Source organism: Streptomyces sp. NPDC102258 (assembly GCF_055584685.1).
In genome coordinates this window covers 1-53945 of record NZ_JBVJLO010000016.1, presented here as the reverse complement: position 1 = coordinate 53945, position 53945 = coordinate 1, and the positions used below count along the sequence as shown (strand labels likewise).

Here is a 53945-nt window from a genome sequence, read left to right as displayed (position 1 = left end):
CGCCGCCCGAGGCCACGGCGTAGGTGACGCCGCCGGCGCCGAGTACGGCGACGACGGCGACGGCCACCGCGGCCCGGCCGCGCCGCCGCGCCCGGTCCGCGGCCGCGGAGCCGGAACCGTCGAACGTGAGCGGTTGGGCGGACGCGGGGCCGTACGGCGGGAATCCGGGCTGCGGGGTGGGGGCGTAGGGCTGCTGCGGAGACGATACGGCGCCGACGTCGAAGCCTGCCGGGGGCGGGGGGCCGAAGCCGGGAGGGGGCGCGGAGACGGGGTGCGGGGCGGGGGCCGGCGGGGCCGGGGCGGGCGCCACCGCGAGGCCCGCCCCGCCGCCGGCCGCCACCCGCTCCAGCATCGCGCGGGCCTGGTCGGCGGTGGGCCGCTGCTCCGGCTCCTTCGCCATCAGCGCCCGCAGCACCGGGGTGAGCGGTCCCGCGCGCCGGGGCTCGGGCAGCGGATCGCCGACGATCGCCGCCAGCGTGGACCACACCGAGGTACGGCGGAACGGCGATACGCCCTCGACCGCCGCGTACAGGGTCATTCCGAGCGACCATATGTCGGAGGCCGGGCCGGGCTCCCGGCCCTGCGCGCGTTCCGGCGGCAGGTAGTCGAGCGAGCCGACCAGCTCACCGCTGCGGGTCAGCTTCGCCATGGCGTCGTCGTCCGAGGCCTCGAAGGTGGCGATGCCGAAGTCCGTGAGCACGACCCGGCCGTCCCGCTCCAGCAGCACGTTGCCCGGCTTAACGTCGCGGTGCAGGACGCCCGCGCGGTGCGCGGCGTCGAGCGCGTCCATCAGCTTCGCGCCGATCGCGGCGGCCTCGTGCGGGTCGAGCGCGCCGCGCCGCGTCACGACCTCATCGAGCGAGGGCCCGTCGACGAGTTCCATGACGATGACGGGCAGGCCCCGCTCGTGCGTCACGTCGTGCACGGTGACGACGCCGGTGTGCCGGATGCGGGCGGCGGCCTGCGCCTCGCGTTCCATCCGGGCCCGCACGGCGGCCAGTTCGGCGTCACTGGAGTCGGTGTAGGCGCGCAGGACCTTGACGGCGACCTCGCGGGCGAGCAGTTCGTCGACGGCCCGTGCCACCACGCCCATGCCGCCCCGGCCCACCACGGAGGTCACTCGGTAGCGTCCCCCGAGCACCTTGCCGATCAGGTCCCCGTCGTGCGCTTCCGCTCGCCCCCCTGGCACCACGTACTCCGTTCCACGACCGGTCGTCCGTCTCGACGCTCTGACGGGGCACAAGCCTAGACGCATGATCCGCGGGCCGACCGCGCGGCATCCGCCCACGCTGCGGGGCGCTGCGGAGCGCCACCGGCTCCGCTCGCGCCGACCGGGTGCCTATGGGGCGGAAGCCGCGGATTCCCGCGCCGTGGGCCCGGCGGGTTCGAGCGTGTCGTTTTCCTCCGTGCGCGGCCAGTACCGTCCTTCGAGGGCCTCGGCGCTGCGGTTGAGCCGGACCAGGACGTCCGCCAGCTCCCGGACCTCCTCGGGGGACCAGTCGGCGACCACCCTGGCCAGGCAGGACTGGTTGACCTCACGGTCTCCGGCGAGCCGGCGCGCGCCTTCCTCGGTGATGCGCAGCTTGCGGGCCATGCCGCCGTCCGGGTCCGCGACGCGCTCGGCCAGTCCGCAGCGCAGCAGCGCGGCCGTCTGGCGGTTCACGGTCGAGGTGTCGAGCCCGAAGGCTTCCGCCAACTGCCCGATGGACATGGGACCTTGCGTGTCGATCCGGCTGAGCAGCAGGTACGCCGACCGCTCCAGGCGTTCGGGGTCGCGCTCGCGCCGGGCGAGCACCTGGTGCCGCGACAGCAGCATCAGCTCCCGCTCCAGTTTTTCCAGCACTGCGCCTCCCGCTCCTTCCGGCGCTCCATTATCGCCGACGCGTGGACCGTCGGGCCTCGGCCGACGGGGACCGAGGACCGAGGACCGCACGGAGCCGCCACAATATGCATGATACATAACCTGTGTACTATGCACCTCTCGCCGCTATCCGACGAGCCACAGCCCCACCCCGGAGGACCCGCATGACCGTCACCACGTCCACCGCCTCCCGCGCGGCCGAGATCCTGTCCCGGCCCGTCACGCTGAACGGCCTGACCGTCCCCAACCGCATCGCGATGGCTCCGATGACGCGGATGTTCTCCCCGGACGGCGTACCCGGCGAGGACGTGCGGGCGTACTACGCCAGCCGGGCCGCCGCGGGCGTCGGCTTGATCGTCACCGAGGGCACCTACGTCGGCCACGAGTCCGCCGGGCAGAGCGACCGGGTGCCGCGCTTCCACGGCGAGGACCAGCTGGCGGGGTGGGCGAAGGTCGCCGCCGCGGTCCACGAGGCGGGCGGCACGATCGTGCCCCAGCTGTGGCACATCGGCATGGTGCGCAACCAGGGCGAGGCGCCGTACGCCGACGCGCCCGCCGTCGGCCCCTCCGGCATCCGCGTCGACGGCACCGAGGGAACCGGCAAGGCGATGACCCGCGCCGACCTCGACGACGTCATCGGCGCCTTCGCGGACGCCGCCGCGGAGGCGGAGCGGATCGGCTTCGACGGCATCGAACTGCACGGCGCCCACGGCTACCTGCTCGACCAGTTCCTGTGGGAGCGGACCAACCGCCGCACCGACGCCTACGGCGGCGACGCGGCGGCCCGTACGAAGTTCGCCGTGGAGATCGTGGCCGCGGTCCGCGAGCGCGTCCGGGCCGACTTCCCGGTGATCTTCCGCTACTCGCAGTGGAAGCAGGAGGCGTACGACGCCCGGCTCGCGCAGTCCCCGCAGGAGCTGGAGACGATCCTGGCCCCGCTGGCGGCGGCGGGCGTCGACGCGTTCCACGCCTCCACCCGGCGCTACTGGCTCCCGGAGTTCGAGGGCTCTGACCTGAACCTCGCGGGCTGGACCAAGAAGCTCACCGGCCTGCCGACGATCACCGTCGGCTCGGTCGGCCTCGACGGCGACTTCATCCGCTCCTTCGCCGGCGAGGGGGCGGCGCTCGGCGACATCGACAACCTCCTGGACCGCATGGAGCGCGAGGAGTTCGACATGGTCGCGGTCGGCCGTGCGCTGCTCCAGGACCCGCACTGGGCGGCGAAGGTCCTGGGCAACCGTTTCGACGAGCTGAAGCCGTACGACGCGGTGGCACTGAAGTCGCTCAGCCGGTAGCCCGGTAGCCGGGGCCCCGCCCCGCACCCCGAGCGGCTCCCGCCCCGGCCGACCGGACGTGCGCCCCGGGCGCCCCCTCCCGGGTCAGTCGGTGAGGGCGGCGCCGACCAGCTGCCGGATGCGCGGGAGGGGGGCACCGTTCGCCTTGACGTTCAGCGAGTAGACGACGCGGTGCCGCAGGTCCCGGGTGGCGAAGAAGCCGTTGTCCCAGCCGGGGCGGGAGCCGGTCTTCCCCCAGGCGTACGCGTGCGCGCCGAGCCCGTAGCGCATGAGCCCGCCGACGCTGAAGCAGGCGGGGCCGCCGAAGCAGTTCTTGTTGCCGGCCGCGCTCTTCACGTCCGGTACGTCGAAGACCAGCTTCTGCTGGGCCGGCGGGAGCAGCCGTCCCCGGAACAGGGCGGTGAAGAACCGGTCCAGGTCGGCGGCCGTGGAGATCATGCCGCCCTCCGCCCAGGGGGAGGGGCTCTGCTCCGTGACGTCGTATCCGTCGACGTACACCGTCGCGTGGGGCGCGGGGATCGCCAGGTCGTCGGCGGCGGGCAGGCTGGTGTGGCGCAGGCGCAGCGGCCGGAGGATCCTCCGCTCCAGCTCCTCGGCGAACGAGTGCCCGGTGACCTGCTCGACGAGCAGACCGAGGGCGAAGGAGTTGAGCCCGTTGTACTGCTGCTCGGATCCGGGCGCGGGCGGCCGACCCGTGGCCGCGGCGAACGACGCGCGCAGCGAGGCCTCGGGACCGGCGGACTTGAACTGCCAGCCGGGTCCGTCGGCCGGGCCCGGGGTCCGGACCGGCCGGGGCAGCCCGCTCGTGTGGTCGAGGATGTCCTGGAGGCCGGGGTTCAGACTCGCGGAGCGGCAGCCCATCGGTGAACACCCTGAACGGACCCTGGGGCGCCCCTGACCTACCCACCCCGGGGACCGAACGGGCGCGAGGCCGATGGCCCCGATCTACCGTCAGTTCTTCTTAAGCTCCTCGGCGAGCATCACCAGGATGCCGCTGGGGCCGCGGAGGTACGTGAGCTTGTACACGTCCTCGTAGGTCGCCACGCCGCGCAGCGGATGACATCCGTGCTTGGCGGCCGTCTCAAGGGCCTTGTCGATGTCGTCGACCGAGAAGGCGACGCGATGCATGCCGACCTCGTTGGGAAGCGTGGGTTCCGTCTCGATCGCTTCGGGGTGGATGTACTCGAAGAGCTCAAGGCGACCCTGACCGTCCGGCGTCTGGAGCATCGCGATCTTGGCGTGATTGCCGTCGAGACCCACGGCGGTGTCGGTCCATTCCCCGCTGACGGTGTCACGGCCGAGGACCGTGAGGCCGAGGTCGGTGAAAAAGGAGATCGTCGCTTCGAGGTCGCGAACGGCGATGCCCACGTTCTCAAGTTTGATGGCCATGCGCGGCATGCTATCGAGCCGGATCGATCGGGTGCTTCCGGCAAGAGCGGGTGGCAGCCTTCCTTTCCGGGACCCTTGCCGCCGGTCCGCGTACGACGGCACGACGGAGGGGCCACGGCCGCCCGGTGGGGTCAGCGGGTGAGGGAGACGGCGAAGGGCTGGAAGCCGTCGCGGCGCAGGATGTGGGGCACCACCAGGATCATGGCCTCGGTGGCGCGGGCGGTGGTGATGTCGCCGAGGTCTTCGATCCACGCGGGCTGCCAGCCCAGGTCACCGAGCAGGCCGGTCACGGTCCTCTTCGCCTGCTCGTCGTCGCCCGACACGTACACGGTCGGTGGGGTGTTCAGCGTCTCGGGGGCGGTCATGACCATGAACAGCATGGTGTTGAGGGTCTTCACCACACGGACGTCCGGAAGGGCGGCCTGGAGTCGCTCGGCGAGACTGCTGCCGGGGTAGCACAGCTCGCCGGGCAAGCCGTCGTCGGCGTCGCGGGTCGCGTTGGAGACGTCGATGAGGATCTTGCCGGCGAGTTCGGTGCGCAGGCCGGTGAGGCGGTCGAGGGCGCTGTCGCCTGGCGTGGCGTTGATGACGATGTCGGCGGTGTGCGCGGTGGTGCGCTGGTCGGCGAAGGAGATGCGGGTGTCTGCGCCGCCGACGGGCGCTGCGGGCTCTTCGTCCCTACTCCGTCGGCCGAGGATGACGTGGTGTCCGCTCGTGGCGAGCTTACGGGCGAGGCTCTGGCCGACGCGGCCGGTGCCCAGGATGCCGATGGTGGTCACTGGGTCATGCTCCTTGCTGTCTCGGGTGGGGCGGGTGTGGCGGAGGCGGAGCGGGGCCGGCTGCCTGGTCAGGCGAGCGGTGCGAGGACCTTGAGGGCGGCGCCGTGGATGCCGGGGGCGGCGGCCAGGAAGTCGCGGCTGCCCGTGGTCCAGGGCTCGCCCGCCAGGTCGGTCACGGTGCCTCCGGCCTCGGAGACCAGCAGGGCACCGGCGACCAGGCCGGAGCGGACGTCGGAGAACTGCCAGAACGCGTCCATGGAACCGGCGGCGACATGGATGAGCTGCAGCGTGGCGGGCACGGACACGCGCACGACCAGGCCGTTGATGAGCATGGCGGTGACCGAGTCGCCGATCCGCCGGAAGGTGCGCTCGTCCTCGCCCGGCCTGGCCTGACCGGTGCCGGCGAGCGCGGCGCCCAGGTCGGTCTTGGCGGACACCGCCAGGGGGCGCTCGTTGAGCCGGGCGCCGCCTCCGGCGACGGCGGTGTAGGTGTCGCCGGTCAGCGGCAGGTGGACGACGGTGAGGACCGGCTGGTTGTCGCGGACCAGAGTGGCGGTGACGGCCCAGTCCGACATGGCGTGGACGTGGTTGATGTTGCCCTCGGCCGGGTCCACGACCCACCACTCCCCCGCCGGGAGCGGACCGCCGGCCAACTCGTCCTCGGCCCACCGCGATCCGGGCCGGGCCCGCAGCAGCGGTGCGCGCAGTACGTCGAGCACCGCGTCGTCGTTGGCGTGGATCTCGTCGAGGATCTCGCTCATGCTGACGCCCCGGGCGTGCGGGGTGTGGCGGTCGAGCAGGGTCTGACCGGCGGTCTTCACCGCGGCGCTCACGTCGGCCATCAGTGTCGTGCCGGCGTCGAAGGGCATGGGTGTGCTCATGGGTTGGCTCCCGGGTGTCGGTCTGATGCGGTGCGGTGTCATGCGGTGCGCTGTGCTGTGGCTCGTTCTGCGCCCGTACGTCGACGGTAGGCGGCCCGCTACTTAACAACAAGTGCATGCTTCTCACTCGTAGAGTTACTCGCATGCAACTGGATCTGAACCTGCTCACGGCACTTGACGCACTGTTGGAAGAGGGAAGCGTCGCCGGCGCCGCGGCCCGTCTTCACGTCACGCCGCCGGCCATGAGCCGCTCCCTGGGCCGCATCCGCAAGGTCACCGGCGACCAGATCCTGGTCCGCGCCGGACGCACCATGGTCCCCACCGCCCGCGCCCTCGCCATGCGCGCCCAGGTGCACGCCCTCGTGCGGGAGGCACATCAGCTGCTCTCCGCGCAGCAGGAGCCCGACCTGGCGACGTTGCGGCGGGTGTTCACCTTGCGCTGGCACGACGCCCTGACCGCCGCGTGCGGTACGACGCTGATCACCGGTCTGCGCCGACAGGCCCCCGGCGTGCGGCTGCGTCTGGCCGCCGAACCGGGCACGGACACCCCCGACTTGAGCCGGGGCGAGGTAGACCTCGCGTCCAGCTCCACGCTGCCCACCGTTCCCGGCGTCCGCCACCGCCTCGTCGGCGAGGACCGGCTCGTCGTCGCCGTGCGTCCCGGGCATCCGCTCGCCGGAGGCCCGATGAGCGCCGAGCGTTACGCGCTCTCCGACCACGTCACCGTCTCGCGCCGCGGCCGCCTGCACGACCCGGTGGACGAAGCGCTGACCGCGTGCGGCCACGAACGCCGCGTCGCCGCAGCCGCGCCCACCGCCGCGATCGCGCTCCAACTGGCTCTCGACGCCGACCTGGTGGTCACCCTGCCCGATGCCGTCACCCGCACGGCCCGGGAGCGGGCCGGTCTGATCACACTGCCGCTTCCCCTGCCGATGCCCGCCATCCCGCTGTACCTGCTATGGCACCAACGCCATGAGGGCGACCGCGCGCACACCTGGATGCTCGACCTGGCCACCGAAACCGTCCAGGCGCTCTTCACACCGGCGGTTCACGGTGATTGACGAAGCCGGCTGAGCCAGGGGCTTCGGATGGCCGTGCCGACGCGCGCCCGGCGCGCGCGCTCAACGGTCGAACACCGACCAGCAGATGTCGTTGCGCAAGCGCTGGTCGTCACGTACGAGCTCGCGAATCGCCTCGGGGAGCTGGTCGCGCTGCCATTGACATTCGGTCCGCCCCGCCGCGCGCGCCTCCATCATCTTGACCTCGCCCCGCACCCAGGCGCGGGCGTGCTCGATCGCCTGTCGCGGCCGAGGATCCTCGGGCCGGGCCGACTCGAAAAGGTGGAGGATGTGGCCAGGCGCCGCCCCCGCCGACGACCGTCAGGGCCCAGCGCGCCCCCGGAGCCATGGTTCATGGTCGGCCCGACAAGGCGCCGCATTCGGCGCAGACGGAGACCCCGGCCGTCTGCGCCAGGGCCGGCGGCCCTTCCCCGCCGCCCTCCCCCCTCGCCGCGTTGGCGGTCAGGACGTGCTTGAAACGTTGCTGGCGACGCAGTTCACGGATGTCCATGGAGTGCATACGGCCGACTCCGGACGAGGTCCAAGCGGCACATCCCGTGCCCAGGACAGCGCAGATCAGCGCGATTCTCAGGAGCATGTCTGGCACAGCGGTTCCTCTCCGGTGACTGGAAGCGGGGGCCGGCCCTCGGACCCTCACGCTCCCGACATAACGCACCGGCATATGCGTAGTTGCGCCTTGTCAGCCGGTTGCCGCAACGCAGAAATGATAAAAAGCCACTGGTCAAGCTTGGTTTACGGGCTCGCCCTCACCTGAACGGCCCGCACCTTCCCCCGTTGCGGAACCGTTTATGGACTATGACAAATGCAAACCACGCAGAGATTTTTCTCCAGAGTGCCGACAGCGCCCCACGCGGCAGGGCCGCCGGGACCACCAGGGCGGGGGAATGGACGTACACCAGTTGGACCCCTGACAAGGGCGCGACGCTCCGCACCCTGGAGCGGGAAGTGGACCTCCACTACTCGTCCTCGATCTTCGAGGACTTCCTGGAGGTGATGAGCCGGATCGAGGAAGACTTCGGCCGACGCTCGCCCGCCACCGGACCGTCCGAGACCGCTCTCGGCGAGTGCGCCGGTGAGGTCCATCGTGTTTGAGCAGTACCAGCGGCACGACGGGGGCGGATGGCACGTCGCCCACCAGCCGCCGCCCATGGCGGCGGGCGAGGCGGACATCCCGTGGGATCCGGCCGAAGAACTGGCCCACCTGCTCCGGGAGGCCCAGCAGCCGCGGCCGGCCGAGGCATTCGGCCACTACGGCCTTGATGAAACCGGCGACATGGGCGCCTTCGTCGGCGCGGTCACCGAGCCGGCGCAGGGAGCCTACGAAAGGCCGGTCCCGCCGGCCCCGCCGACCGCCCGCGGGCACCGCCGGGCCCCGTCGAAGACGTCCGTGGTGACCCTGCTCGGAACGGGCAGTCTCTTCGCCGCCGTGCTGGTCGCCGTCATCGCCGCCGTGGTGAGCGTCTTCAGCGGCCTGGCCATTTGTGAGGCCCTGCGCCACAGCGCGGGTCCGCGCACGGCGGACGACGTCGCCAGCTGGTGGCCCCTGCTCATCTACGGACCGTGGATGACCGCATCCCTCTCCATCCTGCGGGCCGCCCTACATCAGCGGCGCGCGGTTCATTCGTGGTCCATCGTCCTGCTGTTCTCCCTCCTCGCCACGCTCCTATGCGTCGCCCAGGCACCCAGCACGTTCGCCGCCCAGGCCGCGGCCACGCTCCCGCCCATCGCCGCGCTGGCCTGCCTCCAGCAACTCGTCCGTCAGATCACCCTCACCCGACCGCCCCGCCAAGCCGTTCCACGCCACCGCGGCCGCGCCTCCGAGATCCGGCTGCGGGGCATGAACGCCGGTCTCCCGAACCATCCGTACCTTCCGCGCAATCAAGGAACGTGATCACTTGCACTCCGAGAACGAAGATCAAAACGAGTTAGTCACGGGCTGCGCCCGGTCTCAGCCCTACGGGTCTGCGCCATGACCGGCAGCCCTCCACGGAACCCGGGCCACGCCAGGTTCACACCTGGCGGCCCGGGCGGCGCATCCCCCTATCCCCCGCACGTTCGACGACGTCTCAAGAAAGGCCGACCCCATGCCCTACGAACTCACCCACGCCGAGCGACTCCGGTACAAGCGCAGCCAGGACGCCGCGTACCAGGAGGGCGACGAAGCCGTAGCGAACCTCCAGGCCGCGCTTTCCATGGCCGGCCTGACCCTCCCCTCGCTCTGCAACGACGGACCGGTCGGCTGCCGCGGTCTCGTCCGGCTCGGTGGGTGCAGCACAGCGGTCGCCAACCAGCTCGCCGAGGTGATCGCCGCGGGTGCCCACGCCCTGCGGGGTGAACATGCGCGAGCTGAGCAGTTGTGAGATGAGCCGCCATCGCGGGACGCGTTAGGCCGAACTGATGATGTTGGCCCTGCGGATGTCGCACGGGGCGGGGGCCTCTGCACAATGCGTTCTGCCGAAGCAGGCCGTGGGGTGAGGTGATCTCTGCGTGATGTGTTGAGCTGGAGGTACACCGCCCATGTCGGGCAACGGAAATCCCACGGTCAGAGGGCGCCGCCTGGGTGCGGAGCTCCGGCAGCTCCGCAAATCCGCAGGGATGACCTCCTCGCAGGCGGCGCAACGCCTCATGGTGTCCCAGCCCAAGATCAGTCTCATCGAGACCGGCCGCCGCCCAATCAACCCGCGCGACGTACGCGACTTGTGCGGGATCTACGGGATCACCGACGCGGCCGTCGTCGACTCGTTGATGCGGATGGCCAAGGAATCGGGCCGCCAAGGGTGGTGGGTCTCCTGCGGCGACGTCCCCTACGGGGTCTACATCGGGCTGGAGACGGCGGCGGCCTCGATCCACTCCTACGACGCGCTGCTGGTTCCCGCACTGCTGCAGACCCCCGCCTACGCCGCCGCGGCCATCGCGCAGTCGTTTCCGCACCCCACGCCCGAACGGGCCTCGGTCAGCCTGGACGTACGGCTGCGGCGCCAGCACCGTGCCCACCACCCCGCCCGGCCCCTGCGCTTGTGGAACATCCTGGACGAGGCGGCACTGCACCGCACGATCGGCAGCCCCGAGATCATGCGCGAGCAGCTTGAGCACCTGAACTCCCTGGGCGCCCAGCCGCACGTCACCGTGCAGGTCCTCCCCTACAGCGCGGGGGCCCATCCCGGGGTCCTGGGGCAGTTCTCCATCCTCACGTATCCCGACTCCGACGCGGGAGTCGTCTACCTGGAGCGCTTCACCAGTGATCTGTACCTGGAGAAGCACGTCGACCGGTACCCGTACCAGATCATGTTCGACCACCTCCAGGCCCAGGCCCTCAACCCCGACGACTCCCGGCATCTGATCAACGACATGGTCAAGGTGTACCGGGAGGCCCGTTGACGGCGCCGGCCGGCCAGGGCGGAGGGGCCCTCAGGGGCGGCCCAGTAGCGCTACGCCTGCGGCGGTGTCGGCCCGGGCGGTGAAGAAGTCCACGAAGGCGGCGATGAACTCCTCCTCGCCAACCCGGCCGTCACCGTCCCCGTCCAATTGCCGGAAGGCTTCGTTCAGCTCGGCGGGGTGGACGCGCGGGCCGCCGAACACGACGCGGTACTCGTCCGCGCACAGGTAGCCGCTGCCGTCGGTGTCGGCGGTCCGGAACAGGGCGCGCACCGCCGGCTTGAGGCCCCGGTCGAGGTAGTCCGGATCCCGGTCGATGCCCTCGGTCATCGCGGACACGAACTCGGCGCAGTCCACCGCGCCGTCGCCGTCCGCGTCCATGCCCTCGCGCAGTTGCTCCCACCAGGACTCGAAGGCGGCGTAGAGCCGGTCCTCACGCTCGACGGGGAGTTCCAGCTGCCAGCACACGTTGTGGACCATCGCCTGGAGGTCGGCGGAGTCCACCCGGCCGTCACCGGTCTGGTCGAGCACCTGCCGGAAGAACGCCTCCAGGCGCGCCGGGCGGGAACCGAGGGCGCGCGGCCTGGGCAGGCGCGGCGCCGCCTCGGGCTGCCGGGAAGCGGGCCGCTGCCCGGCACGGCCGTCGGAGGAGTTGCGGTAGCGCAGGCGGTCCGGCAGCCGGGTCATCACCTGCCGCATGCCGCGGTGGACCGTCCAGGACAGGGTGGCGGCCGTACGGGTACGGGGCATGGCGAAGCGCTCGTGCCAGGCCCGCGGCAGGTCGGCGACGGTCAGACTGGTCAGCACGTGCGCGGCGACGGCGCGCAGCGCCGGCCACGCGGGCCGCAGCCGGCCGAGCCGGCGGGGCGCGGGAGCCTCGCGCAGCATGTCGAAGAGCAGGTAGCGGACCTGGTCGCCGCATTCGAGGACCTCGCGGACGGTCCGGTCGACGTACGCGGGTACGTCGGCGGCGGTTGCCGGGAGGACCTCGGCGGGGATGCCGAGGGCTGCGCAGACTTCCGTGAACTCCCCGTAGAGCGCGTCGAGTTCGGCTGGTTCGAGCGGATCGCCGGAGAGCTCGCGCATGGCCGTCATGGCCTCGTACAGCGTCAGCATCACCCAGGCGCGGACCTCCGGGTCCTCGGCGCTGTACGGGCGGCCGGCGTCGTCGGTGCCGCGGATCCGGCGGTGCGCGCGCTCCAGCCGGGCGATCTCGCGCTGCCGCTCCTCGGGCCCGGCGAAGAACAGCCGGCTACCGCTGTCCATGGTGTGCTCGATCCGCCGCCAGGGGTGGGCGCGGTACGTGGAGTAGCGGGCGGTGCCGGCGGCGACGGCCGGGTGCGCGGTCTGCAGGACGAGCAGCCGCCAGGCCACCAGCCCGATGCGCCATTCGCCGAGGGTCTGGCGCAGCAGGCTGTCGGGGGCGGGCAAAGAGGTGGGTGTCACGCGGTGCTCCTGAAGAGGTCGGGGTCAACAGGAGCACAACGCCGCACATGCGGGGGAGGTTGCGCGGAGCGAAGCGGAGCGGCCCTGACCGGCTACGTCGAGGACGCCGCGGTCAACGTCCCGATGTTGCCGGGAGTTCCGCGGTGCCCGGCGGGTTGGCGCCGGTGTGGGCGACGTACATGGTCGAGCCCGCCGCCGAGTTGATGACGGGGACGGTGACGGTGGCGTCCGTCGTCCACGGCTGGTTGTCGGTGTCGAAGGTCCAGGTGCCGGTGACCTTCTTGCCGACGGCCGCGAAGTCGACCCAGGCGTAATTCTTGGCGGGGACGTCGACCGCGATCCCGTTGACCGTCGACTCGTCCGAGGTGTACGTCTGCGTCGAGGTCAGCTGGCTGCTGATCATGGCCTTGACGGGGGCGGAGACCCCGAACGACGTCTCCACTCCGGCCGCGAAGGATTGGGCCCAGCCGGAGTGGTAGATCGTCGTGAAGGTCTGCTTCATCGTGGTGCCGGTGTCGTTGTACCAGACCGACGAGGCGGGCCGGCGGGGCAGTACCTCGGGCTGGCCCTCGGACTTCTGCGTCCAGGAGCAGGTGGAGGTCTTCCTGGAACAGAGGTCGCTGTAGTAGTCGAGCGCGAGACTCCTGGCCTCGGCGGCGTTCGCCGCGGGGATCGTCCATTCCTGGCCCGCGCTGCCGTCACACCGGTTGGGCTGGGCGAGGATGCCCCACATGTGGAGGCCGCCCCGGTTGTCCATGCAGTATTCGGTGCCGTTGGACTCGTCGCGGCGGACGATGCCGAAGGTGCTGGGCTTGCCGTCGACGGCGCGGAAGTGCCACTGCTCGCCGTCCCTGCCGCAGGACTGCTGGGTGGCGGGCTGGGTGGCGTAGACGCACTTTCCGGACGAGGTGCTGGCGATGTTGAACGTGCCGGGGGCGCTGAGCTTGATCAGGCGCCAGTTCGTGTAGTTGGTGCCGTCGGGGGTGACGGAGATCTGGTTCCCGTCGCCGTTGCCCGTGGCGTTGAGGGTGCCGTCCGGGTTGGTGAAGGTGTAGGTGTCGGCCGCCGCCGTCGCGGCGCCGGCCGGGGTGGCGGCGAGGACGGGCCCCAGGAGGGCCAGGGCGACGGCCGGCGCGGTGAGGAGTCGCGCGGCTTTCTTCATGCGTATCGTCATGGTCACTCTCCGTGGCGTCGGGTGTACGTCCTGACGGCGGCGGTCGTCGCCTTGGCCGGCGGGACCGGCCGCGACGGGCCGGCCGAACCCTTCGCCCTGCCAGACGACGGAGCCCGCCGGTGCTCAGTCACGCACGCACAGGTGGCGCCGCGAACCCGGAACGTTCCAGGGTGACGCTCGCCGAGGGGCATCCGCCGAGCGGAAACCGCGCAGCGAGCCCGGGGGCGTCGCGGGCTTCAGTCCTTCTCCTCCGGGGGCTTGGACCGCGAGGCCTGACGCCCCTGCCGCCACATGGTCAGACCCGCAAGACCGCCGGCGGCGACGAAGAAGCCCACCTTCACCGCGATCTTGCCGGACAGCCAAGCCACGCCGAAGCCCAGGTGCCAGCCCAGCCACCAGAAGACCGCGCACACGGCCGCCGCCGCGCACGCTCCGGCTATCACCCCCAGCACGGTCCGCGGCCATCGCCGCCCGTCGGTACCGTTCCCCGTATCACTGGTCATGTGGATCACGATAGAGGCGCTGCGCGGTCCGTCTTACGGGGCGGTCTCGAACGCGGGGGGCTTGAGGTCCTTCAGGCAGGCGGTGTCCGGTGCGGCCGGGGCGTCGAAGAAGGAGACGGCGATCTCCTGGGCGCACCGCGAGGTGGCGAACACGACGTGCGGTTCGTAGGGGACCGTGACGACCTTGGCCTTGCTCAGCGTACGGGCGACGTAGGGGCCGTTGTCCGCGCCGGTCTGGGCGTCGAAGCCGCCCGAGAGGGCGAGGGTGGGGATGTCCGCGCGGGTGGCGTCCCGGATCGAGGGCGGCGCCGGGGGCACGTTCCAGACGTCGCAGTCCGGGTGGAGGAAGGCCAGCTGGGGGGCCTGCGCCTGTACGGAGCGGGGGAAGGCCGGGAAGGCCTCCCGGCCGCCCTTGAGTGCGTCGGCCTGGCTCTCGTACGGTGTCCACTCGCTGCAGAAGACCCCGTAGACGAGGCCGTGCGCGACCCGGCCGATGGCCGCCCGGCTGAGCTTGCCGCCCGCCCACTGCCGGGCGATCCGCTGCGGCTTGCCGTGCGCCAGCTCGTCGAGGGCGAGGGGCACTTGGGTGGCCACGTGGGTGGCGGAGGTCATCCAGTTCACCAGGGCCCCGCCGTCCAGTACGACCTTCACCGGCTTGTCGCTCCCGGGCAGCGTGACGGTGGTGGTGACCGGCTGGGCTTCGAGCCGGCGGACGAGGCGTTCGAAGGTGGCCGGCAGGTCCGGGTAGCGCTTGGCGCAGGCCGGCTGGTCCGCGCAGGCCTTGAAGAGGCCGTCGAAGCCCTGCCGGGCGCTGCTCCAGGTGGCGGCCGGCCCGGCCTTGGACGGCGGCAGGATGCCGTCGAGGCCCACCGAGCGGAGTCCGGCGGGGTGCAGGCGCATGGAGACCAGGGCCAGGTGCGTGCCGTAGGAGATCCCGTACAGGTTCCACTGCCTGATGCCCAGCGCGGTGCGCAGGTCCTCGTAGTCGGCCGCGCTCTCGGTGTCGTTGTAGGCGGCGAGGTCGATTCCGCGGGCCGCCAGCCGGTCGCGGCAGGCCCGCGTGGCGGCGACGTGCAGGCGTTCGGTGGAGGGGGCGTCGTAGACGAGGCCGACGGCGCGCGCGTTGAACTCGTCGATGTTGGGGCAGAGGGCATTCGGCTCGGCCGCGTACGTGCCGCGCTGGGACATGAAGATCACGTCACGGTCGCGGTTCAGCCCGCCGTCGATCGCCATCTTCGCCTCTCCGACCGCGTCGTCGCCGGGTCCGCCCGCGAGCCACACGATCGGGTCGGACTTCGGTGTCGCGGACGCGGCGGGCACGATCGCGACGCCGAGCCTGATCGTCCGGCCGCCCGGCTTGGCGCGGTTCACGGGCACGGTGAGGGTTCCGCAGCGGGCCCCCTGGAGCGCCTCGACGGGTTCCGGCGTCCTGGGGCAGGGGCCCGGCGCGTAGTGGGCGTCGCCCACCGTCCGGGCGACCGTGCCGATGGCCGGTCCGGGCGTCTGCTGCTGTGCGGTCGCGGGCGCCGCGAGCAGACCGAGGACGAGGACCGCGGTCCCCGCCGCGGCCGGCCTGGCGCGCGGCCGCCGTACGTGCGGCCGTCGTACGTGTGGGCGTGGCATCTGCCCTCCCGGTCACTTCGGGGTGATGGTGAACGGTTCCCAGCGCAGGCCCGCCACGCAGCCGGTGTCGGGCGCGGCCGGGCGGGTGAGGAAGGACGCCAGGACGTGTTGGGCGCACGGCGACTGCGGAACCACCCAGTGCCCGATGCCGGGAACGCGCACGGTGGTCGAGCGGGGCAGCGTACGGGCCGTCTTCCGCGCCCAGCTCGCGCCGGTCTTCATGTCGAACGTCCCGTTGAGGAAGAGCGTCGGCACGGTGCTCACCGGGGGGACCCGCGTCGTGGCGGTGCGGTCCGGGACGTTCCAGATTCGGCAGGCCTGCTCCTGGAACGCGAGTTGCGGTGCCTGGGCCAGGACCTGGTCCGGCCAGTCGGGGAAGGCCTCGCGGCCCGCCTTCAGCACGTCGGACGCCGAGTGGCCTGGCACCCACTCGGCGCACACCACCGACTGGGTCAGACCGTGGGCGGTCCGGCCGATGACCGGGACCGAGCCGGCGGCGCGGGCACGGGCGAAGCGCTGCGGGTTCCCGCGGCCGAGTTCGTCGATCGCCGCCGGGACGTCTGCGAGCGGGATCGCCTTGGCGACGAGCAGGTTCACCAGCGCGCCGCCGTCGAGGACGACCTGCACCGGTTCTCCGCCCTGCGGCGGCCGGACGTCCAGCGTCAGCGGGTGCGCCTGCAGCGTGCGCACCCGCTCGTTCAGGGTGCCGGCGAGGTCCGGGTATCGGCTCTCGCAGCGGGGCTCCGCCGCGCAGGCCGCGTAGAGGTGGTCGAGACCCTCCCGGGCGCCGGCCCAGCCGAAGGGCAGGGAGACGTACTGGGGAGGGGCGGCGGAGTCGAACGCCGCCGCGCGGATCCCCTGGGGGTGCAGGCGCAGGTAGGTCATGGCCAGGCCGCTGCCGTAGGAGTGGCCGTATACGTTCCACTGCTTGATGCCGAGCGCTGTGCGCAGGTCGGCGAAGTCGGCGGCGTTCTCGATGCTGTTGTAGGCACCCAGGTCGGTTCCGTCGGCCGTGAGGCGGTCCCGGCACCTCTTCACCGCGTCGAGCATGAGCCGCTGTGTCCGCGGCGCGTACGAGGGGAGGCCGACGGACGTGGCGTTGAAGCGGTCCAGCTCCGGGCAGGCGAGGTGGGGCTCGTCGTAGAGGTTGCCGCGCTGGGCCATGACGATCAGTTCGCGGTCCCGGTTCAGGCCGGAGGACACGAGGTACGGGATGTCGTCGAAGACGTCCCCACCGGGACCGCCCGCCATGAAGACCACGGGGTCCTGGGCGGCCGGCTTCGCGGAGGCGGCCGGGATGACCGCCACGGCCAGCCGGATGGTCCGGCCGGCGGGGTGCGCACGGTTCTCGGGGACCTCCAGGACGCCGCACCGGGCGGTGGCCAGCGCTTCGATCGGCTCGGGCGGCTTGGGGCAGGGGCCCGGTACGAAGCGGGGCGGCGCGGGGGCGGGCTGTCCGGTGCCGACGGCGGTACCGGGGTGTGGGGGTGCGGCACCCGCCGCCGGGGTGGGGCCGAGGGCTGCCAGGAGGGCCAGGACGGCTCCGGCGGGTGCGACGCCGTTGCGGAATCTGTGCTGTGCCATGGGAGACCCGTCCCTCTGCCGCTCGACAGATGCCCCGCCGACGGATGCCGCGGCGTGCGGGGGAACGCACGTAATCCACGCTAGTGGGTGATCCCCGTACCTGCACCTGCACCTGCACCTGCATCCGGGGCCTACGGTGACGCCCCGGTCGCAGTCGAACTCTTACAAACCTCTTAGAGGTGCTCCCTACTGTCAGCGCCCATGACGACCCGACGGATTTCCACCATGATCGGCGTTCTCCTCGCCTCATCCCTGGCGCCGGCTGCCGTGCTCACGCCGACGGCCACCGCCGCTCCCGCCGGCCACGGCGGCGCCGTGAGAAGAGCCGTTGCCCCGGCCCCGGCCCCGGCGCAGTACTTGTACTCCTCCATCGGAGACTTCGACACCGACGTCAAGCCCCTGATCGACCGTCCCGACATCGCGGGCGTGCAGGTGGTCGTGCCGTGGAAGGCGCTGGAACAGCAGAAGGGCCAGTACGACTTCTCCGCCATCGAGGAGACCCTGGACCACCTCCAGGCGCGGGGCAAGAAGCTGTTCGTCCAGGTCCAGGACCGCTTCTTCAGCGCCCCCACCCGGCTCCCGGACTACCTGCTCACGGATCCGGTGTACGCCGGCGGAGCCGCGGTCACCACCAACGAGAGCGGACTCGGGCCCGGTGAGGCGGGGGCCGTCGCCGCCCAGTGGAACCCAGAGGTACGCCACCGCTTCCAGAGCCTGCTCAAGGCGCTCGCCGAGCGTTTCGACGGGCGGCTCGCGGGAGTCAACCTCCCCGAGACGGCCACGCAGGTGGATCTGGCCAAGGACCACAGCGGCTACACCGACGCGTCCTATTTCCAGGCCGAGCTCGACAACATGGCCTTCGGTGCCAAGGTCTTCAAGCGGACGCAGTTCATCCAGTACGTGAACTTCTGGCCCGGTGAGTGGAACAACGACCACGGCTACATGCGGAAGACCTTCGAGTTCGCCAAGGCGCACGGCGTGGGCCTGGGCGGTCCCGACGTACTGCCGAACCGGCCGGCCCAGATGGAGAACTCCTACCCCTTCTTCCAGGACTACCGGGGGCGGCTCCCGATGGTCGCGATGGCGGTGCAGGAGCCGGACTTCGAATACACCAACCCGGCGACCGGCAAGCCCTACACCAAGGAGGAGTTCGTCGACTTCGGCGGCCGGTCCCTGGGCGCGGACGTGATGTTCTGGGCGACCAGCGCACCCTGGCTGCACCAGCCCGCGTCCTGACACACTCGCTGCGCGTACGGGGTCGGCGTCCTGCCTCTGCCGCAGGGGCCGTCGAGTTCAGACGATCACCGCGCCACCGTCGTCCAGGGGCCGACCCCGAGCTTCCCCGTGTTCCCGAGGTCGACGGGCGCCGTCAGCCGCAGCCGCAGTCGCGGCGCGCCCGGCTTCGGGGCCAGGTCCACGACCCACCCCTCAACGGCGGGCGCGCTCGCTTCGGTGACCAGGTTCCGCCACAGCAGCGCCACCGAAGCGGCCTCGCCGGGGGCCAGCGTCACCGGCTGCGGCGTCGCGTCGAGGCCGGTCGAGGAGGCGATCCCGTTCGACCCCTGGCCCACGGACACCTCCATCGGGCGGTCCTGCCCGTCGAGCAGCCGCAGCTCCGGGTAGCCCCGCAGTACGTATGGCTCCGCACCGCAGTTGACCAGCCGCAGCCCGGCCACCCGCAGCCCCATCGCCGCGTCCCCGGCGTCCTCCAGCAGCCGCACCCCGCCCTCGGGGCAGGGGTCGGGCGCCGCCGGAGCGGTACGGGCACCGCTCGGCCAGTCCCGCTGCGGCTCGGCCCCCATCGAGCTCACCTGCGCCCCGCACCCCGCCAACACCCCTGCCAGCAGGACCACTACCGGCCCGGTACACGCCCGCCTCATCACGTTCCCCATCCCCCGACCCTATGCGCCCGCCCGCTGTGACCCCGGCGGCGGCTCAGGGCAGGCCCACCAGACCCCAACCGCGCCCGGCGGCCTCCGCCGTCACGTCGCTCCATTCACGCAGCAGCGCGATGAAGCCCTCGAAGGTCTCCGGGCGTCCCACCCAGCCCTCGCACTCGGCGGCGAACGGCCCGCGCAGTTCCTCAAGGCGTGGTTCCACGTGCTTCCAGGCGCGGACCTTGCCGGGTGCCGCGTCCGGCGGGCACACCAAGAGGATGCGCGGGTCCCAGCGGGTGCGGGCGGCCGGGAAAAACCCTCCGCCTCCGTCCAACGCCGGGTCCCGGTCCGGATCCTCGTCCCAGAGCAGGCCGCCGAGGAAGGTGTCCATCGCCTCGCGCAGAGCCGCGTCGACGAGCGGCCGCATGTCAGCCCAGCCGTCGCCCGCCCACACATGGGGACGATAGGAGCCGTTGGTGGTGAAGAAGACGTACTGGGCGCACCAGCGCTGCTCCCCGTCCGGCGGCCAGAGCCACCCTGGGGGCGCCGTCCCAGAGGTCGTCCGCTTCGTAGCGTCCCCAGGGCCAGGCCGTGTCCTCCAACGCGCCGATCCGCTCCTCGACCGGGAGGGCGCCCAGCCGCTTCCAGTCGACCATGAACGTATTGAGATCCAGACCCATCCCCGCAGCATAGGCATGCCGCGCCCGGCTGCTTCAGCCGTTTTCGGCGCCCGGTGTCCCCCGCCACGTCGCGACGCCGGCCAGGAAGACCGCGCACAGGCCCAGCGCGGCTGCCCAGAACAGGAAGCGGGGCCCCTGGGCGGCGATCAAGGCGCCGCCGATGGCCAGTCCCAGCGGTTCCACGCCGAACGAGAGGGTCCGGAAGGCGCTGTTGACGCGGCCCTGGAGGTGGTCCGGTGTGGCCGACAGCCGGTAGGTCACCAGGGACACCGCGAAGATCGGCCACAGCAGGTTTGTCACCATGACCCCGGCGGCGAGGAGGACGATCGAGGGTGCGACGGCCATCAGGGCTGCCGCGGCAGCCCACAGAGCCACCGAGCCCAGTGCCATGGTGCGCAGGCTGATGCGCTCGCGCAGCCATGAGGCGGCCAAGGCGCTGACCACCGTGCCGAGGCCGACGGCGGCGAGGACGAGACCGATCAGCCCGGCGTTGAGGCCGAGGTCCTCGGTGGCGAGGACGATGGTGGCAAGGTTGAGCGGCGCCTGGAGGAAGTTGACCAAGGTGATCATCACCATGAGCAGCCGCAGCAGACGGTGCCCCCAGAGGAAGCACATCCCCTCCTTCAGGTCCGCTCTCACGGAGCGCCGGCCGCCGGCCGGCCGCTCGTCTTGGAACGATTTCCGTACGAAGAGCAGCGAGGCCCCGGAGAGCAGGTAGGTGACGGCGTCGGCGGCGTAGCTGTAGACGGCGCCGAGCGTGGAGTTCCTGGCCAGTCCGATCAGCGCCCCGGAGAGGGCGGTTCCGCCGACGCCGGCGGCGGAGTCGGCCACCTCGTTGAGGGCGTTGGCGGAGGCCAGTTGCTCCTGGGGGACCAGCTTCGACAGGGCGGACAGGTGGGAGACGGCCGAGAAGACGTGCCCGACGCCTTCCAGGAAGGCGACCGCCGCCAGGTGCGCGACCGTCAGGCTGCCGAACGCGTAGGCGAGCGGGATCGTCGTCAGCGCGGCGAAGCGGCCCACGTCCGCGGTGATCATGACGCGGCGGCGGTCCCACCGGTCGATGAACACACCGGCCAGGAGGTTGAGCAGCAGGTAGGGGGCGAGCCGGGCGGCGCCCACGAGGCCGGCCATGGTGGGCGAGCCGGAGAGGCCGAGCGCGAGGATCGGAACGGCCAGGTTCGAGAGCGCCGTGCCCAGCGACGAGACGGTGAACCCGCCCCAGACGATCATGAAATCGCGGTTCGTCAGGAGCCCCCGCCCACGGCGCCGGGGCATCGCGGCCGCCGCCGCCGTCGGCAGGAGTTCCGGCTCCTCGACCCCTCGGACGATGTCTGGCCTCGTCACCAGCGGACGCCGGTGAAGTCGACCGGCCGGGGGCGCGAGCGCCGTGTGCGTTCCGCCATCGCGGTCAACCGCCGGGACATCTCGTCGGCGGGCAGCCGGCGCCGGTCGCCGTGGCCCGGCAGGACCCATTCGAAGCGGATCCGTCCGGCCGTCCGGGCCAGCGAGGCGGCCAACTCCTCGATGGAGTACCAGACCACGCTCTCCGCCACTTCCAGATCCCCGGTGGTGCGGGACCAGTAGAAGCTGTCCCCGCTGAAGCAGTACCGGTCGTCCGCGAGGTAGAGCACGCTGCCCTGAGTGTGGCCGGGCAGCGGGTGGACGGTCACCCCCTCACCGATCTCCATGGGCTCGACGCCCCGGATCACCTGGTCCGCGTCCGGCGCCGCGTCGAGGTCGCCCTCGTGGATCCACAGCCGGGCACCGAAGTGGTCCGCGTAGCGGCGGCCGTGCGCGGCGTGGTCGCGGTGGGTGAGCAGCACATCGGAGACCGGGCCCACTGCTGCGTAGCGCTCGGCGAGTCCACTGCTCCAGCGCGGCGTGTCGATCATCATGACCGTGCCGGAGGGTCGCTTGAGCAGGTAGGAATTGGCCCCGGCCGTGCGCTGTGAGTTGTGACCGCACAGCAGTACGCCACTGTCCAGGGCCATCGGAAAGGGATCGAGCCGCTGGTCGGGTTGCCCGGAGGCGGGGCGGATCGAGCGGGTGGGGCAGGCGAAGACGGCCGCGTGTAAGTGCCGCGTCTCCTCTTCGTCGCGCGGCGGGCGCAGGATCCGGGACTTTCCGTCCGCCTCGACGATCAGGTCGGGCGCGAGTTGCCGTGCGACGTCGCAGTTGGTGCAACGGTCGTCCACGTACCAGTCGTCCATGACAGGTCTCCTCACGAGGGGGGATGGACCGGCCCCCGGTCGGGGCCGCCTCTCAGGGATACCCCACCCGCGGCCGGAAGCGTAGGACGTGTCGGGCTTGTACTTTCGGGCCCGACGCGTTCTCTGCGCATCGCCGACGGCACCGCGCCGACGGGGGCTTGGCTTCGGAGGTCGCTCACCCGGCAGAGGGAGGGGGATCGTTCCGGCGGGTGACGTCGCCTCGCCGGGGGCGCGCCACCTTTGGGACATGACCAGTGAGGAACAGATGGCGCGGGCGCCGTGGAGCGCCTGGTGGCAGAGGTGGCCGCGCTGGGTGGTCTGGGCGACGGTGTTCTGGGCGGTGCTGTACGCCGGTTTCGGCCTGGTGTGCGCGCTGAGCGGGAGCTCCTCGCTCTACGGCGGCCGTGACGGACTCGCGTGGGTGGTCGCGGCCGTGGGCGTACTCGCGATGTCGGCCAGTGGTGCGGTGGTCCTGTACGGGCCACGGCCGGCCTTGCGGGTGCTGCTCCGGGCGGTGTGCGGGCTGGCCGGGATCTCCGCGTTCAGCCTGCTGATGGATGTGATCACGCTGGTGCTCGGCCAGGGAGTGGACAGCCCGGCCTCCACCGCGAACAGGGCCCTGGCAGCGGTCGGGGCGCTCCTGCTCGCGGCCACGGCCCGGTCCGGGAGCCGGCCCGCCGGGAGCACCGTGCGAGCGCCGTCCGCCGGGTCGCGGCCCGTGCTGCTCGCCGCCTGGGCGGGGACGCTGGCCTTCGTTCCGTATGCGGCGATGAAGCTCGTCTGGGCGTCCGGTGGAACGTTCGCGGGGATCACCGGTCGGGAGGTGCTCGAAGCCTCGGAGCGGAACGGGGCCTCGGGGGCCTTCCTCGCCCTGGAATCCCGGGGCCTCGATCCCACCGCACTCCTGGCCGCCCTCGGTGTCTTCCTGCTCTGGGGCCTGGTCCGCCCGTGGGGGCAGGTCTTCCCGCCATGGACCCTGTTCCTGCGCGGCCGGCGCGTGCCGCGCTGGCTCCCGCTCGCGCCGGCCCTGCTCGGGGCCGCCACGCTCGCCCCGTACGGCGTGGTGGGGGCCGGGTACCTGGCCCTGGCCACGGCCGGTGTGGTGACGATGCCGCGCGGCGACTTCCACTCCGTGGGCGACGCACTGCTGGTCGGCTGGACGGGGGTGGCCTCGTTCGCCGTTTACGGGATCGCCCTGACGATCGCGGCTCGCTCGTACTGGCTCCGGACGCGGCCCGCTTGCCGGACCGGGGTCAGCCCGGGGTGAGCGTCGCGATGCCCAGACCGCTGCGCGCAGGCGGCGGGGTCATCGGGCGGCGGCGGTGTGCGCGAACAGCCGACCGTATCCGGTGATGCCGGTGCCTGAGGTTCCGGCGGCGAGGAGGGCGGCCCACAGGAGGGCCTGGTTGGCCGTCAGTACCGGGCGGCCCAGGGTGCGCTCCATGGATTCCACCGCTCCGACGGCACGGAAGCCGTTGCCGCCGACGACCACGGCTTCGGCTTCCTCCGGTACGTGGGCGGTGACCCAGTCGTGCAGTTCGGCGGGGCGGATCAGCCGCTGTCCGCTGGGGAGGGAGCAAGCCGCGGCGTACACGACGTCGAAGCCCGCGGCTTCGTAGTAGGCGCGGCCGAGACCGTTCAGTTCGGCGCTGAACCAGGGCGGGTCCACCAGGGCGACGCGGTGCGCGCTCAGGACGCGCAGCGCCCGCGCCGTCGCGGAGCAGGGGGCGACGGCCGGCAGGCCGTGCGCCCGCGCGGACAGCCGCTCCAGCATCGCCGCCTCGGCCCCGGCCCCGATCACGTACGCCGAGCTGGTGAACGCGAACGCGATCACGTCCACGGGCGCCGCCGCCAGCAGCTCCGCCGCGTCATCGACGTGGGGAGGCTCGGCGAAGGCGCGTACGGGGGCGAGCGGGATCGTGGCATCCATCGCACCGCCCGGCCGCATCGCCCCGAAGGGGACCCTGGCCGCGTGCACACCGACGTCCGCCGGTGCCATCGCCCGCAGCTCCGACTCCGGTCCCACGTCCGCGTGCGGAGTGAGCACCCCGATCCGCACCCGCGTGTCCCAGCCATCAGGTCGGTACATCCCGTCGGCCCTTCCCTCCGCCGCTCCCGGCAGCACGGCTCGTCCGGCCCATCATGCCCCCGGCGCCCGACAACCCCGGGGAACCACCGCGGGGACACTCCCCGGCCTGTCGGCGTACGAGACCTCAGGGCCGCTTCATCGGGACGGGCCGCAGGGTGGGCCAGCGGGCGAGCATGTGGTGGCGCATCGCGGTGGTGAGACCGCTCACGCCGCTGAGCGAGGGGTGGCCGGCGGTCAGGTGGCTCACGACGCCGAGGCGGTGGACGAGGCGTTGCCGGGCCGTCACCGTGCCCCATTTCCAGTCCTGGGCCGGGATCCGGGCCAGGTGGTCCGCGCTTTCCCGGTGGGCCCGTTGGACCAGCGCGTCGCCCCGGAGCAGCCAGCCGGCGCACGCGTCGGCGAGGCCGTCCGGGGTGTCGGAACCGGCCGCGGTGCGCCACGCCGTGCGGTAGGCGAGCTCCGCCCGTTCCAGGAGCGGTGGAGCCGCCGAAGTGACGCACCAGCAGGTCGGGAAGCCGATGCGCAGATAGGCGAGTTCCATCAGGCCGCTGCCCAGGGACGCCTGCTCGAAGTCGATGAAGCGGATTCCCGTGGCGGTGTGGAGGTCGTTTCCGGGGCAGGGGTCCCCGTGGAGGAGGGCATGACCGGGTGCCTGGTCGAGCCGGTTCACGAGGGCGGCGAGTTCGTCGGGAACGCCCGGCGCGACCGGGACGTTGAGGGCCTCGGCCAGTCCGAGGAAGGAGGCGGTGTCGGCCTGGTTCGGGCCCCGCCATCGGGGAAGCGTCCCCGCGTCCTCGGGGCGGCCGGTGGCGTGCAGGCGGGCCAGGGCGGCCGCGTAGTCGACGATCCAGTCGTCGGCCGGGCGTCGGTGTTCCAGGTGCTCCAGCACCAGCACGCGCGCGTCGGGATCGATGGCCAGCAGCGCGGGTACGACAGGCGTTTCGGCGCGGACGGCGAGCCGCAGGGCGGCCACCTCGCGGGCGTAGCGGTCATCGGCATCGGGGCCGTCGACGAGCTGCTTCACCACCACCGAGCTGGCCGGCAGCTCCACCCGCCACACACGTGAGCGCGGGCTGCTGCCCAGTCGGCGGGAACGCCGGGGCGATCCCAACTCGGCCCGTAACCCGTCCCCGAACGGCAGTCGCGACCACATGCGCGCATCCTTCCACGGGGCCGCCTGACGGCGCCTTCGCATTTCGCTCCGCCGGGGGGCGCGGGCCCGCGTGCGCCGTCAGGCAGGGCGACCGCCCCTACGCGTCGGCGGTACGGGCCCCCGCCGACCGGCGGCCCAGGACCGGCTCCGCGACCGTGCGGGCCAGCGGGCACAGGGTCTGGCCGTGCCGGGCGAAGAGGGCGTCGCGGGAGTCGAAGCGGCCGAGGTCGGTCAGGACGTACGCCGAAAGGTCGCAGGCGGCGGCGTCGGCGGGGCAGAGGGGGGCCGCCGCCCCGTCGCCGTCCCAGTCGATGGTGGTACGGGAGAGCGCCTCGAAGAGGGTTTCGGAGCCCGCGTTGCTGAAGCCGCCCCCCGCGCCGCCGGGCGGGCCGAAGAGCTCCGAGGCGCCCAGCCACGCCGGGGCCCCGTCCCCCGAGGTCACCTGGAACTCGGGCCACGCCAGGAGCACCTGGTCCGGGACGAGGGGCCGCAGCCTCGGGAACCGGGGGTACCAGAACGTACCGTCCACCAGCAGGCCGCGTACCCGGGTGGCCGTGCCGGTCGCCCGCGCCACGGCCTCCAGCACGGCCAGCCGCTGGCTGCACGAGCCCCGCCCGCGCCGCAGCACCTCCGATACGGGCCGCTCGTCCTGGACGGAGTAGACGGGCCGTAGCGTGGCGGCGATCCAGCCGTGCACCCGGCGCAGGGACTCGACGGAGGCCGGGCCCGCGGGCAGTTCGAGGCTCCGTACGAGCGCGTCGACGCGGGGATCGTGCCAGTCGAGGATCCGGGTGGGCGCCGCGCTGCCCGCGACGGCCGCGGGCGCCGGTGCGGTGGTGGCCGTACGGATACGGCCGCGCGGCCGCAGGAGCGAGCTGGTCATGGCCGCGGTCCTTCCCTCGGGGCTGGGGAGCTGGTGGCCCGTATCGTGGCACACGACCTGAACGTGTTCACTTCCAGGGGGGGGTGCCGATCCCTCCCCCGGTCGACCCCGGTCGGCCCGTCCGCCAGCCGGCCCGTCCGTCAGTCGGCCCGTCCGTCAGCCGGCCTGGCCGGCGAGGTCGCGTACGTCGAACAGGGGCAGGACGCCCGTGATGTCCAGCAGCCGCTCCACGAACTCCGGCAGCGGGCCGCCCAGCACCAGTCGGCGTCCGGCGCGCAGGCGCAGCAGGGTGCTGAGGAACGAGGAGTCGGCGAAGGTGACCCGGGTCAGGTCGAGGATCAGGACCTCGGCCGGCCCCGCCTCCACGGCGCAGGCCGCCTCCAGGGCGCCGACCGTGTCGAGGTCGAATTCGCCCGCACAGACGACCACGCAGTGGCCGCCCTCCTGCCGCCCGACCGTGACCCGCGCTGCTGCTTCCATACTGTTCTCCCGCCCGATGGTGAGCACCGGGCACGTCCCGACCCTGCCGACCGTACGGCCTTTCGACCCCGAAAGACACCGCACCCCGCCGCCGGGAGACGGGGCGCCGGAACGGCGGGTACCGCCGCCGCCCTGACGCGCCCCACCTGGCGATCAGGTCCCCGTTCACCATCCACCCGTCGGCCACAACGTCTCACCTGCGGCTTTACGAGCGCAATGCTTGGCTTTGTCAACTTTTTATCCCCCTCCGCCCTTTTTGATTTGCCTGGAGCAACCATCTTTTCCTACGGTTGCCTAAAGCAACTAGCTAGGAGGGTGTGATGGCCGGGCCCGCACAGTACGAAGAACTGGCCCGCGAGCTCAGCGCCATCGGTGCCGTCAAGAGGGAGATGGGGCGGATCCTGCCGCACGACTGTCCCGCGGCCTCGGCGGCCGTCCTGACGCTCCTCGGCAGGCACGGCGCCATGCGGATGAGCAGGCTGTCCGAGCTGCTCTCCGTCGACATGTCGGTGACCAGCCGCCATGTCGCGCACCTCGCCGACCGGGGCTGGGTCGAGCGTTCGCCCGACCCCGCCGACAGGCGCTCGCGCATCCTCCGCCTCACGCCGTCCGGCCAGGACCAGCTCGACGAGCTCTCCCGGCGCACGTCGGCCCTCCTCGCCGACCGGCTGAGCGACTGGACCGACGACGAGGTGGGCCGGCTCGTACGGCTCATGGGCCGGCTGCGCGAGAGCTTCGGCGACGGCCGGCCACACCCCCCGCGGCACCCGTACACGGCAGAACCGATCACCCGAACACCCGCATGAAGAACGTTAGGAAGCCCATGGCAACGACCACACCAACCGGTGTGCGGGGCTCACACGCCAAGCACGGAGGCGGCGGCGACACCGCCGCGCCCATGACCCACCGGCAGATCATGGAGGCCCTCTCCGGGCTGCTGCTGGGCATGTTCGTCGCGATCCTGTCCTCCACGATCGTCTCCAACGCCCTGCCCCACATCATCGGCGACCTGGGCGGCGGCCAGTCCGCCTACACCTGGGTCGTCACGGCGGCCCTGCTCTCCATGACCGCGACCACGCCCCTGTGGGGCAAGCTGTCCGATCTGTACAGCAAGAAGGCGCTCGTCCAGATAGCACTCGTCATCTACGTCCTGGGCTCGGCCGCGGCCGGCCTCTCGCAGAACGCCGGGATGCTGATCGCCTGCCGCGTCGTGCAGGGCATCGGCGTCGGCGGCCTCTCCGCCCTCGCCCAGATCGTGATGGCCGCGATGATCTCCCCGCGCGAGCGCGGGCGTTACTCCGGCTACCTCGGCGCCGTGTTCGCCGTCGCCACCGTCGGCGGCCCGCTCCTCGGCGGCGTCATCACCGACACCGACTGGCTCGGCTGGCGCTGGTGCTTCTACGTCGGTGTGCCCTTCGCCGTCATCGCGCTCATCGTCCTGCAGAAGACCCTCCACCTCCCCGTCGTCAAGCGCGAGGTCAAGGTCGACTGGGGCGGAGCCTTCTTCATCTCGGCCGCCGTCTCGCTGCTGCTGATCTGGGTCACCTTCGCCGGTGACAAGTACGACTGGATGTCGTGGCAGACCTGCGCCATGGTCGGCGGATCGATCGCGCTCGGCCTGCTGTTCCTGCTCGTCGAGAGCAGGGCCGCCGAGCCGATCATCCCGCTGCGCCTCTTCCGCAACCGCACCATCGCCCTGTCGTCGATCGCCTCGCTCTTCGTCGGCGTCGCGATGTTCACCGGCACGGTCTTCTTCAGCCAGTACTTCCAGCTGGCCCGGGACAAGTCCCCGACCATGTCGGGCGTCATGACCATCCCGATGATCGGCGGCCTGTTCATCTCGTCGACCGTCTCCGGCCAGGTCATCACCAAGACCGGCCGCTGGAAGGCGTGGCTGCTCAGCGGCGGTGTGCTGGTGACCGCCGGACTGGGCCTGCTGGGCACGATCCGCTACGACACCGAGTACTGGCACATCGCGATCTTCATGGCGCTCCTGGGCCTCGGCATCGGCATGATGATGCAGAACCTGGTGCTGTGCACGCAGAACCAGGTGGCCCCCTCCGACCTCGGTTCGGCCAGCTCCACGGTGACCTTCTTCCGGTCCCTCGGCGGCGCGATGGGCGTCTCCGCGCTCGGCGCGGTCATGGCCAACCGGATCACCCACTACGCCAAGGACGGCCTCACCACCCTCGACCCGAAGTACCAGGCCGCCGCGGCCGCTTCGAGCTCCGGCAGCAGCATCCCGGACATGAACAGCCTGCCCGCTCCGCTGCGCACCGTCATGGAGAGCGCCTACGGTCACGGCATCGCGGACGTGTTCCTGATCGCCGCGCCGCTGGCGCTGATCGCCTTCCTCGTCACGATCTTCATCAAGGAGGTCCCGCTGCGGACCTCGGGCGGTCTGGCGCGGGCGGCACAGGCCGACGAGCCCGCCGCGACGGCCGCCGTCGCGGTCCCGCGGGCCAGGGAGGCCGCCGGGGCGGACGACGCCACGGTCACCGCGAGCACGTCCCCGAGCGAAGGGTCCGGCCCCATGAACGGTGGTACTCCGGTGCACGGCCACGTGCGCGGCGCGGAGAACGCGCCCGTGCCGCGGGCGGCGGTGACCCTGATCTCCCTCGCGGGGCGCCAGCTCGGCCGGTCGGTCGCGCAGGCCGACGGCTCGTACGCGGTCGAGGCGCCGGGCACCGGCTCGTACGTACTGATCGCCTCCGCCGACGGCTTCCAGCCGCAGGCCTCGACGATCGTCGTCAACGATGAGCCCCTCGCCTACGACATCCTGCTCAGCGGGACGAGCGGCCTCAGCGTCCTCGTACGGGCCGCCGGGACCGGCACCCCCGTCGAGGCGGCGATGGTCATCGTGACCGACGTACGGGGTGACGTCCTGGCCACCGGGACCACCGGCCCCGAGGGCGAGTTCACCTTCGGCGACCTGGTGCCGGGCGCCGTGACGGTCGCGGTGAACGCCCCCGCCCACCGCCCGGCCGCGCTGCCCGTCGAGATCGGCGGCACCGGTGTCACCCGGGTCGAGGTCGAACTCGGCGCGGGCGCGCGGGTCCAGGGCGTCGTCCGGGCGCCGGCCGGTCCGCTCGGTGACGCGCGGGTCACCCTCCTCGACGCCGCCGGGAACGTCGTCGGCACGGCCAGGACCGGCGAGGACGGCGCGTACGCCTTCGCCGACCTGGGCGTCGGCCAGTACACCGTCATCGCGACGGGGTACCCGCCGGTGGCCACGACGCTCACGCTGGACGGTCCGGGCGTCGACGGACACGACATCACGCTCGCCCACCCCGGCGAGTGACCGCCCACCGGCCCGCGGGGCGCGCCCCGGATGACGGGGCGCCCCGCGGGCCGGTGCGGTTCCGGGCCCGACCCGGCCGTCCGGCCGGTTCCGGGCCGTTCGGCACGATCATGGAAACACCTCGCAGGGAGACAACGGGATGGCACTGACCGCACGGATCCGCACGCGTGACGGATGGGCCGTGTCGCACGCGGTCGTCACGGTGACCGACATGACGGGCACGCAGGTCGTACGCGCCGAAGCCGACGGCGAGGGGGTCGTGCGAGACGCGACCTCGCTGGCGCCGGGGGCGTACACGGTGATCGTCACGGCGGTCGGCTACGCGCCCACCGCGTCCAGCGCGCTGGTGACGGCGAGCGGACGCGCCGAGGTCGGCAACGTGGTCCTGGCCCGTCAGGGCGGCGCCGAGCTGCCGCCGCCGGGTCCCTGGACGATCGACCCGGCCCACTCGTCCGTGGGCGCCGTCGCGCAGCACCTGGGCATCTCCAGCGTGCACGGGCGGTTCACCGCGTTCGCGGGGCGGATCGACATCGACCCCCGGGACGTGTCCGGGTCCCGCGTCGAGGCGGTGATCACCTCGGCTTCCATAGACACCGGCAACGCGATGCGCGACGGCCACCTGAAGTCGGCGGACTTCCTGGACGTGGAGACGTATCCGGAGATCACCTACCGCTCGACCGGGCTGACCCCGGCCGGCTCCGACCGCTGGGCCGTGCACGGCGAACTGACCCTGCGCGGGGTCGTCCGCCCCGTCGACCTGGACCTGGCCTACCTCGGCACCGGGGCCGACCCCTGGGGCGGGACGCGGGCGGCCTTCCGCGCGCGTGCGGAGCTGCGCCGCGAGGACTTCGCCATGAACTACAACCAGGTGGTCCAGGCGGGCATCGCCGCCATCGGCGCCACCCTGAGGGTGGAACTGGACATCCAGGCGGTCCAGGGGGACTCGCTACCGGGGTGACGGGTGGTGGGCGCGGGCCTCGGCGGTGGTCTTCAGGTCGCTGAGCCATCCTTCGAGCCCCTGGCGGAGGAGGGCCGTCGCGGTGGGTACGTCAGCGTCGACCTGGGGGCCGGTGTGGGTTTCCTCGGTGCTCACCCGGACGCCGCCGGGGGTCTCGGTGAAGTTCCAGACGTGGACGCCGTCGATGTGCAGCCCGTCGCCGGTCGCCGGGCCCGTCCAGCGGATGCAGGAGTGGTGCCGGAGCTGCCGGACGGTCGAGGTGATCTCCAGGCTGGTGGCCGGGGTCGGGTTGGGGGGTACGGGGGTCGTCCACCGGAAGGCCGAGCCCGGGCGCAGGGGGCCGTGGTCGAGGCGTTCCGCGGTCGTGACGGGGCCCTGCCAGGACGGCCAGCGCGCGATGTCGGTCTGCAGCTTCCAGATGGTGCCGAGCGGGGCGTCGATGAGGACCTCGCTCCGGTAGCGGACGCGGGCGTCGGGGTCGACTCCGGTCCCGCGGCAGGTGAGGGACGGGGCGGGGCGGGTGCCGGCGGCGGCGGGCAAGGCGGTGGCGCCGAGGAGACCGGCGACGAGCGGGAGGGCGAACAGGGCGGTGCGGCGGCGGTGGCTGGACATGGGTTCCCCCTGGGTGATCGGTGGACTGGCCTTGCCGAACGGCAGAAGCCGGATCATTCGTTAGAGGCTATAACGTCAGTTACGTAAGAGGCAATGGGTCACGTGAGACCTTCTAACGAGAGCGTCACGCCCGGCCCGGCGCGGTGAAGCCGTGCGTCGTACGCCGGATGGTGGCGGCGAGGCGGGCAGCGGTGGCAGTCCATCGGGTCGCGCCGGAGGCTCGTACGTACGGAGAACGAGCACCGGCGCGAGGGAAGGACGGCAGCCCATGCCGCAGGCGGAGGAGAACGGCGTCACCGCGCAGCCGGGCGGACCGGAGGGTCAGGGCCCGAACGGACCGCACGGTCGGCGCCGAAGCCGGGCCGGTCGGCTGCGGACCGCGATCAGGAGCACCAATCTGCCGGCCGCCTTCCTGGTGCTGACGGTGATGATGGTGGCCCTGTGGCTCACGGGCATGCCGTTCCTGCAAGCCCTGACGCTGTCGACCGGGGTGAAGGTCGCGGTGGCCCTCCTCGAACTGCGTCGACGGCCCGGTCTTCCCGACGCCCCCTGATCCGACGGCTGGTCATCGTCGGTCCTCCGCAACGGCGTTGTCAGTGGTGGCGGCTAACTTTCGACGTGTTGCGAGAGCCGTTTCCCGACAGGAGTGACCGATGACCGAGAGCAGTGTTCAGCCCGCGCTGAGGGTGGTGCTGACCGATGTGAACGAGCGCGTCGTGGAGGCATGGCGGGCGGCGTTCGCGGACACGCCCGGCATCGAGATCCGGAGGGGTTCGATCCTCGACGAGGACGTCGACGCCTGGGTCACCCCCACGAACTCCCGGGGCCGGATGGACGGCGGGGTCGACGCCGCCATCAAGCGCCACCTCGGTTCCGGCATCCAGCTGCGCGTGCGGCGCGCGATCCGCGACCGGTTCGACGGTTCATTGCCGGTGGGCAGCGCGGTCTGCGTGCCCTCGGGAGCCACCGTCCCCCGGTACCTGATATCGACGCCGACCATGGTGGAGTCCGCGCAGAACGTGAGCGCCACGCTGAACGTGGCGCTGGCCTGCGCCGCCGCGTTCCAGGCCGTTCACCGGCAGAACCGGAAGGTGGCGGGCAGCATCCGTTCGGTGGCGCTGGTCGGGATGGGTGCGCAGACCGGCCGGGTCCCGGCCAGGGTGTGCGCGAACCTCATGTGGACCGGCTACACCCTCTTCCACGATCACTGGTTCGAGGACGACGACGCGTTGCGCGCCACGATCCTCACGCAGCTGGACGGCATCGAGAACGCCCCCGTCGACCAGCGGGTACGCATCGTCCCGCCGGCGGCCGTCACCCCCGGCCCGACCCCTGCCCCTGCCCCTGCCCCTGCCCCTGCCCCTGCCCCTGCCGCCACCCCGACGGATGAGAGCCCCTCCCCCGTGACCGACGCGAACGACCCCCTGGCGCTGGCCGAACTCTTCGACGGCGGCGGCGAGCCCTGGCTCCCGCTCCTGAAGCCCGTCATCGAGGGGCGGCCGGATGCCGCCCGCTTCATCGGGAAGGGCCGCGGTCCCGAGGTCGTCCCGGTCCGCGAGCTGACCTTCCAGGCCCTCAAGCCCAACCCGCCGCACAAGTGGAAAGTCGTCGCCTTCGGCCAGAACCCCTATCCGCGGCCGGAGAGCGCGACCGGCATCGCCATGTTCGACAACACCTTCTCCGACTGGAAGGACAGCCAGTTCGGCAGGGTCGTCAGCATCCGCTGCCTCATCAAGGCGGCGGCGATGTGGAAGTACGGCATAGTCAAGAAGACCCCCATCGCGGACGTCCGCGCGCTGTTGAAGGAGCGGGACACCGTCCAGCCGCCGGAGTGGTTCCAGGCGATGCTCACCCAGGGCGTGCTGCTGCTGAACGCCTCCCTCACCGCCAGCGGCGACGGGGCGATGGGGACCGACCGGCACACGGCGTTCTGGCGGCCCGTCGTCGAGCGGATCGTCGAGGAGATCCTCAAGGCCAAGCAGGACGCCGCCGAGGAGGACCGCGGGATCGTGTTCGCCTGGTGGGGAGCGCACGCCCGCGGCCTGAAGAGCGTCGTCCTGCGGCTCCAGCAGAAGTACCCGGACGTCGAGGTCCGCCACCTCGACCACGCGAACCCGGCGGCGCAGGGCGACCTCTTCTGCGAGGGCGACCACTTCGCCCTGGTGAACGAGGCCCTCGCGTCCCTGGGCACCGAGGTGATCGACTGGCTGCCGAGCAAGGGGTGGAACGAGGGGACGGCCGGCGGGGACGGCGGTGTCGCGGCGCGCATGGGTGCCTTCATCGAGTCGACCATGAACCTGCACCAGCTGTACCTGGAGCGGCTCACCGGCGTCAAGGACGAGGGCCTGGTCCTCCCCTCGATCACCGGGGTGTTCGACACCCCGGTGATGGCCTTCGAGGAGGCCCTCGCGCCGGTGGCCAAGGCGCTCTCCGGGCTCGCCGGACACATCGACCGGTCGCGCGACTTCGGCAAGCTGCGGGCCGACGAGACGCCCGGCAACAGCCTGTCCGCCGACGCGATCGCCGCGCTCCACCTCTATACCTGCGAGTCCGCGTTCTACCGGGAGATCAACGCCGTCCTGCGCTCCCCCGACCGGGGCCGGGTCACGCCCTATCTGCCGTACCTGCGGCTGCTGTTCTCGGCGGTGTCGAACCTGCCCGCACACACGCGCCCACTGTGGCGCGGTGTGTCGCTGGACCTGCGGTCGCAGTACCCGGTGGGCGGGACGGTGACCTGGTGGGGCGTCTCCTCGTGCACCTCCGAGCCGCACGTGGCCCGGTCCTTCCTGGGCAGCCGGGGCAAGCGGACGCTCTTCGAGGTGACGCCCGCCCGGGCGGTCGGGATCAGGAAGTTCTCCGCCTTCACCGGGGAGGAGGAGTACATCCTCACGCCGGGCACACAGCTCAAGGTGACGGACGTGAAGAGCGAGCGCGGCGGACTGTGCACGGTCAGGCTGACCGAAGTGGAGGCCGCCACCCCGGTGGTGTCCTGACGTGCCGTCGGGCCCGGACGAGCGGTGCGTACGCGACCGCTCCCGTCCGGGCCCGAGGCGGGCACCGGCGCGTCAGGCTCCGGCTCGGACCGGGCCGATGAGGGTGCCGGCGGTGACCTCGAAGCGGCCCTCGGCGAAGGAGGTGCCCGGGATCTCGCCCCCGGGGGCCCTGAGCGTGAACGACGCCTCGTCGGCCGGGGTGCCGTGCCCGTCGTTCGGAACCTGGATGTCGAAGTGGACGGGCCGGCCCGGCCCGAAGGTCACCGCGGTGTGCTGGTCTCCGTACCGGCCCGCCGTGATGTGGAGCGGTGCCCCGTGGTGCGTGAAGGCCACGCCGGTCGGGGAGCCGGCGAGGCGGCACGGCGCGTAGCCCTTCGGCGCGGTCAGCGTGACGCGGAAGTGGACGTGCCCGGCGCTGGCCTGGTCCGGCGCGATCGTCGCGAGGTGATTGGCGGGCCGGCAGGCCGACGGCGCGGCGGTGCCCGCCGTCGCGGCCCCCGCGGTCCCGGTGCTCGCGAGGGCCGCCAGAGCGACGGCGACGATGGTGGCGGACGTACGGCTGGTGCGCATGCTGCATCTCCCTGCGGGCCGACTGGTCACCCGGCGTTCCCCACGGAACGACGGGTCGGCGGGATACCTGCCCCGCGTGCCTTCAGGACAATGTCCCGAAACGCCGACAAAGCGCCCCGTCGGGATCCACGATCGCGGTGGGGGTGCTGGCGGCCACGGCTGCCGTGGCCGAGCGGCCGGGGTCCGACCATTCCCAGAGGTGGCGGGGGGCGGGGCGGCCGGCCTTCAGGAGGGCCTCGCGGCGGACCCACAGGCGGAGCAGGGCCGGCCCGGGGTCCGGGCGGGCTGCGGCTTCCCGGAGGTCCGCGTCGGGGAGCAGGCGGCGCAGGACGCGGAGGGGGCCGGGGCGGCGCGTCGAGGGTTCGACGTCGATGCCGATGGCGCCCGGGCCGACGGCCGCCGCGACCAGGCCGTCCGCGTGGCTGAGGCTGAGCCCCAGCCCCGGGTGGCCGGGCAGGTACGGGCGCCCGTGGCCGGCCCGTCCGCAGCCGGGGCAGAGCTGCCCCGGGACCGACGCGCTCAGGGGCAGTCCGGTGTGGCGGGCGACGCACAGCCGCAGCAGGAGCCGGGCCGCCACCACGTCGTCGCGGCGGCCCGGTACCCGTATCCCGGCGAGCCGTTCGTGTTCCCAGGGGGCGAGCAGCCCCTCGTGCAGCTCGCGGCGGGCCAGTACCTCCCGGGTGGTCGCCACCACGGCGATGGCGGGCATCGGCACGGCTCAGGGGGCGGCGCTCAGGAAGCGCTTCCGGACGTGGCCGAGGGTGCGGAAGTCGTCGATGGTGACCTCCTGGAGGTCGATGGTGCTGCCGGAGAGTTCCTCCAGGAGGTCGATGAACTCCAGGAAGTCCATCGAGTCGATGAGACGCGCTTCGATGAGGTCCTCATCGGCGTCGATCGGGCCGTCGAGTCCGGGGTTCTTCTCGTACAGCCACGTGGTGATGCGTTCCATGGGGAGGGTCGCTCCTTGTCGGTGGTACGGGTGACGTGCGAAGGCCGTGGTGGGGGTGGGCGGGCCCGGGTCAGGTGCGGGCCTCGCGGAGCCGGTCCAGGGCCCGTTCGGGGGTGCCGTGGGCGAGGATCATCGCGTGGACCCAGCGCTCGATTCCGAAGGCGACGCAGGCGCTGTACGCCGGGCCCGCCGAGCCCGCGCGGATGCCGAGGCGCTCGCCGAAGAAGTTGCGGTGCCGGTTCACGGAGGCGATGGCGGTGCCGTCGGGGGCGGAGAATTCGTGTTTGACGGGGTCCAGGGCCATCAGCCGGGCCCGGGAGCCGCCCTTGTCGTAGAACGGGTCGTCGGCCACCGCCCGGGTCAGGTCCAGGCCGAGGCGTGCGGCGGCTTCCAGGACGAACGCGGCTCCCTGTTCCAGGTGTTCTACGGCGCCCTGTGGGGTGCCGAGGTACAGGACCTCGCGCATGTGGAAGCCCCACAGGCGGCGCAGTCCGTCGTAGTGGGTCTCGTTGCGGAAGCAGCGGCCGGCGGCGGACAGCCGCAGGCCCGCCTCGCCGACGTCCCTGCCCTCCAGCGAGAGCAGCAGTCCGTAGCAGGTGGCCGAGGGCAGCAGGTAGCCGGTCGGGCGCAGGGGCAACTCCTCGGGCGTCTCCCCGGCGGCCAGTCCGTCGAGGGCGTCCGGGGTGAAGCGCCCGGCCGAGACGCCGAGATGGGGGAAGTTCCGGAAGAAGTCGAGGCGTGCCAGCCCCTCCACGGACAGCAGCGGCGGACCGACGACCTCGGGCGCGGCCAGCCGTGCGGCCAGCCCGGTGAGCAGGTCGTCCAAGCCGTGCAGGAGGGCGGTGCGGACCGGGTCCAGCGTGATCAGGCCCGCGCCGGGACTCTTGAGGCCGCCGTCCGGCAGGGCCGTCGTGCTGGATGTGCTCATGGAAACCGCTCTCTGTGGGTCTGGCCGGACGGGCGGATCGATCGCGCCACGGAAGTCGTCGCGGTGGTGCCCGCTCCGCCTCGCGGAGGCGGACGCGGCTGACCGCTGCGGCGCGGGGTCACCGTTGACCGCGATGGGCGCGCAGCGGTGGAGAAGTCGGCTGATATCCCATCAAGGACCGGACTGCGCAGGGGGACAGTAAGCCGCTCGCGCGTCTATTGTCTAGACCAGATCTCGGCGGTGGCGGTTGCGTCCGGGCAGTGTCCGGAAGTCGTTGGCCGATTGAACTCCGCATATTGAGACAACACTTGACAGCGGTTATGGTCTAAACCAATTCTGCTGCTTGGCGTCGCCATCGCAACCGTGACGCCACGGATCGGACGTCCCGTTCCCGCGCCCTCCCCTGCCTGCCGCCCGCTGCCTGCCGTCTGCCCCGCGCCGGGGCCCGCCCCGCGCCGCCCGTCGGCCGAGGAACCGTCCCCCGCCCGCTTCTCCCGTTCTGGAGGGACCACATGACGACACCCGCTCCCCGCCGCCCCCACCCCCGGCTCCACCGCGCCGCCTCGGACCTGCCGTACTTCAGCGCCGACGGCGAGTCCTACCTCGCGCAGACCACCCTGCGGGAGCTGAAGAAGTCGCGGCCGCTGAGGGTGCTGTCCGAGGAGGACTTCGCCCACTGGCAGACCTACGGCTACGTCATCGTCCGGGAGGCCGTCCCGGCCGAGGCGGCGCGCCGCCTCCTGGACTTCACCTGGGAGTTCCAGGGCCTCGACCCGGACCGGCCCGACAGCTGGTACGAGGACCGGCCGATGCGCTCCGAGCTCGACCGGCAGCTGCACGTCTACGGCTTCGTGGAGGCGTACCACCACCAGCTGCTCTGGGACAACCGGCAGGCCCAGCGCGTCTACGACGCCTTCGTCGACGTGTGGGACTGCGAGGAACTGTGGGTCACCCAGGACCGGCTCAACCTCAACCCGCCGAACGTCGGGAACCGTGACCGCGCCCTGATCGAGCCCACGGACCGCGGCTTCGACATCGAGCTGCACTGGGACATCGACACCACGCTCGGCGTCCCGCCGCAGCGGGTGCAGGGCATCATCGCGCTCAACGAGACCCGGCCGGAGTCGGGCGGCTTCCAGTGCTGCCCGGAGCTGTTCCGGCGGTTCGAGGAGTGGAAGACCGGCCGGCCGGCCGACCGGGACCCGCTGCGCCCGGACGTGGACCGGACGGAGTACCCCGTCGTCCGCCCCGACCTGCACCCCGGCGACCTGCTGATCTGGAACGGCCTGCTCGCCCACGGCGTGGCGCGCAACGTCTCCCGCGACCAGGTGCGGGCGGTCCAGTACCTGTCGATGATGCCGGCCCTGGAGGAGCACGAGCGGCTGAGGCGCTCCCGCGTCGACGCCTGGCGGCACCTGCGGACCCCGCGCTGGAACCGGACCCTGGTCGGCGACCCCGTACGGCACGAGTCCGAGCGGTACCCCACGGCCACCCTGAACGCACTCGGCAGCCGCCTGCTCGGCCTCACCTCCTGGCACGACCCGGCCGCCGGGCCGGAGCCCGGGGCGGACACCGGGGCGGACACCGGGGCGGGCGCCGTCACCGACCAGAGCGGGGAGCCGGCGTGCGCCGTGTCTGTCTGACCCTCCCCACGAACCGCCCGTGCGCCGCGACCATCAGGGCCGTGGCCGAGGAGGCCGCCGACGGCGCCCGCCGGCACGGCGCCGAGGTGCACCTCCTCGTCCTCGACTCCTCCCCCGCCCCGGCCCTCGCCGACCACCGGGAGGCGGTGGCCGCGCTGCCTGCGGCTCCCGGGGTGGTGGTGCACCACTTCGACGAGGACGCGCAACGGGCCTTCCTGCGCGAGGTGATCGCCGCGTCCGGCGTCGCCGCGCCCGAGCACGTGCTCGGGCTGATGCTGCCCTCCCGGGTCTCCTACGGCGCCTGCACCAACCGCGCCTTCCTGATCGCGGAAGCCCTGGGCTGCGCGTCCGTGCACCGCCGGGACTCGGACAGCCGCTACCAGTACCTGGACGCGGAGCCGGTCTTTCCCCTGCACCACGAGCTGACGGCCCTCGGGCGGCGCGCCGCCGACGTCTCCGGGCTGGTGACGCGGAGCAGGCTCGACCCCGCGTGCGCGGAGCGGCCGGTGGCCCTGGTCGGCGGCTCCTTCGTCGGCGAGATGTCCGTGGACGTGGCGGAGATCCGCCGTCTCGACCCGTCCGTCTACGAGGAGGTCGTCGGCCTTTCGGTGCCGGCCGGCTACCCGGAGATCTGGCGTGGCAACCTGATCGCGCAGTCCTTCCGGGGCGCCGGGACCACCGCGTTCACCGGTGACCTCACCACCCTCACGAGCGTCAGCCCGACACGCGTGGACATGTGCAACATCGCCTTCGACCGCGAGGTCTACGGCCGGGTTCCACTGCCGCCCGCCACCGACACCATCGGCAGCGACTACTTCCTCATCCACCTGGTCCACGACGCGGGACTGCCGGGCGTCCTGCACAACCGGCACATCGTCAACTACCACACCAACGAACGCCGTTCCGACGCCGGCTTCCTCGCCTACCACCTACGGTTCGCGAAGTTCCTCCTCTCCGGTCCGCACTTCGACGCCGTGTACGCCGCCACCAGGCGGGCCGGTGACGCGCTGCTCGACGCGGAGGGACGGGTCCGCCCCGACGCCGTGGCCCGCTTCGTCCGGGACGGTGCCCGGGTGGACCGGTCCGGGGGCGCCGGACGGCTCGACGTACTCGACCGCTCGTACCGCAAGCTGGGCGGCCGGTACGCCACGGCGGCGGACCTGCTCGCAGCGCGCCGCGACGAACTCCTCGACGAGGTACGACAGGACATGGCCGACTTCGCCCTGCTCACCGACGCCTGGGCGCGGCTGGCCCGCGTCGCGCGGACGCACCACCACCGCCCGGGCCCACCGGCCCGGGAGCCGGCCGGGTGCACCGCGTGAGCCCCGCGACGCACCCGGGTCCGCCGGCCACCGCGACGCACACCCTCACCGTCTCGTACGCGGGCGGTACGCGGCGCCGGGGTCCCGTCACCATGGGGCAGGCCAACATGATCCGCTGCATGCTGCGGGACGAGCCCGACCACATCAACATCCACGCCGTATGGCCGGTACCCGGGGGGACGCGGACGGACGCGGTGGCCGACGCCCTGCGCGCCCTCGTCGTACGGCACGAGGCACTGCGTACGACCTTCCCCCACGCCCCGGGCAGCGCGCCCCGTGAACAGGTCGTGGCCTGCGGGGGCACGTTCACCGTCACCGTCCTCGACCACGCGGAACTCCCCGGCGATCCCGCCCCGTACGCCGAGTCGCTGGCGCGGCGGGCCCGGGCCGAAGGGTTCCGGCTGGACCGGGACTTCCCCCTGCGCATCACCCTGGTGGCACGTTCCGGCGCGCCCGCCTTCCTGGCCATCGCGGCGAGCCACGCCCTGACCGACGCCGGCGCCCTCGCGGTCCTGAAGGAGGAGTGGCTCGCCCTGCTCACCGGCGCGGAACTGCCCCCGCCGGCGTCGCTGACCCCACTCGGCCTGGCCGCCGAGGAGGCGACCCCGGCCGGTCTGCGCACGTCCGAGGCGTCGCTGCGGTACTGGGAGCGGATCATCCGTACCGGACCCCAGGCGATGTTCGCGGAGCCGGGCGCCGAGGGCACCGAGGTGCCCACGCCCCGGCTCACCCTCCGGTCGCGGCGGGCCGCCCACGCGCTGGCCCGCGTGGCCGCCCGCACCGGCGGTCTGCCGTCCACCGTGCTGCTGACCGCCTGGTGCGCGCTCATCGCGCACCGTACGGGGCAGAGCGCGTGCGTCGTCGCCGTGCCGACCTCCAACCGGTACCACCCCCGGCTCGCCCGCTCGGTCAACACCCTGTCGCAGGACGCCCTGCTCTGCCTGGACACGCGGGCGGCGACCTTCGACGCGCTGCTGAAGAAGGCCTGGGGGGCGGCCCTCAACGCCTACCGGCACAGCCGGTTCGACGCGCTCGGCCTGTGGGAGATGATCGGCCGGACCACCTTCGAGCGGGGCAGCCGGTTCGCGCGCGACGTCGTGTTCAACGACGTGAGTACGCTCCCGGCCGCCGGGGCCGCCACCGCCTTCGCCACGGCGACGGAGGCGGGGGAAGCCGACGCCGGGCCGGAGCCGGAGCTGAGCTGGGGCCCGGACCAGGTGCTGCCGACCCGCGCCCTGACCTTCGTCTACGCGATCGAACCGCTGCTGCACCTCAGCCTGTGGGCCGACCCGGCGCTGTTCACGCGCGAGGAGGCGGAGGGCTTCCTCACCGGTCTGGTCCGGCTGCTGGAGGCGGCCGCCGCGGGGGACGTGCCGCTCCCGTCGCTCACCGAGGTGACGGGGGTCCGGCCGGTCGAACGCGGTCCGCTGTGGAACCGGGTGGACGGCTGCTGGACGTCGCCGCCGCTCGTGGCGGCGGCCCTGAGCGACGCCCTCGGGGGTCTTCCCGTACACGTCGGCGTGGACGCCCCGCCCGGCGGCGATCCGGCGGAAGCCGCCGCCTTGACGGCGTACGTCGCCACCGGCGACACCCCGCTCACCCCGGCGCGGGCGCACTCCGCGCTGATGGACGCGCTCCCCGGCCGCCCCGGCGTACTGGCCCCGCGCCGTTACGTGATCGTCCGGCACCCGCCGGCGGAGGCGGACCGGAGCAGCGCGTGGCTCCGTCAACAGGTACTCAGCGAAGGGACCGGCCGGGCTCCGGCGGATGTGACATGACGATGGACGAGGTAGCGGACGAGGCAGCCGCACCACCCGCGCCGAGCGCCCCGCCCAGCCCCTGGCGGTCGAGCCGCTTCCGGCTGTTCTTCACCGCGCGCAGCGCCTCGCTGCTCGCCGACGGCATGCTGATGGTGTCGCTGACGACCGCCGTGCTGGGGGCGGGCTACGGCGCCGCCGGCGTGGGCTACGCGCTGGCCGCGTGGATGGCGCCGATCGTGCTGCTCGTGCTGTTCGGCGGCGTGCTCGCCGACCGGTTCACCCCGCAGGTGATGATGGTCGGCGCGGACGTCGTGCGCATGGTGGCCATGCTCGCGCTCGCGGTGCTGCTCATCGGCTCCGACGTACGGCTGTGGCACGTCATGGCGCTGCTGGCGGTCAGCGGCGCCGCCACCGCGATGTTCCAGCCGGGCCTGGCGAGCCTGGTGCCACAGGTCGCCGAGGACATCCAGCGGGCCAACGCGCTGCTGCGGATCTCCGAGGCCATCTGCACCCTGCTCGGTCCCGGGGTCGCCGGACTGCTCGTCGCCTACGGGAACGTCGCGGCGTCGTTCGTGGTCATCGCGGCGGCCTACGCGCTGAGCGCGCTGGGCCTGGCGCCCTTGCGCAAGCTCGGCACCGCCCGGGACGGGGGCGACGACCCGATGTGGCAGCGGCTCACGACGGGCTGGCACGAGTTCCGGTCCCGTTCCTGGCTGTGGGGGGTCATCTCCGTCTGGGCGGTGTACGGCCTCTTCGTCTTCGGCCCGGCCCTGCCCCTGGGCGCGACGCTGCTCACCGAACAGCACGGGGCCGGCGGGTACGGCTGGATCGTTTCTGCCGACGGCGCCGGGACGATCATCGGCGGCCTGCTGGGGATGCGGGTCCGGCCGGGACGCCCGCTCGTGGCGGGGGCCTGCGCGATGTTCTTCTTCGCCCTCAATCCGCTGGCTCCCGCACTCGGCTGGTCCTTCGCGGTGACGGCCCTGACCGGGGTGGTGGCCGGGTGCGGGTTCGCGTTCTGGGGCGTCATGTGGGCGACGAGCGTGCAGTCCCACATCCCCCTGGCCGTCCTGAGCCGCGTCTCGGCCTACGACGTGGCCGGGTCCATCATGGTCATCCCGCTGGGCCGCGCCCTGGCCGGGCCGGCGGCCGATGCCTATGGTGCGGACCGGGTGCTGCTGTTCTCCTCGGTCGTGGGCGTCGTCTGCATCGGCGTGATGCTCTGCGTCCCGGCGATCCGCGCCCTGGGCCGCGTCCCCGAGGGGAGTCCGGCGCCGGCGTCCGTCCCGAGCACCTGACACGGAGGGCGCGCGGTCCGCTCCTCGCGGCCGGGCGCCCTCGCGTTTGTCGGCGCCTCCCCGTTCCGGGCACCCGGCCCGGTCCGTATTCTTGTCCCTACGCAGCTGTCGGGGCTGTGACCAGGCCTGACAGACGGGATGCGGCCGACGATGAGCGAAGCGGACAGCGCTAGTGATGAGCGCATCGACATCGAGCGCGGGGAGCACGTCGTCATCGTCCGCCCGCACGGCGAGCTGGACGCCGCCCGCGCTCCCGCACTGCGCGGCATCCTGCTCGGCGTGCTCGCCGACCGTCCCGGTACGGATCTCGTCATCGACCTCCAGCACCTCACCTTCTGCGATTCCTCCGGCCTGAACGCCCTGCTGATCGCCCGTACCCAAGCGGAGAAGACGGGCAGGCCCCTCTACCTCGCCGCCCCCACCGAGCCGGTCGCCCGTCTCCTGGCCATGACCGGCACCACCCCGCTCTTCTCCATCGACCCGGCCCCGCCGCTCCTGTAGCCGGGTTCCGTCGCGGCCGAGCGTCCGCCGCCGCTACGTCTCGCGACGGCGGAAGGCGGTGCGGTAGGCGCTCGGGCGGTGGCCGGTGTGGCGGGCGAAGAGGGCGGCGAAGGTGCCGGGGTCCTGGTAGCCGACGGCCGCGGCGACGGCGGCCACGGTCCGGTCGGTGGTCTCCAGCAGATGGCGCGCGCGGCGGACCCGCGAGGCCTGGAGGTGCGCGAGCGGGCTGCGTCCGGTCTCCTCGGCGAAGCGGCGCAGCAGCGTGCGGGTGCTGACCCCGAAGGCGTCCGCCAGTGCGGCGAGGTCGTACCGTCCGGCGAGGTCCTGGTCGAGGCGGCGCATGACCCGCTGGGTGAACTCCCGGCCGGGCTGCGGCAGGAGCAGCGGGTCCACGTACGGGGTCTGCGAGGTCCGGGCGTCGTCGACGAGCGCCAGCCGGGCGGTGGTCCGGGCCACGTCGGCGCCGTCGTGCCGGCGGATCAGGTCCAGCGCGAAGTCGTACATGGCGCTGAAGGCGGCCGTGGTGGTCACCCCGGAGTCGGTGACGACCAGCTGCTGGGGACATACGTCGGCGGCCGGGCAGCGCCTGGCCAGTTCGCCGGCGTAGAGCCAGGAGGTGGTGGCGCGGCGCCGGTCGAGGAGCCCGGCCTCGGCGAGCAGGAACGCGCCGACGCAGAGGGAGACGACGGCGGTGCCGGTGGCGGCCTGCGCGCGGACCGCCGCGATCTCGGGGGCCAGGCGGGCGAGGCGCGCGTCGAGGTCCGTACCCGGGCGCAGCTCGAAGCCGGGGACCACGAGGACGTCGACCGCGTGCGGGGGACGTACGTCCAGGCTCGCGCCGCCGGAGGCGGTGACCCGGCGGCGGGGCGAGAGGACCGACACGCGGTAGCCGGGCGCGTCCGGTCCGGCGACGTGCCCGGCCATGGTCAACAGGTCGGGGACACCGAAGACCTCGGACGCGAAGCAGCCCGGGTACGCCAGGATCCCGATCCGCAGCGCGCCCGGCCCGGCGACACCCGGACCGTCCTGCCCCTGGCCATACCCCTGCGCCTCCGCCATTGTTTTCCGCCCCCCTGAGGTGTCCCGCGCATGCCGAGCGCGCAGGGCCCGTCTCCCCGTCGTGCGTGGCGAGATTACCCCCGGTCCCGGCGATCCCGCCCCTCCCCCTCCGCCCGGCGTCGGGCGGAGGGTGGCTCCATGAGCGACGACGATCCGATCAGCGACTTCATCCGCCGGGGCGTGACCGTGGAGGGGGTGGAGAAGACGGTGTACGTGGCCGGGGCCGGGCCCGCGGTGGTGGTGCTGCCCGAGATGCCCGGCATCAGTCCCGATGTCCTGCGACTCGCGCGCTGGGTGCGCGACGCGGGCTTCACCGTCCATGTGCCCTCCCTGTTCGGGACGGACGGCGCCTTACCCACAGCCGAGGGCGGCCGGGAGGTCGTCCGCCGCGCCTGTGTGAGCGCCGAGTTCCGCGCCTTCGCAGGGGGCGGCACGAGCCCGGTCACGGCCTGGCTGCGCGGCCTGGCGCGCCAGGCGCACGCCGAGTGCGGCGGGCCCGGCGTGGGCGCGATCGGTTTGTGCTTCACCGGCAACTTCGCCCTCACCATGGCCCTGGAGCCGGCGGTGATCGCCCCGGTGGTCAACCACCCGTCGCTACCGCTCGACGACCCCGGCGGCCTCGAACTCGACGCGGAGGACGGGCGTGCGGTGCGCGAGCGGCTCGACCGCGACGGGCTCACCGTCCTCGCCTACCGCTTCGAGGGCGACCGCTGGTGCACGGGGCAGCGCTTCGCCGCGTACCGCGCGCTGCTCGGCGACGCCTTCGACGGGCGGGTGCTGCCGGACAGCGCCGCCCACCCGGCCCCGCCGCCCTTCTTCGCCGACCTGGTCGGCACGCCGCACAGCGTGGTCACCGCCCACCTGGTCGACCGGGCCGGCCACCCCACGGTCCGGGCCCGCGACGAGATCCTCGCCTTCCTCACCGCCCGGCTGCTCCCGTACGGGTCCGGTACGCGCCCGGGGTGACGCCCTCCCAGCGGGTGAAGGCGCGGACCAGGGCGGTGGCTCCGCTCAGGCCGACGAGGGGGGCGATCCGGTCGAGCGGCAGATCCGTGGTCTCCAGCAGGCGGCGGGCCCGGCGGTGCCGGGCGGCGTCCAGAAGGGCGCGCCAGGAGGTGCCCTCCTCCTGGAGGGCGCGGCGCAGGCTGCGGGGGCTCAGGTGGACGCCCTTGCCCGCGTCGGCGGGGCCGGTGCCGTCGAGCGGGGCGTGGTCCAGCCACCGCCGGACGGCAGCACGCAGGTGGTCGGGCGCGGCCTCGACGGGAACCTCTACCACAACGTCCAGTCGGCGAACGGGGCGTGGCAGGGCTGGAAGCCGGTGGCGGGGGTCGGGAAGGCCGCGGCCTTCGGCGGTCCCGAGTTCGCGATCACCGGGTTGCCCGACGGTTCGGCCCAGTTGATGGCCGTGGGCAACGACGGTTACGCGTACCACAACGTCCGCCGGGCGGACGGGTCGTGGCACGGGTGGTCGGCGGTGGCGGGTGACGGCGGCACCGGGCTCCTGCGGATCACGAAGGTGTCGGCGGCGGGCATGCCCGACGGGTCGGCCCGGTTCCTGGTCTTCGGGGAGGACGGCCGGATGCGGCTGGGCACGCGCCGGGCGGACGGCTCCTGGAGCGGCTGGGCGGTGGTCGCGGGCGTCGGCGCACCCGACTTCCGGGGGTCCGCCCTGGCCATCGCCGCGCTGCCGGGCGGTGACGGCCAGATCGCGGCGATCGGCCTCGACGGCAACGTCTGGCACACGGTCCTGCGCGCGGACGGTACGCGGCAGGGCTGGAGCGGGCCGCCCGGGGTGTCCACGCCCCGGATGGGCGCGAGCGCGATCGCCCTCACCGGTATGCCGAACGGGGAGAGCCGGCTGCTCGCCGTCGGCCTGGACGGCAACGTCTGGGACACCGTCCGCGACCGCGGCGGTGTCTGGGCGCCCTTCCGTCCGGTCCCGGGACCGCAGCGGCCGGGGGCCGACGGCGGGAGCTTCCCGGGCGACCAGGTCGCCCTCGCCGGCCTGCCCGACGGGTCGGCCCGGGTCCTGGTGACCACGCGCTGACGGGGGTGGGGTGAGCGGGCGCGGCAGGCGGCGCCCGCTCACCTCTGTTTCGCCCGGCCGGCGGCGCCCCGCGTATCAGGGGGTGATGACGAGCTTCCCCCGGACGTGGCCGTCGAGCAGCGCGGTGCGGGCCTCGTCGATGGAGGCGAGCGGGAAGGTGCGGGTCTCGGCGACGCGCAGGGCGCCGGCGGTCACCGCGGTGGCGAGGCGGGTCATATCGCCGCCGGCGGGCTGGTAGGAGAAGTTCACCGCCCTGACCCCCTCGGCGGCCAGCGCGTCGGGGTCGGCGGCGAAGACGGTGCTGAGCAGCCGGCCGCCGTCGCGCAGCAGCGGTGCGATCCGGGTGGAGACGGTTTCGGCGTCGTCCACGAGGTCGATGACGGCGTCGATGCCCTCGGGGTGGGCGGAGCGGACCGCGTCGGCGACATCGGTGGTGTGGTGGTCGATGACCTCGTCGGCACCCAGGGAACGGGCGTAGTCGTGGTCCGTGCCGGCCGCGACGGCGATGACGTGGGCGCCGTGGCCGGCTGCCATCTGGAGCACGTAGGAGCCGACGCCGCCGGTCGCGCCGACCACCAGGAGCCGTTCGCCCTCGGTCAGGCCGAGCCAGTCCACCGCGCTCTGCGCGGTCCCGCCGGTCATCGGCAGTGCGGCGGCGGCCACCGGATCCAGGCCTTCGGGGCGCGGCGCGAGGGCCGCGTGCCGGGGGGCGGTCATGTAGGCGGCGAAGGAGCCGTGGGCGAAGGTGCGCGGCCACACCAGTCCGAACACCTCGTCACCCACCGCGAAGTCGGCGCCCTCACCGGCCGCGGTGACGGCGCCGGCCACGTCGAACCCCAGGGTCAGGGGGAAGGAGAACTCCGCTCCCGAACGGGCCAGCTGCCCTGCGGCCGTCTTGAAGTCGAGGGGGTTCATCCCGGCGGCACGCACCTTGATCTGCACCTCGCCCGGCGCGGGGTCCGGTACGGGGAGCTCCCGGAGGGTGGGGGTGTCGCCGAAGGCGTCGATGGCATAAGCGCGCATGGGGGAAGACCTTTCGAGAACGACCGCCTGCCCGACGGCGGGGGCGGGCGCCCGAGCGGACTCCCGCCTGATCCGCCAAGGATCATCACCCGCGACCGCCCGAGCCCCCCGCCCGCACGCCCCCGACCCCCCAGGACCGACCCGAATGGCGTACGCGCCACCACCGCTGCCGTCGGCGGCGCCCCCGGGACCCCTCGGGGTCAGACGCGGTCGGCCGCGATCAGGACGTACTGGAAGGAGCCGTCCCGGTAGGAGTTGATGAAGGCCTCTTCGATGCCGGTGACCAGGGAGGACGTGGCCCGGAGCTGCCAGTACGGCAGTGTCTCGGGCGTCAGGTCGATGACGGTCTGCGGGACGAGGCGGTTGTCGGCCATCGCCCGCATGTACTCCCGGCGGGAGTGGATGTTGCACTCGAAGTGCGCGTTGATCTGCGAGACCCACTTGGAGGGCTGGCCGTAACGGGGGTTCCAGCAGCCGGTGATGGTCACGTAGCGGCCGCCGACCGCGAGGACGCGGGAGTGCTCGGCGAACAGGTCGTGCAGGTCGACGTACATGCTCGACTCGTTGTTCCACGAGGCGGCGGCCGAGCCCGTCTCGAAGGGCATGTCGAGCATGTTGCAGACGCGGGCCCGGACCGAGCCGTCGATGCCGAGCTCGCGGGCGCGCCCGTTGGCGAACTCGGCCTGCTTGGCGGAGAGCGTGACGCCCTCGACCTTGCAGCCGAACCGCTGGTGGGCCATGACCATCGAGCCGCCACGGCCGCAGCCGGCGTCCACGAGGGTGTCGCCCGGCCCGATGTCGCCGAGGTGGTTCAGCAGGACCTCGGCCTGCGCCGACTCCAGGCGGTGGAGTTCGGCGACCAGCCGCTCGGGGTAGCCGCTGTCGGAGGCGTCGCCGAGGGCGGCGTGGTCGATGTCGCCGATCCCGTAATGGTGGTGGTAGAGGCCGTCCACGTCGCCGAGGCGCAGGTTCACCGGCCGGGCCTCGTGGTCCCAGTAACGGGCGATGTCGCCCTGGTAGGGGGTCGCCGGGCCCGGGATGAACGCGGAGGCCGGGGCGGAGGTGGCGGTCATGGTCATTTCGGTGCTGGTCACAGGGGGTCCGTCCTTACCAGAAGTCGGGCAGGCTGTAGCGATAGGTGTTGGTCTGGTGCCAGTAGTGGTTGCCGTCGACCCATACGGCCACGCCCCGCAGGAAGCGCAGCACGGCCGGGACGGGGCAGGCGGCGGCCAGGTCGGCGGCCGCCGTCTCGAAGGCGTGCATGAGGTCGTTGTGGACCTCGACCGCCTTGAGGTAGGCGTCGCGAACGGAGCGGTCTTCGCGTTCGGCGATCACCACGGGAAGGTTCAAGTGCCGTCCGGGGGTGGCGAGTTCCTTGGTGTATGAGTACAGGTCGTTGACGATGGTGGTGGCGTTCCCGGCGAGCGCGATGACCCGCTGCATGGCGGGCTGGGCGTGCAGGTCCGCCGGCAGTTCGTAGCCGCCGACCGTGTCGGTGATGGTCGGGCACGGGCGGAAGTTGTTGAACTGCCGCATCGCGAGGTATTCCCACACCTCCGGGACGTGGTCCGTCTCGGCCCAGGCTGCCTCGGCGAGGTACCCGAGGTGCAGGCGGGCCATGTCGTGCCGGTACCGGTCGGACTGGGAGGGGCTCGCCGCCCGGACGAAGTACTCCATGGCCGATCGGTAGGCGCGCCGGGGGGCGTCGGAGTGCAGGGACGCCGCCCACGCGGGGTGGTATTCCGCCGTCGTGTGGAGCGGGTCGAGGGCGGTGTGCGCCAGCAGCAGCCGGCCGCCGAGCCCGACCGGCGATCCCCCGTGGTCCTCGCAGTAGACGTCGTCGAGGGCGTTCTCGGCCGCCATCAGCCGGGTGGCGATCATGAGGTGGTCGACGGTGGGCGCGTCCGGATGGCAGGCGACCATGTAGCGGCCCAGCGAGAACCCGTCGAACTGGTCCTCCCAGTCCGGGGGGAACAGCTCGACCTCCTCCACCGCCCAGGTCTTGACCCTGCGGCCGACCTCCTCCACCCGTACGGGGTCCGGTTCCGGGACGGGGTGGTGGTAGAGCCCGGGAATCGGGTTGCCGGGAGCCGGTTCCGGCGGCTCGGTGGCGCTCTCCGGGGGCCCGGCCGCGGGGTCCGGCGGTACGGGCTGCTCCGCGCGCGGGGTCAGCCGCAGCCCCGCCGTGCCCGGGCCGCTGGGGCCGCGCAGGAGGCGTTCGAGGGCGGGGCCGGACGTACGGGCCCCGGCGGCGTCCTCCCGTACGGCGTCCGGGACCGGGCCGCCGCCCGCGCCGGGCGGTGTGGGGCGGGGGCCGGGGAGGGTTCCCGTAGCGGGGAGGGCGAAAGAGGGCGCCGGGGAGGCGGCGGCGGAGAGGCTCGGCTGCAGGGGGGAAGGCCCGGGGTCGGGCATCCGTGGCTCCTTGGCGGGGTGGTGGATGGTCCGGGTCCGGTCGTCGTCCGCTAGTCGCGCCTGCGGCCGATCTGTACGTTCTCCAGCACGCCGAGCGCGTCGGGCACGAGGACGGCGGCGGAGAAGTAGGTGGTGACCAGGTAGGAGACGATCGACCGCTCGTCGATGCCCATAAAGCGCACGGACAGGCCCGGCTCGTACTCCTCCGGCAGTCCGGTCTGGCGCAGGCCGATGACGCCCTGGTTGTCCTCGCCGGTGCGCATCACCAGGATCGAGGTGGTGTTCTCCTTGCTGATGGGGATCTTGCCGCACGGCAGGATCGGCACCCCGCGCCAGGCCGGGACCTGCTGGCCGCCGAGGTCGACGTGGTCCGGGTAGAGCCCGCGGGCGTTGAACTCGCGCCCCATCGCCGCGATCGCCTTGGGGTGGGCCAGGAAGTACTTGGACCCGCGGCGGCGGCAGAGCAGCTCGTCGAGGTCGTCCGGGGTGGGCGGGCCGGAGTGGGTCTGGATGCGCTGCTTGAAGGCGGCGTTGTGGAGCAGGCCGAACTCCCGGTTGTTGACGAGCTCGTACTCCTGGCGTTCGCGCAGCGCCTGGATGACCAGCCGGAGTTGCTCCTCGGTCTGGTTCATCGGGTCGTTGTAGAGGTCGCCGACCCGGGTGTGGACCCGCAGGACGGTCTGGGCGAGGGAGAGTTCGTACTCGCGCGGGTTGGCCTCGTAGTCGACGAAGGTGCCGGGCAGCTCGGGCTCGCCGCTGTGGCCGGCCGACATCGCGATCTCGGCTTCGCCGTGACGGTTCTGCCGCTGGAGCGGGAGCGAGCTGAAGTGCCGTACGTGGGCCCGCAGACCCGGCGCCGAGGACAGCACGGAGTCGAAGTCGGCGCGGGACAGGGTGAGCAGGGTCCCGGAGGTCTCGGCGGTGGCCGTGTACTCCCACCGGGCGTCGGCGTCCAGGAGGGCCTGCTCGCCGAAGTGTTCGCCGTCGGCGAGTACGGCGACGGCCAGCTCGTCGCCGTACTTGCCGGGGGAGGTCTGGCTGACGCGGCCGTGGGCGATCAGGTGGATGCGGTCGGCGGGAGCGCCGTGCTCGGCCAGGACCTCACCGGCGCGGAAGTCGTGCTGGACGCAGCGGCCGGCAAGGGCGGTGAGCACGTCGACGTCGTCGAAGCCGCGCAGCAGGGCGAGTTCGCCGAGCTCGCGGGGGATCACCCGGACCTGGGCGCCGTCCTGCACGAACTCGACCCGGCCGTCGCCGACGGTGTAGGTGAGCCGGCGGTTCACCCGGTACGTACCGCCCTTGGTCTCCACCCACGGCAGCACCCGCAGCAGCCACCGGGAGGAGATCTCCTGCATCTGCGGGGCGGACTTGGTCGTGGTGGCGAGGTTGCGCGCCGCCGCCGTACCGAGGCTGGTCTGCCGGGCCGGATCCGTCTGGTCCAACTGCGGCTCGGGGCTGGTGTCCACGGTCATCGGGCGGGCTCTCCTTCGTCAGGGTGGCGGTCGGCGGGGGCGCGGGTCATCCGGCGCGCGAAGAATCCAAGGGAGTCGGATATCCGGGCAATCCCGCCAGATCCACGAGCACAGTACGGCGGGGGCGAGCGCTCACCCCCGGTGATCCGGGAGCATTACCTCAATGCGGTGACCTTGCCCGGCGGGGTGTTTGGGGCTCACCCCAGCCACATTCCGGCCAGCTCGAACACGCTTCCCCGCCCGCGGCCGGGGGGCGCTCCGGCCACCCGGCCTCCTCACCGCCGACTCCCGAAACGCGGTCGACGGGCGCGCGGTGCCGTCTGATCAGCGTGAGCGTGCTCGGCCTGTGGATTGCCGTACCGCGGTCAGGAAGCGGCGTACCGTTTCCAGTTCGGATGGCTCGAAGTCTTCCGCCGCCGCCATCACCTCGGTGATCACCGGGCCGAAGAAGGCCCAGCCGAGGGCGGTGGCCTTGTCCTCCACCTCCAGGAGCACCCGGCGTCGGTCGGTGGTGTCCTTGGCGCGCCGGACCAGGCCGAGCCGCTCCAGGCGGTCCACGAGGGCGGTGGTGCCGGCGGAGTTCAGGCGGAGCTGCGCGCCGAGCCACCCGGGGGTGGCACGGGTGCCGGACCGTGCCGCGTCCAGCAGGTGGATCAGCGCGCGCACATCGGTGGGGTGCAGCCCGTGCCGGGCGGCGAACTCGGCGCCGAGCAGGTCGAATTCCACGGTGACCGCACGTAGCAGGTGAACCAGCCGCATCGCCGGGCTCTGCTCGTCTTCCATGCGCGCTCCCTCAGGCTTCCGCGTAATATCTCGCTCAGCGAGATTATCGTTCAGCGAGAGGAATCGCCCGCATGTCGCTGCCGCCGTCCGCCTTCGACCTCGCCTACGAGGAACTGCGCGCCCGCTGGCCCGCGTCCACCCAGGAGCGCGATATCGCCACGCCGTACGGCCGCACCCGCGTCCATGTGTACGGGCCGGCGGACGGCACCCCGCTGGTACTGCTTCCCGGCGGCGGCGCCACCGGACTGGTGTGGTTCGCCAACGCGGCGGCGCTCGGCGGGCGCTACCGCGTCCACGCGGTCGATCTGCTGGGCGACGCCGGGCGCACCGAGCGCCGGGGCACGCCGTTGCGGGGCGCCGACGACCTCATGGCCTGGCTCGACGCGCTGCTCGACGGGCTCGGGCTCGACCGCACGCTCCTGTGCGGGCACTCGTACGGGGCCTGGCTGGCCGCCCGGTACGCGCTGCACGCCCCGCGTCGGGTCGACCGCCTCGCCCTCCTCGACCCCACGCGGGTCTTCGCCGGGTTCCGCCCCGGGTACCTGCTGCGCGCACTGCCCACCCTGATCCGCCCGGACGAGGCCCGCGCCCGCGCCTTCCTGGACTGGGAGACGGCGGGCACCCGCCCGGACGAGGCGTGGCGGCGGCTGTACGCGCTGGCCGGCAGCGTTCCCGGCCGCAAGCTCATAGCGGGTGGCCGCCCCCGGGTCGCGGATCTGCGCATGCCGGTTCTGGTCCTCGTCGCGGAGCGCAGCCACGCCCACGATGCCGTCAAGGTCGCCGACAGCGCCCGGCGGACGCTCGCGCGGGGCGAGGTGGCGCTGGTTCCCGGCGCCACCCACCACTCCCTGCCGCTCACCGCGCCGCAGTGGCTCAACGGCCGGCTGATGCAGTTCCTGGGCTGCGGCGCCGCCGCCCGCCAGCGCGGGTCAGACGCGACGCCAGCAGGCCATCGCCCAGGAGAAGACGCCGAACAGCACGAGCCCGGCGGCGATCACCGCAAGGAGCCAGGGGCCCGCCGGGGTCCCGGTGAAGGTGCGGAGGGTGTCGTCGACGCCCTTCGCCTTGGCCGGGTCGTAGCTCACCGCGGCGTGCACGACGAAGGCGCCGGCCGCGGCGAAGACGGCGCCGCGTGCCAGACCGCCCGCGACCCCGAGGACCTCGACCGCTTTGCAGACCCACGGGGGCTGCCCGCCCATCGCCAGGTGCTTGCGGAAGGTGCGACGGGCCGCCTGTACGGCGATCACGACACCGCCGATGGCGATCCCCGCCCCGACCGCCCCCACCCACCACGGGCCGCCGGGTACGTCGAGCGCCCGGGCCGTCACGTCGCGCGACTGCTCGTCACCGGACTGGCCGCCCCCGGAGCCGGCGGCGAAGGACAGTACGGAGTAGGCGCCGACGCCGTAGAACACGGCCCGGGCCGCCGAGGCCAGTCGTTTGCCCGCCTTGTCCCCGTCGGGGCCGGCCGCGCCGAGTATCGCCTCCGAGAGCCGCCACAGCGTCATGCACACCAGGCCGATGCCGACGGCCCACACGAGGACGTTGCCGAAGGGCTTGTCCGCCAGTTGCTGGAGAGCCCCCGTACGGTCCGCCTCCTCGCCGCCCTCGCTCTCGCCGAAGGCCACGCGCACCGCGATCACCCCGGTGAGTACGTACAGCAGACCCCGGGTCGCCAGCCCGCACTTGGCCACCACCCCCCGGGCCGCGCCCCCCTTGGAGGCGGACCTTATGCCTTCACGTGCCGCTCTGCCTGCCGTCATGCCCCGCCACTACCCCCCGCCCCCCACTCCATGCCCGCCCTGCCACGGGCATGACAAGGGGCCGACAGGCGGGTACGCGAAGACGCCCGGCCGGGATGGTCACGGCGGGCGTCTCGCGTATGCGTATGTGTGTGTGCCGGTGTTTTAGTACCAGTGGTGGGACTGCCAGAAGTTCCAGGCGCCGACGGGG

52 protein-coding genes and 2 pseudogenes (1 of these 54 running past the window's edge) are annotated in these 53945 nt (G+C 72.8%); 21 read left to right on the top strand and 33 right to left on the bottom strand.

Annotated features, from left to right (window positions below):
* Positions 1 to 1189: the 5' portion of a serine/threonine-protein kinase gene (locus ACZ6ZT_RS24740; RefSeq protein ID WP_469722073.1), read on the bottom strand. It extends 491 nt beyond the left edge of the window; 1189 of the gene's 1680 nt are visible here — the first part of the coding sequence; its start codon is at positions 1187 to 1189; its stop codon lies off the left edge, out of view.
* Positions 1190 to 1339: 150 nt separating this feature from the next.
* Positions 1340 to 1816: a MarR family winged helix-turn-helix transcriptional regulator gene (locus tag ACZ6ZT_RS24735; RefSeq protein ID WP_469722201.1), complete on the bottom strand. Its 477-nt coding sequence runs from the start codon at positions 1814 to 1816 to the stop codon at positions 1340 to 1342.
* A gap of 209 nt (positions 1817 to 2025) precedes the next feature.
* Here ACZ6ZT_RS24735 and ACZ6ZT_RS24730 point away from each other — a divergent pair, with 209 nt between their 5' ends.
* Positions 2026 to 3156, top strand: coding sequence for an NADH:flavin oxidoreductase (locus ACZ6ZT_RS24730; RefSeq protein WP_469722072.1), 1131 nt, complete (start codon positions 2026 to 2028; stop codon positions 3154 to 3156).
* Between the two features lie 84 nt (positions 3157 to 3240).
* On the opposite strand, the gene ACZ6ZT_RS24725 is transcribed toward ACZ6ZT_RS24730, so the two are convergent.
* The 4 genes from ACZ6ZT_RS24725 to ACZ6ZT_RS24710 all read right to left on the bottom strand — a co-directional run bounded on the left by ACZ6ZT_RS24725 (position 3241) and on the right by ACZ6ZT_RS24710 (position 6205).
* Positions 3241 to 4017: a serine hydrolase gene (locus ACZ6ZT_RS24725; protein ID WP_469722071.1), complete on the bottom strand. Its 777-nt coding sequence runs from the start codon at positions 4015 to 4017 to the stop codon at positions 3241 to 3243.
* A 90-nt stretch (positions 4018 to 4107) separates the two neighbouring features.
* Complete coding sequence (locus ACZ6ZT_RS24720; protein WP_469722070.1) at positions 4108 to 4545, bottom strand: VOC family protein; 438 nt, start codon at positions 4543 to 4545, stop codon at positions 4108 to 4110.
* A 131-nt stretch (positions 4546 to 4676) separates the two neighbouring features.
* Positions 4677 to 5324, bottom strand: coding sequence for an NADPH-dependent F420 reductase (locus tag ACZ6ZT_RS24715; RefSeq protein ID WP_469722069.1), 648 nt, complete (start codon positions 5322 to 5324; stop codon positions 4677 to 4679).
* A gap of 68 nt (positions 5325 to 5392) precedes the next feature.
* Entirely contained in the window at positions 5393 to 6205 is an 813-nt protein-coding gene (locus tag ACZ6ZT_RS24710) for an inositol monophosphatase family protein (protein WP_469722068.1), read from the bottom strand.
* A 143-nt stretch (positions 6206 to 6348) separates the two neighbouring features.
* On the opposite strand from ACZ6ZT_RS24710, the gene ACZ6ZT_RS24705 reads away from it, so the two are divergent.
* Positions 6349 to 7266, top strand: coding sequence for a LysR family transcriptional regulator (locus ACZ6ZT_RS24705; RefSeq protein ID WP_469722067.1), 918 nt, complete (start codon positions 6349 to 6351; stop codon positions 7264 to 7266).
* 60 nt (positions 7267 to 7326) lie between these two features.
* On the opposite strand, the pseudogene ACZ6ZT_RS24700 reads toward ACZ6ZT_RS24705, so the two are convergent.
* Positions 7327 to 7575 (bottom strand): annotated as a pseudogene (locus ACZ6ZT_RS24700) (putative immunity protein); the annotation flags it as partial.
* Between the two features lie 654 nt (positions 7576 to 8229).
* On the opposite strand from ACZ6ZT_RS24700, the gene ACZ6ZT_RS24695 reads away from it, so the two are divergent.
* From ACZ6ZT_RS24695 to ACZ6ZT_RS24680, 4 genes are all read left to right on the top strand, one after another.
* Entirely contained in the window at positions 8230 to 8376 is a 147-nt protein-coding gene (locus ACZ6ZT_RS24695; RefSeq protein ID WP_469722066.1) for a hypothetical protein, read from the top strand.
* Positions 8369 to 9175 (top strand): hypothetical protein, encoded by an 807-nt coding sequence (locus ACZ6ZT_RS24690; RefSeq protein WP_469722065.1) that lies wholly within the window; start codon positions 8369 to 8371, stop codon positions 9173 to 9175. Before ACZ6ZT_RS24695 ends, ACZ6ZT_RS24690 begins: the two co-directional genes overlap by 8 nt.
* A gap of 193 nt (positions 9176 to 9368) precedes the next feature.
* Complete coding sequence (locus ACZ6ZT_RS24685; RefSeq protein WP_469722064.1) at positions 9369 to 9644, top strand: hypothetical protein; 276 nt, start codon at positions 9369 to 9371, stop codon at positions 9642 to 9644.
* A 157-nt stretch (positions 9645 to 9801) separates the two neighbouring features.
* The gene (locus ACZ6ZT_RS24680) at positions 9802 to 10662 is read left to right on the top strand and encodes a helix-turn-helix domain-containing protein (RefSeq protein ID WP_469722063.1); all 861 of its coding nucleotides are present in this window, start codon (positions 9802 to 9804) and stop codon (positions 10660 to 10662) included.
* Positions 10663 to 10692: 30 nt separating this feature from the next.
* Here ACZ6ZT_RS24680 and ACZ6ZT_RS24675 read toward each other — a convergent pair whose 3' ends face one another.
* The 5 genes from ACZ6ZT_RS24675 to ACZ6ZT_RS24655 form a co-directional block, all read right to left on the bottom strand.
* Positions 10693 to 12105, bottom strand: coding sequence for an oxygenase MpaB family protein (locus ACZ6ZT_RS24675; RefSeq protein WP_469722061.1), 1413 nt, complete (start codon positions 12103 to 12105; stop codon positions 10693 to 10695).
* Between the two features lie 112 nt (positions 12106 to 12217).
* Positions 12218 to 13279, bottom strand: a complete 1062-nt coding sequence (locus ACZ6ZT_RS24670; protein ID WP_469722060.1) for an RICIN domain-containing protein — start codon at positions 13277 to 13279, stop codon at positions 12218 to 12220.
* Between the two features lie 236 nt (positions 13280 to 13515).
* Entirely contained in the window at positions 13516 to 13782 is a 267-nt protein-coding gene (locus tag ACZ6ZT_RS24665; RefSeq protein WP_469722059.1) for a hypothetical protein, read from the bottom strand.
* A gap of 33 nt (positions 13783 to 13815) precedes the next feature.
* Entirely contained in the window at positions 13816 to 15405 is a 1590-nt protein-coding gene (locus tag ACZ6ZT_RS24660; protein WP_469722058.1) for an alpha/beta fold hydrolase, read from the bottom strand.
* A 12-nt stretch (positions 15406 to 15417) separates the two neighbouring features.
* Positions 15418 to 16989 carry an alpha/beta fold hydrolase gene (locus ACZ6ZT_RS24655; RefSeq protein WP_469722057.1) on the bottom strand — a complete coding sequence of 524 codons (1572 nt, stop codon included), beginning with the start codon at positions 16987 to 16989 and terminating at the stop codon, positions 15418 to 15420.
* 201 nt (positions 16990 to 17190) lie between these two features.
* On the opposite strand from ACZ6ZT_RS24655, the gene ACZ6ZT_RS24650 reads away from it, so the two are divergent.
* Positions 17191 to 18225 carry a hypothetical protein gene (locus ACZ6ZT_RS24650; RefSeq protein ID WP_469722056.1) on the top strand — a complete coding sequence of 345 codons (1035 nt, stop codon included), beginning with the start codon at positions 17191 to 17193 and terminating at the stop codon, positions 18223 to 18225.
* 65 nt (positions 18226 to 18290) lie between these two features.
* On the opposite strand, the gene ACZ6ZT_RS24645 is transcribed toward ACZ6ZT_RS24650, so the two are convergent.
* From ACZ6ZT_RS24645 to ACZ6ZT_RS24630, 4 genes are all read right to left on the bottom strand, one after another.
* On the bottom strand, positions 18291 to 18791 hold the full coding sequence (locus ACZ6ZT_RS24645) for a DUF4232 domain-containing protein (protein WP_469722200.1): 501 nt from the start codon (positions 18789 to 18791) through the stop codon (positions 18291 to 18293).
* A 133-nt stretch (positions 18792 to 18924) separates the two neighbouring features.
* A complete protein-coding gene (locus ACZ6ZT_RS24640) occupies positions 18925 to 19320 on the bottom strand; it encodes a hypothetical protein (protein ID WP_469722055.1) in 396 nt (131 codons plus the stop codon).
* 259 nt (positions 19321 to 19579) lie between these two features.
* Positions 19580 to 20890, bottom strand: a complete 1311-nt coding sequence (locus tag ACZ6ZT_RS24635) for an MFS transporter (RefSeq protein ID WP_469722054.1) — start codon at positions 20888 to 20890, stop codon at positions 19580 to 19582.
* Entirely contained in the window at positions 20887 to 21756 is an 870-nt protein-coding gene (locus ACZ6ZT_RS24630) for an MBL fold metallo-hydrolase (RefSeq protein ID WP_469722053.1), read from the bottom strand. The genes ACZ6ZT_RS24635 and ACZ6ZT_RS24630 overlap by 4 nt, the downstream gene beginning before the upstream one ends.
* Before the next feature lie 247 nt (positions 21757 to 22003).
* Here ACZ6ZT_RS24630 and ACZ6ZT_RS24625 point away from each other — a divergent pair, with 247 nt between their 5' ends.
* The gene (locus ACZ6ZT_RS24625; protein WP_469722051.1) at positions 22004 to 23023 is read left to right on the top strand and encodes a hypothetical protein; all 1020 of its coding nucleotides are present in this window, start codon (positions 22004 to 22006) and stop codon (positions 23021 to 23023) included.
* A 39-nt stretch (positions 23024 to 23062) separates the two neighbouring features.
* Here the strand turns inward: ACZ6ZT_RS24625 and ACZ6ZT_RS24620 are convergent, their stop codons facing one another.
* The 4 genes from ACZ6ZT_RS24620 to ACZ6ZT_RS24605 all read right to left on the bottom strand — a co-directional run bounded on the left by ACZ6ZT_RS24620 (position 23063) and on the right by ACZ6ZT_RS24605 (position 26361).
* The gene (locus ACZ6ZT_RS24620) at positions 23063 to 23845 is read right to left on the bottom strand and encodes a maleate cis-trans isomerase family protein (RefSeq protein ID WP_469722050.1); all 783 of its coding nucleotides are present in this window, start codon (positions 23843 to 23845) and stop codon (positions 23063 to 23065) included.
* Between the two features lie 124 nt (positions 23846 to 23969).
* Positions 23970 to 24998, bottom strand: coding sequence for an aminoglycoside phosphotransferase family protein (locus tag ACZ6ZT_RS24615; RefSeq protein WP_469722049.1), 1029 nt, complete (start codon positions 24996 to 24998; stop codon positions 23970 to 23972).
* A gap of 97 nt (positions 24999 to 25095) precedes the next feature.
* Positions 25096 to 25881, bottom strand: coding sequence for a transglutaminase domain-containing protein (locus ACZ6ZT_RS24610; protein ID WP_469722048.1), 786 nt, complete (start codon positions 25879 to 25881; stop codon positions 25096 to 25098).
* Between the two features lie 156 nt (positions 25882 to 26037).
* Positions 26038 to 26361, bottom strand: coding sequence for an STAS domain-containing protein (locus ACZ6ZT_RS24605; protein ID WP_469722047.1), 324 nt, complete (start codon positions 26359 to 26361; stop codon positions 26038 to 26040).
* Positions 26362 to 26681: 320 nt separating this feature from the next.
* Between ACZ6ZT_RS24605 and ACZ6ZT_RS24600 the strand changes: the two genes are divergently transcribed.
* The 3 genes from ACZ6ZT_RS24600 (at position 26682) to ACZ6ZT_RS24590 (ending at position 30620) form a co-directional block, all read left to right on the top strand.
* The gene (locus tag ACZ6ZT_RS24600) at positions 26682 to 27167 is read left to right on the top strand and encodes a MarR family winged helix-turn-helix transcriptional regulator (RefSeq protein WP_469722046.1); all 486 of its coding nucleotides are present in this window, start codon (positions 26682 to 26684) and stop codon (positions 27165 to 27167) included.
* Positions 27168 to 27259: 92 nt separating this feature from the next.
* The gene (locus ACZ6ZT_RS24595) at positions 27260 to 29662 is read left to right on the top strand and encodes an MFS transporter (protein ID WP_469722045.1); all 2403 of its coding nucleotides are present in this window, start codon (positions 27260 to 27262) and stop codon (positions 29660 to 29662) included.
* A gap of 139 nt (positions 29663 to 29801) precedes the next feature.
* Positions 29802 to 30620 (top strand): YceI family protein, encoded by an 819-nt coding sequence (locus ACZ6ZT_RS24590; RefSeq protein ID WP_469722044.1) that lies wholly within the window; start codon positions 29802 to 29804, stop codon positions 30618 to 30620.
* Here ACZ6ZT_RS24590 and ACZ6ZT_RS24585 read toward each other — a convergent pair.
* Positions 30609 to 31232, bottom strand: a complete 624-nt coding sequence (locus ACZ6ZT_RS24585; protein WP_469722199.1) for an SRPBCC family protein — start codon at positions 31230 to 31232, stop codon at positions 30609 to 30611. The two genes, ACZ6ZT_RS24590 and ACZ6ZT_RS24585, sit on opposite strands and share 12 nt — an antisense overlap.
* A 268-nt stretch (positions 31233 to 31500) precedes the next feature.
* Between ACZ6ZT_RS24585 and ACZ6ZT_RS24580 the strand changes: the two genes are divergently transcribed.
* Both ACZ6ZT_RS24580 and ACZ6ZT_RS24575 read left to right on the top strand, forming a co-directional pair.
* Positions 31501 to 31785 (top strand): hypothetical protein, encoded by a 285-nt coding sequence (locus tag ACZ6ZT_RS24580; RefSeq protein ID WP_469722043.1) that lies wholly within the window; start codon positions 31501 to 31503, stop codon positions 31783 to 31785.
* Positions 31786 to 31885: 100 nt separating this feature from the next.
* Entirely contained in the window at positions 31886 to 34225 is a 2340-nt protein-coding gene (locus ACZ6ZT_RS24575; RefSeq protein WP_469722042.1) for a macro domain-containing protein, read from the top strand.
* 72 nt (positions 34226 to 34297) lie between these two features.
* Here ACZ6ZT_RS24575 and ACZ6ZT_RS24570 read toward each other — a convergent pair whose 3' ends face one another.
* The 4 genes from ACZ6ZT_RS24570 to ACZ6ZT_RS24555 form a co-directional block, all read right to left on the bottom strand.
* Positions 34298 to 34795, bottom strand: a complete 498-nt coding sequence (locus tag ACZ6ZT_RS24570; RefSeq protein ID WP_469722041.1) for a DUF4232 domain-containing protein — start codon at positions 34793 to 34795, stop codon at positions 34298 to 34300.
* 82 nt (positions 34796 to 34877) lie between these two features.
* Positions 34878 to 35504, bottom strand: coding sequence for a 4'-phosphopantetheinyl transferase family protein (locus ACZ6ZT_RS24565; protein ID WP_469722040.1), 627 nt, complete (start codon positions 35502 to 35504; stop codon positions 34878 to 34880).
* Between the two features lie 9 nt (positions 35505 to 35513).
* On the bottom strand, positions 35514 to 35744 hold the full coding sequence (locus tag ACZ6ZT_RS24560) for an acyl carrier protein (RefSeq protein ID WP_469722039.1): 231 nt from the start codon (positions 35742 to 35744) through the stop codon (positions 35514 to 35516).
* A gap of 70 nt (positions 35745 to 35814) precedes the next feature.
* Positions 35815 to 36672 (bottom strand): class-II aminoacyl-tRNA synthetase family protein, encoded by an 858-nt coding sequence (locus tag ACZ6ZT_RS24555; protein WP_469722038.1) that lies wholly within the window; start codon positions 36670 to 36672, stop codon positions 35815 to 35817.
* Positions 36673 to 37184: 512 nt separating this feature from the next.
* Here ACZ6ZT_RS24555 and ACZ6ZT_RS24550 point away from each other — a divergent pair.
* The 5 genes from ACZ6ZT_RS24550 (at position 37185) to ACZ6ZT_RS24530 (ending at position 43196) form a co-directional block, all read left to right on the top strand.
* Positions 37185 to 38315 (top strand): phytanoyl-CoA dioxygenase family protein, encoded by a 1131-nt coding sequence (locus tag ACZ6ZT_RS24550; protein WP_469722037.1) that lies wholly within the window; start codon positions 37185 to 37187, stop codon positions 38313 to 38315.
* Positions 38297 to 39637 (top strand): DUF6271 family protein, encoded by a 1341-nt coding sequence (locus ACZ6ZT_RS24545; protein WP_469722036.1) that lies wholly within the window; start codon positions 38297 to 38299, stop codon positions 39635 to 39637. Before ACZ6ZT_RS24550 ends, ACZ6ZT_RS24545 begins: the two co-directional genes overlap by 19 nt.
* On the top strand, positions 39634 to 41415 hold the full coding sequence (locus tag ACZ6ZT_RS24540; RefSeq protein WP_469722034.1) for a condensation domain-containing protein: 1782 nt from the start codon (positions 39634 to 39636) through the stop codon (positions 41413 to 41415). The genes ACZ6ZT_RS24545 and ACZ6ZT_RS24540 overlap by 4 nt, the downstream gene beginning before the upstream one ends.
* Positions 41412 to 42695, top strand: coding sequence for an MFS transporter (locus tag ACZ6ZT_RS24535; RefSeq protein WP_469722033.1), 1284 nt, complete (start codon positions 41412 to 41414; stop codon positions 42693 to 42695). Before ACZ6ZT_RS24540 ends, ACZ6ZT_RS24535 begins: the two co-directional genes overlap by 4 nt.
* Positions 42696 to 42845: 150 nt before the next feature.
* Positions 42846 to 43196, top strand: coding sequence for an STAS domain-containing protein (locus tag ACZ6ZT_RS24530; protein ID WP_469722031.1), 351 nt, complete (start codon positions 42846 to 42848; stop codon positions 43194 to 43196).
* Between the two features lie 33 nt (positions 43197 to 43229).
* Here ACZ6ZT_RS24530 and ACZ6ZT_RS24525 read toward each other — a convergent pair whose 3' ends face one another.
* On the bottom strand, positions 43230 to 44255 hold the full coding sequence (locus tag ACZ6ZT_RS24525; protein ID WP_469722030.1) for a GlxA family transcriptional regulator: 1026 nt from the start codon (positions 44253 to 44255) through the stop codon (positions 43230 to 43232).
* A 138-nt stretch (positions 44256 to 44393) separates the two neighbouring features.
* Between ACZ6ZT_RS24525 and ACZ6ZT_RS24520 the strand changes: the two genes are divergently transcribed.
* Positions 44394 to 45221, top strand: a complete 828-nt coding sequence (locus ACZ6ZT_RS24520; protein ID WP_469722029.1) for a dienelactone hydrolase family protein — start codon at positions 44394 to 44396, stop codon at positions 45219 to 45221.
* Here the strand turns inward: ACZ6ZT_RS24520 and ACZ6ZT_RS24515 are convergent.
* The gene (locus tag ACZ6ZT_RS24515; protein ID WP_469722028.1) at positions 45175 to 45531 is read right to left on the bottom strand and encodes a helix-turn-helix domain-containing protein; all 357 of its coding nucleotides are present in this window, start codon (positions 45529 to 45531) and stop codon (positions 45175 to 45177) included. The two genes, ACZ6ZT_RS24520 and ACZ6ZT_RS24515, sit on opposite strands and share 47 nt — an antisense overlap.
* Between ACZ6ZT_RS24515 and ACZ6ZT_RS24510 the strand changes: the two genes are divergently transcribed.
* A complete protein-coding gene (locus tag ACZ6ZT_RS24510) occupies positions 45496 to 46302 on the top strand; it encodes a PLL family lectin (RefSeq protein WP_469722027.1) in 807 nt (268 codons plus the stop codon). The two genes, ACZ6ZT_RS24515 and ACZ6ZT_RS24510, sit on opposite strands and share 36 nt — an antisense overlap.
* Before the next feature lie 75 nt (positions 46303 to 46377).
* Here ACZ6ZT_RS24510 and ACZ6ZT_RS24505 read toward each other — a convergent pair whose 3' ends face one another.
* From ACZ6ZT_RS24505 to ACZ6ZT_RS24485, 5 genes are all read right to left on the bottom strand, one after another.
* A complete protein-coding gene (locus ACZ6ZT_RS24505; RefSeq protein ID WP_469722026.1) occupies positions 46378 to 47325 on the bottom strand; it encodes an NADP-dependent oxidoreductase in 948 nt (315 codons plus the stop codon).
* Positions 47326 to 47525: 200 nt separating this feature from the next.
* Positions 47526 to 48404, bottom strand: a complete 879-nt coding sequence (locus tag ACZ6ZT_RS24500) for a geranyl diphosphate 2-C-methyltransferase (protein ID WP_469722198.1) — start codon at positions 48402 to 48404, stop codon at positions 47526 to 47528.
* Between the two features lie 28 nt (positions 48405 to 48432).
* On the bottom strand, positions 48433 to 49737 hold the full coding sequence (locus ACZ6ZT_RS24495) for a family 2 encapsulin nanocompartment cargo protein terpene cyclase (protein ID WP_469722025.1): 1305 nt from the start codon (positions 49735 to 49737) through the stop codon (positions 48433 to 48435).
* 50 nt (positions 49738 to 49787) lie between these two features.
* Entirely contained in the window at positions 49788 to 51209 is a 1422-nt protein-coding gene (locus tag ACZ6ZT_RS24490; RefSeq protein ID WP_469722024.1) for a family 2B encapsulin nanocompartment shell protein, read from the bottom strand.
* Between the two features lie 324 nt (positions 51210 to 51533).
* Entirely contained in the window at positions 51534 to 51992 is a 459-nt protein-coding gene (locus ACZ6ZT_RS24485) for a MarR family winged helix-turn-helix transcriptional regulator (protein WP_469722023.1), read from the bottom strand.
* Between the two features lie 71 nt (positions 51993 to 52063).
* Between ACZ6ZT_RS24485 and ACZ6ZT_RS24480 the strand changes: the two are divergent.
* Positions 52064 to 52459: pseudogene (locus ACZ6ZT_RS24480) on the top strand (alpha/beta fold hydrolase); the annotation flags it as partial.
* 462 nt (positions 52460 to 52921) lie between these two features.
* Here the strand turns inward: ACZ6ZT_RS24480 and ACZ6ZT_RS24475 are convergent.
* Positions 52922 to 53755, bottom strand: coding sequence for a DUF1206 domain-containing protein (locus ACZ6ZT_RS24475; protein ID WP_469722022.1), 834 nt, complete (start codon positions 53753 to 53755; stop codon positions 52922 to 52924).
* Between the last annotated feature and the right edge of the window lie 190 nt (positions 53756 to 53945).

Excerpts from the sequence above, each read along its gene's own strand:
- ACZ6ZT_RS24735 (WP_469722201.1), bottom strand. The coding sequence starts at position 1,816 with ATGCTGCTGTCGCGGCACCAGGTGCTCGCCCGGCGCGAGCGCGACCCC.
- ACZ6ZT_RS24730 (WP_469722072.1), top strand. The coding sequence starts at position 2,026 with ATGACCGTCACCACGTCCACCGCCTCCCGCGCGGCCGAGATCCTGTCC.
- ACZ6ZT_RS24725 (WP_469722071.1), bottom strand. The coding sequence starts at position 4,017 with ATGGGCTGCCGCTCCGCGAGTCTGAACCCCGGCCTCCAGGACATCCTC.
- ACZ6ZT_RS24720 (WP_469722070.1), bottom strand. The coding sequence starts at position 4,545 with ATGGCCATCAAACTTGAGAACGTGGGCATCGCCGTTCGCGACCTCGAA.
- ACZ6ZT_RS24710 (WP_469722068.1), bottom strand. The coding sequence starts at position 6,205 with ATGAGCACACCCATGCCCTTCGACGCCGGCACGACACTGATGGCCGAC.
- ACZ6ZT_RS24705 (WP_469722067.1), top strand. The coding sequence starts at position 6,349 with ATGCAACTGGATCTGAACCTGCTCACGGCACTTGACGCACTGTTGGAA.
- ACZ6ZT_RS24685 (WP_469722064.1), top strand. The coding sequence starts at position 9,369 with ATGCCCTACGAACTCACCCACGCCGAGCGACTCCGGTACAAGCGCAGC.
- ACZ6ZT_RS24680 (WP_469722063.1), top strand. The coding sequence starts at position 9,802 with ATGTCGGGCAACGGAAATCCCACGGTCAGAGGGCGCCGCCTGGGTGCG.
- ACZ6ZT_RS24670 (WP_469722060.1), bottom strand. The coding sequence starts at position 13,279 with ATGACGATACGCATGAAGAAAGCCGCGCGACTCCTCACCGCGCCGGCC.
- ACZ6ZT_RS24665 (WP_469722059.1), bottom strand. The coding sequence starts at position 13,782 with ATGACCAGTGATACGGGGAACGGTACCGACGGGCGGCGATGGCCGCGG.
- ACZ6ZT_RS24660 (WP_469722058.1), bottom strand. The coding sequence starts at position 15,405 with ATGCCACGCCCACACGTACGACGGCCGCACGTACGGCGGCCGCGCGCC.
- ACZ6ZT_RS24655 (WP_469722057.1), bottom strand. The coding sequence starts at position 16,989 with ATGGCACAGCACAGATTCCGCAACGGCGTCGCACCCGCCGGAGCCGTC.
- ACZ6ZT_RS24650 (WP_469722056.1), top strand. The coding sequence starts at position 17,191 with ATGACGACCCGACGGATTTCCACCATGATCGGCGTTCTCCTCGCCTCA.
- ACZ6ZT_RS24645 (WP_469722200.1), bottom strand. The coding sequence starts at position 18,791 with ATGGGGGCCGAGCCGCAGCGGGACTGGCCGAGCGGTGCCCGTACCGCT.
- ACZ6ZT_RS24630 (WP_469722053.1), bottom strand. The coding sequence starts at position 21,756 with ATGGACGACTGGTACGTGGACGACCGTTGCACCAACTGCGACGTCGCA.
- ACZ6ZT_RS24625 (WP_469722051.1), top strand. The coding sequence starts at position 22,004 with ATGACCAGTGAGGAACAGATGGCGCGGGCGCCGTGGAGCGCCTGGTGG.
- ACZ6ZT_RS24620 (WP_469722050.1), bottom strand. The coding sequence starts at position 23,845 with ATGTACCGACCTGATGGCTGGGACACGCGGGTGCGGATCGGGGTGCTC.
- ACZ6ZT_RS24615 (WP_469722049.1), bottom strand. The coding sequence starts at position 24,998 with ATGTGGTCGCGACTGCCGTTCGGGGACGGGTTACGGGCCGAGTTGGGA.
- ACZ6ZT_RS24610 (WP_469722048.1), bottom strand. The coding sequence starts at position 25,881 with ATGACCAGCTCGCTCCTGCGGCCGCGCGGCCGTATCCGTACGGCCACC.
- ACZ6ZT_RS24605 (WP_469722047.1), bottom strand. The coding sequence starts at position 26,361 with ATGGAAGCAGCAGCGCGGGTCACGGTCGGGCGGCAGGAGGGCGGCCAC.
- ACZ6ZT_RS24600 (WP_469722046.1), top strand. The coding sequence starts at position 26,682 with ATGGCCGGGCCCGCACAGTACGAAGAACTGGCCCGCGAGCTCAGCGCC.
- ACZ6ZT_RS24595 (WP_469722045.1), top strand. The coding sequence starts at position 27,260 with ATGACCCACCGGCAGATCATGGAGGCCCTCTCCGGGCTGCTGCTGGGC.
- ACZ6ZT_RS24590 (WP_469722044.1), top strand. The coding sequence starts at position 29,802 with ATGGCACTGACCGCACGGATCCGCACGCGTGACGGATGGGCCGTGTCG.
- ACZ6ZT_RS24585 (WP_469722199.1), bottom strand. The coding sequence starts at position 31,232 with ATGTCCAGCCACCGCCGCCGCACCGCCCTGTTCGCCCTCCCGCTCGTC.
- ACZ6ZT_RS24580 (WP_469722043.1), top strand. The coding sequence starts at position 31,501 with ATGCCGCAGGCGGAGGAGAACGGCGTCACCGCGCAGCCGGGCGGACCG.
- ACZ6ZT_RS24575 (WP_469722042.1), top strand. The coding sequence starts at position 31,886 with ATGACCGAGAGCAGTGTTCAGCCCGCGCTGAGGGTGGTGCTGACCGAT.
- ACZ6ZT_RS24570 (WP_469722041.1), bottom strand. The coding sequence starts at position 34,795 with ATGCGCACCAGCCGTACGTCCGCCACCATCGTCGCCGTCGCTCTGGCG.
- ACZ6ZT_RS24565 (WP_469722040.1), bottom strand. The coding sequence starts at position 35,504 with ATGCCCGCCATCGCCGTGGTGGCGACCACCCGGGAGGTACTGGCCCGC.
- ACZ6ZT_RS24560 (WP_469722039.1), bottom strand. The coding sequence starts at position 35,744 with ATGGAACGCATCACCACGTGGCTGTACGAGAAGAACCCCGGACTCGAC.
- ACZ6ZT_RS24555 (WP_469722038.1), bottom strand. The coding sequence starts at position 36,672 with ATGAGCACATCCAGCACGACGGCCCTGCCGGACGGCGGCCTCAAGAGT.
- ACZ6ZT_RS24550 (WP_469722037.1), top strand. The coding sequence starts at position 37,185 with ATGACGACACCCGCTCCCCGCCGCCCCCACCCCCGGCTCCACCGCGCC.
- ACZ6ZT_RS24535 (WP_469722033.1), top strand. The coding sequence starts at position 41,412 with ATGACGATGGACGAGGTAGCGGACGAGGCAGCCGCACCACCCGCGCCG.
- ACZ6ZT_RS24530 (WP_469722031.1), top strand. The coding sequence starts at position 42,846 with ATGAGCGAAGCGGACAGCGCTAGTGATGAGCGCATCGACATCGAGCGC.
- ACZ6ZT_RS24525 (WP_469722030.1), bottom strand. The coding sequence starts at position 44,255 with ATGGCGGAGGCGCAGGGGTATGGCCAGGGGCAGGACGGTCCGGGTGTC.
- ACZ6ZT_RS24520 (WP_469722029.1), top strand. The coding sequence starts at position 44,394 with ATGAGCGACGACGATCCGATCAGCGACTTCATCCGCCGGGGCGTGACC.
- ACZ6ZT_RS24505 (WP_469722026.1), bottom strand. The coding sequence starts at position 47,325 with ATGCGCGCTTATGCCATCGACGCCTTCGGCGACACCCCCACCCTCCGG.
- ACZ6ZT_RS24500 (WP_469722198.1), bottom strand. The coding sequence starts at position 48,404 with ATGACCATGACCGCCACCTCCGCCCCGGCCTCCGCGTTCATCCCGGGC.
- ACZ6ZT_RS24495 (WP_469722025.1), bottom strand. The coding sequence starts at position 49,737 with ATGCCCGACCCCGGGCCTTCCCCCCTGCAGCCGAGCCTCTCCGCCGCC.
- ACZ6ZT_RS24490 (WP_469722024.1), bottom strand. The coding sequence starts at position 51,209 with ATGACCGTGGACACCAGCCCCGAGCCGCAGTTGGACCAGACGGATCCG.
- ACZ6ZT_RS24485 (WP_469722023.1), bottom strand. The coding sequence starts at position 51,992 with ATGGAAGACGAGCAGAGCCCGGCGATGCGGCTGGTTCACCTGCTACGT.
- ACZ6ZT_RS24475 (WP_469722022.1), bottom strand. The coding sequence starts at position 53,755 with ATGACGGCAGGCAGAGCGGCACGTGAAGGCATAAGGTCCGCCTCCAAG.